Here is a 57671-nt window from a genome sequence, read left to right as displayed (position 1 = left end):
CGGCGTTCTCGACGACGGTGTGGTCACCGCGCTCACCCCGGAGCGGGTCGACGCCGTGCTCGCCCCGAAGGTCGACGGCGCGCTGAACCTGCACGAACTCACCCGCGAGACCGCGTTGTCCGCGTTCGTGCTGTTCTCGTCGGTCTCCGGCGTGCTCGGCGCGCCCGGTCAAGGCAGCTACGCGGCGGCCAACGCGTACCTGGACGCACTCGCGTCGCACCGCGTCGCGCACGGTCTGCCGGGTCTGTCGCTCGACTGGGGCCTGTGGGGCGAGGTCGGCGGCATGGGCGGCACGCTCACCGAAGAGGAGGTGCAGCGGCTCGCGGCCAGCGGCATCGTGCCACTGTCCACTGCGGACGGTCTGGCGCTGTTCGACCGCGCGCTCGCGGTCCGCAAGCCGACCGCCGTCCCGGCCAAGCTCGACCTTCCGGTGCTGCGCAAACTCGACCGGCTCCCGCGTACGCTGGAACAGCTCGTCGGCCGCACCACGCGCCGGGTCGCCGCCACGGCCGAATCCTCAGCGGACTCCTTCGCCGGACGGCTGCTGGGCTTGCCGGAAGAAGACCGGCGCGACGCCGTGCTGGAACTGGTGCGCGGGCACGCCGCGACCGTGCTCGGCTACGGCGGCGCGCACGAAATCGAGTCCTCGGCACAGTTCTCGTCGCTCGGCTTCGACTCGCTGACCGCGATCGAGCTGCGCAACGGCCTCACCGCGGCCACCGGGCAGCGGTTGCCCGCCACCCTGATCTTCGATTACCCGACGCCGGCCTCGCTGGCCGCGCACCTGCTGGCCGAGCTGGCCGGCACGGCGGTCGAGATCAGCGCGGTGTCCGCTAAGGACAACTCGGACGAGCCGATCGCCATCGTCGGCATGGCCTGCCGGCTGCCCGGCGGAGTCAGCTCGCCGGAACAGCTGTGGGAACTGGTCGCCGAGGGCCGCGAGGCGATCGGCGACTTCCCGGCCGACCGCGGCTGGGACCTCGACGGCCTGCTCGACCCGACCGGCCGCCGCCCTGGCACGACGTATGTCGCGCGCGGCGGGTTCGTCTACGACGCGGGCGACTTCGACCCGGCCTTCTTCGGTGTCTCGCCGAAGGAAGCGCCGATGATCGACCCGCAGCAGCGGCTGCTGCTCGAAGCGTCGTGGGAGGCGCTGGAGCGGTCCGGGATCGACCCGGTTTCGCTCAAGGGCAGCCCGACCGGCGTGTACGCGGGCGTCCAGTACCACGACTACGTGGGCGCGAACAGCGCCGGTTCGATCGTCACTGGCCGGGTGTCCTACTCCCTCGGTTTGGAAGGTCCGGCGGTCAGCGTGGACACGGCGTGCTCGTCGTCGCTGGTCGCGATGCACATGGCGGCGCAGGCATTGCGGGGCGGGGACTGCTCGCTCGCGCTGGCCGGCGGGGTCACGGTGATGGCCACGCCGGAGACCTTTGTGGAGTTCAGCCGCCAAAAGGGACTCGCGGCCGACGGCCGGTGCAAGGTGTTCTCCGACGACGCCGACGGCACGACCTGGTCCGAAGGCGTCGGCGTCCTGGTGCTGGAGCGCCTCTCCGACGCCCGCGCCAACGGGCACCCGGTGCTCGCGGTCCTCAAGGGCAGCGCGGTGAACCAGGACGGCACCTCGAACGGCTTGACCGCGCCGAACGGTCCCGCACAGCAGCGGGTGATCCGCGCGGCACTGGCCGACGCCGGGCTGGAACCGTCCGATGTGGACGCCGTCGAAGCGCACGGCACGGGCACGAAGCTGGGCGACCCGATCGAAGTACAGGCGCTGCTGGCCACTTACGGCACGCAGACCTCGGCGGACCGTCCGTTGTGGATCGGTTCGGTGAAGTCGAACATCGGGCACACCCAGGCCGCCGCGGGCGCCGCCGGGGTGATCAAGATGATCGAGGCGATGCGGCACGGCGAGCTCCCCGCGACGTTGAACGTGGGCAAACCGTCGAGCGAGATCGACTGGTCCTCGGGCGCGGTGCGGGTGCTGGCCGAACCGGTGAAGTGGCTGCCGAACGGCCACACCCGCCGGGCGGGCGTCTCCTCCTTCGGCGTGAGCGGCACCAACGCGCACGTGATCCTGGAGGAGGGCGACCGGCGCGAGGTCACCGCCTCGACTGGTCCGGAGCACGACGGCCCGGTCGCGTGGCCGGTCTCCGGCCGCGGCGCCGCGGCGTTGCGCGCGCAGGCCGAACAGCTGATGTCCTATGTGGACGAAGAGCCCGAAGGCAGCCTCGCCGACATCGGCTTCTCCCTCGCCACCACGCGCGGCGCGTTCGACCGCCGGGCAGTGCTGATCGGCAGCCGGTCACCGCAGTTCGTCCGCGGTCTCGCGGCGCTGGTCGACGAGGAGGAGGCGCGCGGGGTCGTCAGCGGGATCGCCACCGCGAGCGGGCGCACCGCGTTCCTGTTCGCGGGCCAGGGTTCGCAGCGCGCGAAGATGGGGGCACGGCTCGCCGAGCAGTACCCGGTGTTCGCCGCCGCGTACGACGAAGCCTGCGCCGCGGTCGACCGGCACCTGGACCGCCCGATCCGGCCGGTCATCGACAGCGGAGAGGGGCTCGACGAGACCCGCTACACCCAGCCCGCGCTGTTCGCGCTGGAGGTCGCACTGTTCCGCCTGGTCCGGGCGTGGGGGGTCAAGCCGGACGTGCTCGCCGGGCATTCGATCGGCGAGATCGCGGCGGCTCACTGCGCCGGCGTGCTCTCCCTCGAAGACGCGGCGAAGCTGGTGGTCGCTCGCGGCGCGTTGATGCAGGCGCTGCCGGCCGGCGGGGCGATGGCGGCGATCGACGGGACTCCCGAGGCGGTTCGCGAAGCGGCGGGGGACACTGTGGACATCGCCGCGGTGAACGGTCCGGCCGCCGTTGTCATCTCCGGAGCCGCGGAAGCGGTTGCCGAAGTGGCGGCGAAGTTCGAGCGCACCAAGAAACTCCGTGTCTCGCACGCATTCCACTCGCGACTGATGGACCCGATGCTTGCCGAGTTCCGCACTGTCGCGGAAGGACTGTCCTATGCGGACCCGAGGATCCCGGTCATTTCGACGGTCACCGGCGGCCCGGCAGACCTGACCTCGCCGGAGTACTGGGTGAATCAGGTTCGCGCGGGCGTGCGGTTCCGTGACGCGGTCACCCGGGCGGCCGCGGACGGCGTGACCCGCTTCCTGGAGCTGGGCCCGGACACCACGCTCGCCGCGATGGCCGCGGGCTGCTTCGACGAGCAGCCCGAGGCGCTGGCCTCGTTGCTGCACAAGGAGAACGACGAGGCGGTGGCCGCGCTGACCGGTGTCGCGCAGCTGTACGTCAGCGGCGTCGACGTCGACTGGTCGGCGGTCTACGAGCCGACCGGCGCTCGGCCGGTGCCGGTGCCGACCTACCCGTTCCAGCGGCAGCGCTTCTGGCTGGAGAGCACCTCCGGCGCCGTCGGCGAGGAGGACCACCCGCTGCTCGGGACGGCACTGGAACTGGCCGGCGCCGAGGGGCTGCTGTTCAGCGGACGGCTTTCGGTCGGCACGCACCCGTGGCTGGCCGACCACGTCGTCGGCGGCTCGATCCTGTTCCCCGGAACCGGTTTCGTCGAGATGGCGATCCGGGCAGGCGACGAGGCCGGCTGCCCGCGCCTGGACGAGCTGACCCTGGAGTACCCGCTGGTCGTCCCCGAGCGCTCCGGCGTCCGCGTGCAGTTCGCCCTCGACGCGCCCGGCGGCGGCGGCGCCCGGACGTTCAGCGTGCACTCCCGGCCGGAAGGCGACAGCGCCGTCTGGACCCGGCACGCGATCGGCAAGCTCGCCAAGGCGGGCAAGGCCGGGAAGTTCGAGCTGGCCGAGTGGCCGCCCGCCGATGCCGGGGAAGTCCGGTTGGAGGGCGCCTACGAAGAGCTGGCCGCGGACGGACTGGTCTACGGTCCCGCGTTCCGCGGGCTCGTCGCGGCCTGGAAGCGCGACGGCGAAGCGTTCGCCGAAATCCAGCTCCCGGCCTCGGTGTCCGATGTGGACCGTTACGGCATCCACCCCGCCGTGCTCGACGCCGCGCTGCACACCATCGGCGTCTCCGGCGCGGCCGGGGGCGAACCGGCGCTGCCGTTCGCCTGGGAAGGCGTCCGGTTGCACGCAGTCGGGGCGACGACCCTGCGCGTCCACGTCCGCCCGGTCGGCTCCGGCGCGGTCTCGCTCGATGTCGCCGACGGTGCCGGGGCTCCGGTCGCGTCGGTGGAATCCCTGCTGCTGCGCCCGATGTCGGCGGTACCGCAGGCGGTGCCGGCCGGCGGCGGCGACTCGCTGTTCCGCGTCGCCTGGGAACAGGCCGACCTCGACGCCGTCGCCGAGGTCACCGACTGGACCGTGCTGGGCCCGGACCCCTTCGGCCTCACCGAGGCGCTGGGCGCCAAGGCGGCCGGATCGGTCGCCGAGGCGAGCGGACTGGTCGTGCTGCCCGCGGGCGGCACGGACGACGTCCACGCCGAACTGCACCGCGTGCTGGGCCTGCTGCAGGACTGGCTGGCCGGGTCCACCGGTTCGCTGATCGTGGCGACCCGGGGCGCGGTGGCCGCCGAGGAGGGGGAGAACCCCGACCCGGCCGGGGCCGCGGTCGCGGGCCTGGTGCGCTCGGCGCAGGCCGAGCACCCCGGCCGGATCACACTGGCCGACCTCGGCGCGGGCACCCCGGCCGGCCGGACGCTGGCCGCGGTGTCGGCCTCCGACGAGCCGCAGGTGGCGTTGCGGGCGGGTGCGGTGCTGGTGCCGCGCCTGGTCCGGGCGGCCGACGCGGCGGCGGCCCCGGTGTGGGACGCCGAGGGCACGGTGCTGGTCACCGGAGCCACCGGCGCGCTCGGCACGGCCGTGGCGCGGCACCTGGTCGGCGAGCACGGCGTGCGCAACCTGCTGCTCACCAGCCGCCGCGGGGCCGAAGCCCCGGGCGCGGCCGAGCTGCGGGACGAACTGGCCGAACTCGGCGCGGACGTCACCCTGGCCGCCTGCGACGTGGCCGACCGGGACGCGCTGGCGGCGCTGCTGGCCGGAATCCCGGCCGACGCACCGCTGCGGGCGGTGGTGCACGCGGCCGGCGTCCTGGACGACGGGGTGCTGACTTCCCTTACCCCAGAACGACTCGACAAGGTCCTGCGCCCGAAGGTCGACGCGGCGGCGGCGTTGCACGAGCTGACCCGCGAGCTGGACCTCACCGCGTTTGTGCTGTTCTCGTCGGCCGCCGGGGTCCTCGGCGCACCGGGGCAGGGCAGCTACGCCGCGGCCAACGCGTTCCTGGACGCACTGGCCGCCCGGCGCCGTGCCGAGGGCCTCGCCGGCACCTCGCTGGCGTGGGGTCTGTGGAGCGACGGCATGGGCGCGGCGCTGGAAGACGCGGACGCGCACCGGATCGGCGAGACCGGCATCGCCGCATTGTCCACTGAGGACGGACTGCGGCTGCTGGACGCGACGGTGGGTGCGGCGGAGGCGCACCTGGTGCCGATCGCGCTGGACACGCGCGTGCTGGCGTCCTCCGGCGGCGACGACCTCCCGGCCGTGCTGCGCGGACTGGCAGGCGCGCCCGGCCGTCGCGCGGCGCAGGACACGGCGGAGGACACCGAATCGCTGGCGACGAAACTGGCCGGCCTGGCGGCGAACAAACGCGTCCCGACCATGCTGAACCTGGTGCGCACGCACGCCGCGGCGCTGCTGGGCCACGCCGGTCCGGAGGCGGTGGAAGCGGATCGCTCGTTCAACGAGGTCGGCTTCGACTCGTTGTCCGCCACCGGGTTCCGCAACAAGCTCAGCCTCGTCACCGGGCTGAAACTGCCGGTCAGCCTGATCTTCGACTACCCGACCCCGCGGATCCTTGCCGAGTTCCTCGTCGGGGAACTGGCGCCCGCCGAAGAAGCCGAAGCGGCCGTCGCCGGAGAAACCGTTACGGAGCAAGGAGTCCGGGAGGCGCTGGCGGGCATCCCGCTGGAGAAGCTGCGCGCGGCCGGACTGCTGGACGGGCTGCTGGAGCTGGCCGGCGTGCGCCTGGCCGAAGACAGCGCCGAGGAGCCGGAAGCGGTGGAGGAGGCCTCGATCGACGACCTCGACGCCGACGCGCTGATCAGCATGGCGATCGGCGCCGGCGACGACTGAGCGCACCGGCCGCGAGGGGCGGGAACCCCTAACCCGGCAGGCCCCGGCCACTGTTGTCCGGCCCGGCCGGGCTGTGGCCCACTGACAAGACCCGAACGAGGAGAGGTAACCCCATGGTCACCGGCTACGCAATCGAAGCACGGGGGCTGCGCAAGTCCTACGGCGACGTGAAAGTGCTGGAAAGCGTCGACCTGAGCGTGCGGCGCGGCACGATGTTCGCGCTGCTCGGCCCCAACGGCGCCGGGAAGACCACGACGGTGCGGATCCTCAGCACCCTCCTGGACGCCGACGGCGGCACCGTGACCGTCAACGGCCACGACCTCGCCGGGTCCAAGCGGACGGTGCGCGAGCAGATCGGCCTGACCGGGCAGGACACCGCGGTCGACGAGCTGCTCACCGGCCGCGAGAACCTGGAGATGATGGCCCGGCTGTTCCACCTGCCTGCCGCGCGGGCGAAGGCGCGGGCCACCGAACTGCTCGCGCAGTTCGACCTCGTGGCGGCCGCCGGCCGCCAGGTCAAGACCTACTCCGGCGGCATGCGCCGGAGGCTCGACCTGGCGATCAGCCTGATCACCTCGCCGCCGGTGCTGTTCCTCGACGAGCCGACCACCGGCCTCGACCCGCGCAGCCGCTCGGCGATGTGGGACGCGATCCGCGAGCTGCTCACCGGCGGCACCACGATCCTGCTCACCACGCAGTACCTCGAAGAGGCCGACCAGCTCGCCGACCGGATCGCGGTGATCGACAAGGGCCGCGTGGTCGCCGAGGGCACCGCCGCCGAGCTCAAGCGCAAGGTGGGCACCGAACGGCTGAAGCTCACCTTCGCCACCGCTGCCGACGCGGCGCGCGCGCACGACGTCGCCGGCGGGGTGCTGACCGGCGACACCGTCAGCGTCGCGATCGACCAGCCCGCCCAGGTCCGGCTGGTGCTCAACCGGATCGACGAAGCGGGCCTCGCGACCACTCGGCTGGAACTCTCCGAACCGACCCTCGACGACGTTTTCCACACCCTCACCGGAACCGCGGGAGCGAACTGATGACCCAGACCCTGTCCAGGGAGAGCGAGGGGACGCGGATCCCCGGCTCCCCGAGTCGTTCGCCCTTCGCGCTGGCGCTGTCGGACTGCCGGGTGCTGGTCGCGCGCAACGTCAAGCACATCGTCCGCAACCCGGAGATGCTGATCCAGGCGGTTTCGCTGCCGATCGTGCTGCTGCTGCTGTTCCGCTTCATGTTCGGCGGCGCGATCACCCTGCCCGGCATGGCCTACGTCGACTACCTGGTGCCCGGCCTGGTGGTCGTCAGCATCGGCTTCAACTCGACGACCACCGTGGTCGGCGTGGCCGCGGACCTGACACAGGGCCTGGTCGAGCGGTTCCGCTCGATGCCGATGGCGGGCTCGGCAGTCCTCGTCGGCCACGTCGTCTCCGGCGTGCTGCGCAGCATGCTTTCGCTCGTGGTGATGGTCGCGGTCGGCCTGGCCATCGGGTTCCGCCCGGCGGGCGGCGTGCTCGGCTGGCTCGCCGCGACCGGCCTGCTGGTGCTGTTCGCCGCCGGCGTGTTCTGGCTCGCCACGCTGCTGGGGTCGGTCGCCAAGACCGTCGAGGGCGCGGGCGGCCTCGGCATGATCTTCGTGTTCGTCCCCTACGCCACCAGCGCGCTCGTGCCCACCGGATCGATGCCGCCGGTGCTGCGGGCCGTCGTCGACAACCAGCCGGTGACGGTGGTGATCGACGCCGTCCGCGGCCTGATGAACGGCACGGCCGTGGGATCGACGGTGTGGCTGGCGCTCGCCTGGTCGGTCGTCATCACCGCCGGCGGCGCGTACCTCGCGATCCGGAAGTTCCACCAGCGCGCCCGCGGCTGACCCCCGCCGCGGTGGCGAAGGCGGCCCGTGCCCCCGAGCACGGGCCGCCTTTCTCCGCGCCCGGCCCCCGAGCACGAGAAACGGCCCGGTCTCCGCTGGTGGCGGAGGACCGGGCCGCTGGGCCGGACGCGGGCCGGGTCAGACCGCGTCCGACATCTCGCCGACGAGGATGCTGTGGTGCAGCTTCCGCAGCGAACTGCCGGGCTCGACGCCCAGCTGCTGAACCAGGTTCTGCCGGGCGGAGGCGAAGGTCTCAAGGGCCTCCGCGCGACGGTTCGAGCGCAGCAAAGCGGTCATCAGGTACTCGGTGAACGTCTCGCGCAGCGTGTGTTCCTTCGCCAGCGCGGACAGCTGCCCGACGACCTCGCGGTGCCGCCCGATCAGCAGCTCGGTCTCCATCAGCAGTTCCAGGCACTCCAGCCGGGTTTCCTCCAGCAGCGCGGCGTAGGCCTGGACGTCGGGGGAGTCGGTGAAGCCGCCGAACGCCTCGCCGCGCCACAGATCCGCGGCCTCGCGCAGGACGGTGGCGGCCTCCTTGTAGTTGCGATCCCAGTACCGGGACCGGCCTAGCTCGTAATGACGGATGAAGCGGTCGGCGTCGAGTTCGCCGTCCGTGACGTGCAGCGAGTAGCCGCGCGGGCTGGTGACGACGGGACTGTCGGCGGAGCCCGTGCCGCGCAGCAGCTTCCGCAGCTGCGAGACGTAGACGTACAGCGCGGCGCTCGCACGGGCCGGCGGGTGTTCGCCCCAGAGCTGCCCGATCAGGTGCTCGGCGGTCGCGACCTGGTTCCGCTTGACCAGCAGCACGGCCAGGAGCGTCTCGATCTTGCGTGCCCGCGGAGCGCTCACGCCGGGCCGCCCCGCCACCCTGATCTGCCCCAGAATCCCGTAGTCCATTTCCCGTGCCCTCCGGTGTCCGCGTCGATCGGATCCGCCCGGCCGGGCGCCCCCAGTGTCGTTCTCCGGCGCCGCGCTGCCCGGTCCCGCTCCGGCAGCATACTAAACCGACCTCCCGGTTTTCAAGATAAAACCAGGAGGTCGGTCGGTTTGTTCGGCGAACGGGCATCGATCCCGGCGCAGCGCACGGAAAAGGGCGGCCCGCACTGCCGGGCCGCCCTTGTCGCGTGGCCTCAGACCGAGGCGGCCCCCTGCGGGGCGAACCGGTGCAACCGCCGCGGCGGGACCACCGAGCTCAAGATCGTCGTCCACATGTACGTGGTGCGCTCGAGCAGGTCGGTGCGGCCGGTCAGCACCTGGGAACTCAGCTGGATCCCGGTGAACGACGCCTGCACGTACACCGCGAGGTCGTACGCGTTGATCTCCTTGCGCAAGTCGCCCGCCGCCTTCGCCGCGAGCAGGCAGCCATGGATCGTGTCGATCCACCGCTTGTACGCGTTGCCCGCCGGCGCGATGAACGAACCCTGCTCGATGACCAGCCGGACGCTCGCCCGGACCCGCACGTCGGACTGCAGGCTGGCCGCCATCCCCTGGGTCAGGTCGATGACCGTCTGCAGCCCCGGGCTCTCGATCGCCGCGAGCGGCTCCCAGACCGTGAACTGCTCGTCGATCAGGGCGTCGGCCAGGTCTTCCTTCGACTTGAAGTGGAAGTACAGCGCGCCCTTCGTGACGCCCGCTCCGGCCAGTATCTCCGACAGGCTCGCGCCGAGGAAGCCGACGGCGTCGAACCGCGAGGCGGCCGCCTCGAGGATCGCGTTCCGTGTCTGCTCCGCACGCTCCTGGCGAGCCACGCCGGCCCCTCTCGCTTTGGCGGATCGGTCCACAGCGGACCCCCGTCCAGCGGGCCAGTCTACGTCCCGGCGGCCCGGAAAGCCAGTAAAAACCGCTCGGTTGGTATGGTTTAGCCGGAGCAGGGGTCAGGGGAGCAGGGCGGCTATTCCGTCCAGGACTCGTTCCAGGGCGAAGTCCTCCGGGGCGGCGGCTGGCCAGCCGTGGGACTCAGCCAGTTCGGCCAGGTGCGGATAGCCGCCTTCGGACAGTCGTGGTTGCAGGAAAGCTCGTACTTCGGCGGCGTATTCGGCGGATTCGGGAGAATCCGGGTCGGCCGCCGTTCGGCGGCGCTCCGCGGTGGCCCGGACTACGGCCGAAACCAGGTCCGCGCAGCGCAGCGCGTCCACAGTGGACAAACCGGCTCCGGTGAAGACGGCCAGGAGCTGTTCGGTCCAGCCGAGGCGATGCGGGGTCAGGCTCTCGCGGACGTCCAGCAGCCAGGGGTGCGCGGCATACCGTTTGGCGGCGGCGTCCGCCCAGGTTCGGACCGCTGAGCGCCACTCCAGGCCCGCGGCGGGGTCCGGGGGCGGGCCGAAACCGGACTCGGCCAGGAGGATCAGCAGTTCGTCTTTCGAGCTTACGTAGCGGTACAGCGCGTTGGTCGTCAGCCCGAGTGCGGACGCGATGTTCGGCAGCGACGCGGCGGCCAGTCCCTCGGTGTCGGCCAGTTCGACGGCGGCCGCCACCACCGCCTCGACGGTGTGCGAGGGCTTCGGCCCGCGACGGGGGCGCGGGCCGCCCCGCCATGCCGGGGACAGGCCTGGGGGCAGGGCATGGGGGTCGGGCTCGATCGGCATCTTTCGCTCCGGTACGTCTTTCACTAAACTGTGCAAGTCTTACACCGATCTGGCCTGGGGGCGAGCCAACGTGAGCGAGACCAACCGGTTCGGAATCGGGAGGGCTGCCGAACCGGACCGCGGGCCGGCCGGGACCGATCGGCGCACCCCGGGTTCACCGCCGCTGCCGGAGATCGCGCGCCGCCCGGGCGGTGGCTGCCGGTCGCGGCGGCCAGCGCGCTGATCCGGTTCGGCATCCGCCGAGTCCTGCCCGGCGGCGTCTCCTGAGCCGCCGCGAGGGCCGTCGCCGGGGTCTGGGGTTTCCCGATCACCCGGGGTCCGCTAAACTGTTCAAGCCTTACACAATTAATCCCGACTCCGCCGAAGCCGTATTGGGGGGCCTCTCATGTCGGAGAGCACCGAGAAGACCCGCTCGGGGAGCGGACTCGCTCGCCTGATCGTCACCATCGCCTGGGCCGCCGTCCTCGGCGTCCAGTTCGTCATCTGGCTGCTGATGTGCCTCATCAGCATGTCCTTCAAATGGCCGTTCTGGCTGTGGACGCTGGGCGGCGGCGTGATCGTGCTCGCGGTGTGGTGGTCGCTCGACCGCCGCGGTTCCGGGAACGGATCGGAGTGAACAACGTGTCCACGACCACCACTTCCGTGGCGACGCCCGTCCAGCTGGACGCGGTGCACAAGACCTACGGCCGCGGCGAGAGCGCGGTCGAAGCGCTCGCCGGCGTGTCCGTCGCTTTCCCGGCGGGCACTTTCACCGCGGTGATGGGCCCGTCCGGTTCCGGCAAGAGCACGCTGCTGCACTGCGCGGCCGGGCTGGACACGCCGACCTCGGGCACGGTCACCCTCGTCGGGACCGACCTCAAGGGCAAGAACGAAACGAAGCTCACCGAACTGCGCCGTGACCACGTCGCGTTCATCTTCCAGTCGTTCAACCTGATGCCCGCGCTGAACGTGGAGCAGAACGTCACGCTGCCCACGCTGCTGGCCGGCCGCACGCCGGACAAAGCATGGGTGGACCAGGTGATCGCGCGCGTCGGGCTGTCCCAGCGCGTGAAGCACCGGCCCGGCGAACTGTCCGGCGGGCAGCAGCAGCGCGTCGCGATCGCCCGCGCGCTCGCCGCCCGCCCGGCCGTGGTGTTCGCCGACGAGCCCACCGGCGCGCTCGACACCACCACCGCGCTTGAGGTCCTCGGCTTGATGCGCGAGCTGGTCAGTGCGGGCCAGACGATCGTGATGGTCACCCACGACCCGGTCGCCGCGTCCCACGCGGACACCGTGCTGTTCCTGGTCGACGGCCGGATCGTCACGCAGATGGCCAGCCCGGGCGTCGACGCGGTGGCGAGCACCCTGGCGCACCTCGGCGAGCAAGCGAGGAGGCAGCGGTGAGTTCGCGGCGAGTGGTGCTCGCGCTCGCACTGTCGAGCCTCCGGTACCGCGCGGCGGCGTCGCTCGCGTCGTTCGTCGCCATCCTTGCCGGCTGCGGTCTGCTGATCGCGTGTGCCGGGCTGTTCGAAACGGCGATCGTGCTGAAAGCGGCGCCGGAGCGGCTGTCCGCGGCGCCGCTGGTCGTCGGCGGGTCCGCCGGGTTCAAGCTGCCGGACGAGGAATCGCAGGTCGTCCCGTACGCCGAGCGTGCGGTGCTGCCGGAGGACCAGGTCGCCAAGATCTCCGCGGTGCAGGGCGTCGGACAGGCGGTGCCGGACGTTTCGTTCGCGACGGTGCTGCTGCACGACGGTGCGCCCGAGCCGGGTGCGTCGGTCCTTTCCGGACACGGCTGGGATTCGGCTTCGCTCGGCGGATACCAGCTGACCGAGGGCGCGGCTCCGAACACGCCGGGCCAGGTCGTGCTCGACTCGGCCACGGCGTCCGCGGCAGGCCTGCACGCGGGCTCGGCCGTCGACCTGGCGGTGAACGGACAGCGGCAGTCGTTCCAGATTTCCGGCGTCGCACAGCCTTCGCAGACCGTGCGCGCGCCCGCGTTCTTCTTCTCCGTCGCGGACGCCCAGCGGTTCAACGCGCATCCCGGCACCGTCGGGCTCGTCGGCGTGTTCCCGGCCGACGGGGTCGACGCGGCGGACCTCGCGGGCAAGATCTCCGAGCAGGTTCCGTCGCTGACGGTGCTGACCGGCGACGACCGCGGTTCGGCCGAATTCGTCGGCGTGGGCGGAAGCCAGCTGCCGCTGATCCTGCTCGCGGCGGTGTTCGGCGGCATGGTGCTGGTCGTGATGGCACTCGTCGTTTCCGCGACGATCAGCCTCACCGTCCGGCAGCGGCAACAGGAACTCGCGCTCCTGCGCGCGACCGGAGCGACGCCGAAACAGGTGCACCGCATGGTCGTCATGGAGACGATGGCGGTCGGCGCGCTCGCCGCGGTGTGCGGGGCGTTCCTGGGCAGCCTGCTCGGGAACTGGATCTTCAGCACCAGCGGCTCGCTCGGCATCGTGCCGGACGAACTCGCCTTCACCCAGGACATCATCGCGTTCGCGGCGGGGATCGTCGCCACGCTCGCGATCACCTTCGGGGCCGCGTGGTTCGCCGCGCTGGCCGCCTCCCGGGCCCGGCCGATCCAGGCGCTGGCCGAGGCGGCGATCCCGGGGGCCAAGGTGAACGCGGTGCGCCGCATGGGGGCGCTGATCTGCGGTGCGGCCACCGTGCTGCTCGCTTCGACCACGGTCTTCATGCCCGCCGACAGCGCGGCGGCGATCGGCGGTCCGGCGCTGCTCACCGGCGCGATCGGCGTCGCGCTGCTCGGTCCGGAGATCATCGCCTGGGTGGTGGACCGGTTCGGTCCGTTCGTGCGCCGGGTCGCCGGCCGGGACGCCACGCTCGCGGTCGTCAACACCCGGGCGCGGGCCGTCGCGTTCGCCGCGGTGCTCACGCCGATCACGCTCGCCACCGCGGTCGCGCTCGGCAATGTGTATTCCGAGACCACCGCGCAGAAAGCGCAGGTCAGCGCGTATGCCGGGCAGTTGCAGGCGGACGCGGTGCTCACCTCGGCCGCGGGCGGGTTCTCCCCGGACGAGCTCGCGCGGATCCGCAGCACGCCAGGGGTTTCGACCTCCTCGCCGCTCGTCACCAGCTCCGGCTGGATCGAGGATCCCTACGACGGCAACGGAAGCGATCCGCTGCGGCTGCTGGGTGTCGCTCCGCAGGACCAGGGCGGCACGGTGCTCGCCACCGAGGTCACCGAAGGTTCGCTGACGGCATTGCGCGGGGATTCCGTGGCACTGCCCGCGTCGGTCGCTGACGATCTCGAGATCAAGGTCGGCGCCAAGATCAAGATGCGGCTCGGCGACGGGGCGCAGGTGCCGGTGACCGTGGTCGCGCTGCTGGACAGCCCGTCCAGCTACGCGAGCATGGTGCTGCCCGCTGATCTGCTGGCCGCGCACACCACCAGCGGCCTGGCGTCGCAGGTGCTCGTGCGGGGCGGCGACGCCGGCGCAATCGTGTCGGCGCTGTCCGACCGGGCGAAGGACTGGCCCGGGGTCACCGTCGGCGACGACAGTGCGCTCGCCGCGAGTTTTCAGGCGAGTGCCGACGTCGAGGCGTTGATCAACTACCTGCTGGCCGTGCTCGCCATCGCATACGCCGCGATCGCCGCGGTGAACACGCTCTCGGTAGCCGTGCTGGCCCGCCGGCGAGAGTTCGGCGCGCAACGGCTCGCCGGTGCGGACCGCGGACAGGTGAAGCGGATGCTCTTCGTGGAAGGCGGGATCGTGGCGGTGACCGGGCTGGTGCTCGGCATTGTGATCTCGCTCTTCACGGTAGTGCCGATGGCGCTGACCACCGGCGAAATCATCCCGTCCGGACCGGTCTGGGTGTTCCTCGCCGTGGTGCTCGCGATCTTCCTGATCGTGTGGCCGGCGACCGCGCTCTCGGCGAGGCTGGCGATGCGCCGCAATGCCATCGAAGCGGTGAAAATGCCGGGCCAGTAACGGTTTCTAGGGGTACGCCGGGCCGGGCCGGGGTGGATAGTCTCAGCAGGACTGTCCACCCCGGCCCGGTTTTGCCGTCTCTGGAGCGATCCCATGCGTGTACTCCTGGCCACGCCGTCGGCAACGGCCCGTCTGCACGCCCTGGTGCCACTGGCCTGGGCGATGCGGACCGCCGGACACGACGTGAAAATCGCCGGACGGCCCGCGTTCGTCGAGGACATCCTCCGCACCGGCTGCGTCGCGGCCGAACTCGAAGACGGCGACGCGGAGCTGACCGAATCCGCCAAGCTGGCCGAGTTCGCGCGACTGTGGCGGCCCGCCGTAGTGGTGTCGAACGCGCCCGCCGGAACCGCCGCCGCCCGCGAGGCCGGGGCCAGGGCGGTTCGCGTGCTCGGGCCAGCGGACTTCGACGTCACTGCGGACCACACACTCGACGTCGTTCCTCCTTCGTTGCGCGACAAGGGCTCTCCTCACGCTTCATTGCGGCACGTGCCGTACTTCGGGCCCGTCGAGATCCCCGACTGGCTGCGTCGCAAGGCACGCCACACTCGCATTCTCCTGTCGCTGAACGATCCTTCCTGGTATGCGCCGGTATTCAGCAAACTGTCCGATGTGGACGCCGAGATCGTCTGCGCGGCGGAGCTGCCGGCCGGGCTCACCTTGCCGCGGAAGGTGAAACTCGTCGACTCCGCACCTCCGGCCGCCGTGCTGCCGACCTGCGCGGCGGTGGTGCACGACGGGGACGAGACTTTGGCGCTTGCCGCGGTGGCGTACGGACTGCCGCAGCTGTCGTTGGCCGAGTCCGCTTTCGACGCGCGTGTCACCGCTGCGGGCGCGGGGCTTTCCGGCTCGGCGGAAGGGATTTCCCGGCTGACCGACGAAACGCTTCGCGCCGGTGCGGACGCGTTGCGTGCGGAGGTGGCCGCGTTACCGGCTCCTCGTGCGGTTGCCGCCGTGCTGACCGGTGGGGACGACGATTGACCCGCTCTCTCCTTCGCCACGCCTAGGGGCCCCGATCCCGCTAGGTCGGCTTTAGATCGTTCCGGCACTCTCTGTGGAGTAGAGAGGACCACTGCGTGAAGTGAGGTGGCGGCAATGCCGACCCGGGTGATGGAAAAGCCGGTCGATCCCGTGGCCGCGTGGCTTGCCCCGCTGGCGGACGACCCCGCGGGCGCGGTCGCGTTCCTCGCCGAAGTAACCGACCGCGTATCCCGGCACCACGGCTCGGGCCGGGTCCTGGTCCCCGGCGGCGGCCCCGTGGCGGACGCACTGGCCGGAGAAGGCTACGAGGTCCACCTGGAACCCGGCCCGCGCTTCGACGCCGGTTACCTGGGCGCGGATGTGCTGTCCCGCCTGCCCGACCAGCGAGACCAGCTGCGTGCGATCGGCCGCTACAGCCGCCTCCTGCGCCCAGGCGGTGCACTGGTGGTCCAGGGCCGCCACCCGGACCCGGCGTGCTGGACCGCGGACGCCCGAGTGCGCGCAGTAGACGACGTCCGGCAAATCGTGCACCTGGCCGACGCCGCACTGCCCCTGCGCTACGTGTGGCCCGCCGAGCTGGACCTGATGGCCGAACTGGCCGGCCTGGCCTTGGACGGCCGCTGGGGCGGCTGGTACGGAGAACCAGTCACCTGCGGCGGTTTCGTAGTCTCGGTCTACCGCAGCTGAGGAAAGCCGTGAGGGGAACCCTGAAGGAATCAGATTCCTTCAGGGTTCCCCTCACGGCTTTTGGCCCAGCCTCCCGCACAAAGGCGGGAAGGCTGGGCCGAATCGGACGCGATCAGACCGCGTCCGACATCTCGCCGGCAAGAATGCTGTGATGCAGCTTCCGCATTGAGCTGCCCGGCTCGATCCCCAGCTGCTGCACCAAATTCTGCCGAGCCGAAGCAAACGTCTCCAGCGCCTCGGCCCGTCGATTCGACCGAGCCAGCGCAGTCATCAGGTACTCGGTGAACGTCTCGCGCAGCGTGTGTTCCTTCGCCAGCGCGGACAGCTGCCCGACGACCTCGCGATGCCGCCCGATCAGCAGCTCGGTCTCCATCAGCAGCTCAAGGCACCCGAGCCGGCTTTCCTCAAGGAGCGTCGCGTAGGCCTGCACATCAGGCGAGTCGGCGAACCCGCCGAACGCCGCACCGCGCCAAAGGCCAGTAGCCTCCCGCAGCACCTTCGCCGCCTGCCCGTAGCCGCGGTCCCCCTGCAACGTCCGTCCCTGCTCGTAAAGCCGGGTGAACCGGTCAGCGTCAAGCTCGCCGATCCCGACGTGCAGCGAATACCCCCGCGGACTGGTGACCACAGGGCTCTCTTCCGCGTCCTGGCTAGTGCCGCGCAGCAGTTTCCGCAGCTGCGACACGTACACATACAGCGCCGCGCTCGCTCGCGCCGGCGGATGTTCGCCCCAGATCTCGCTGATCAGGTGTTCGGCGGTCACGACCTGGTTGTTCTTGGCCAGCAGCACCGACAGCAAGGTCTCGATCTTGCGGGCCCGCGGGGCGCAGACGCCGGGCCGGCCGCTCACTCTGATCTGTCCGAGAATTTCGTAGTTCAGCATGACTGCCCTCCGGTGTCTCTCGCGCCGGACCCGTCCGGCGGCGCCCCCAGCGCCGCTGCCTGCCGGTCCGAGCCGGGTCCACCACCGGACCATAGCAAACCGGGAGGTCGGTTTTCAAGGTGAAACCGGGAGGTTGGTCTGTTTCGATCTTGACCGGGCCGATGTTGCCAGGTAATCGGCCATGAACTCTGGTAAACCGGGCGGTCGGTATGTCATGATGAGCGGGCTGGGACACACGCCGTGCCGTTCCCGGCGCGAGACGATGGGGAAGACGGTGACTAAACAGGCTCGTGCGGAGCTGACCAGGCTCCTGCTGCTGGACGCTGCGGCGGCGCTGTTTTACCGCGACGGCTACGCGGCCACGAGCATGGTGGACATCGCACGCGAGGCGGGTGTGACCAAGGGCGGCCTGTACTTCCACTTCTCGTCGAAGGACGAGATCTGCGACGAGGTGCAGTCGGCCGCCGTCGCGGTCCTGCGCGGGCACGTCGCGCGAACCCGCGGGAGTCGTCCGCATCTGCGCAGGCTGGCCGGCCTGAGCCGGGTGCTGATGGGCTGGCTCGCCGAGGACGCCAAGGTGGGCGCGAGCTTCCGGCTGGCCCGCGAAATGGGCTCGAACGACCCGCGGTTCGCCGCCTTCGTCCGCGCGTGGATGGGCCAGGTGCGCGCGGACATCGCCGCGGCGCACGGGGCGGGGGAGCTGAGCCCGCACGTCCGCCCGGACATGGCGGCGCTGCTGGTCGTGGTGACCTGTGTCGGCCTCGAATCGGCGGCCGCGAGCGGCACGATCCCGGCGGACACGGATCTGGCGAGCACTCTTTCCGAGCTGTGGCGGGTGATCGAGGCCGCACGGCCGGCGGATTCGGCCGCTGCCGAGGCGACCGGCACCTGAGCGGCTGCGGCATCCGCGGCGCGGGGTCGAGAATTCCCGATGCCGGTCAAGCGAACCGGCCGGCCGCGCGGTGCGAGGAGAGACCCGCGAGCCCGGCGAGCCGGATCCGCCGAAACCCGCGGCGCGGCAGCACTTTCGCCAAGTAAACCGACCGCCCGGTTTCCACTGGACGGTACTGGTCTCACGCGGCGTCGGCGGGAGAAGTCCCTGCCGGATCGAACTTGTGCAGCCGCCGCGGCGGGACCACCGCGTTCAGGATCGTCTGCCACATGAACGTGACCCGCTCGTGCAGGTCGGTCCGCCCGGTCAGCACCTGCGAGCTGAGCTGGGTCCCGGTGAACGACGCGACCACGTACTGCGCGAGATCGTGCGCGTTGACCTCTTTCCGCAGGTCGCCCGCCGCTTTGGCGGCGAGCAGCAAACCGTGCACGGTGTCGTTCCACTGCTTGTAGGCGTTCGCGGCCGGGGCGACGAACGACCCCTGCTCGATGACCAGCCGGATGCCCGCGCGCACGCGCACGTCGGTGCGCAGGCTGTGCCCCATGTTCTGGGTGAGGTCGATGGCGGTCTGCAGCCCCGGGTTTTCGATGTCGGCCAGCGGGTCCCACACGACGAACTGCTCGCGGATCAACGCGTCCGCCAGTTCTTCCTTGGACTTGAAGTGGAAATACAGCGCGCCCTTGGTCACCCCTGCCTCGGCGAGGATGTCCGACAGGCTCGCGCCGAGAAAGCCGACCGCGTCGAACCTGGACGCGGCCGCGTCGAGGATGGCCTTGCGGGTCTGCTCCGCGCGTTCCTGGCGAGCCACTGCGCACACTCCTTTTGGGAAGCCGCGGGCCCGGAACGGCCACGCTGACACGCCAGTCTACCTCCGTCCCGGCCATCGGAGCCAGAAGAAAAAAACCGGTAGGTAGGTATGGTTTTGTCCGCCCGTATCCGCTAAACATGGTGTGGGGGTACTGGGGAAGTTCTTTTTTTCTGGGAGGACCGACATGGTCGGTATGTTGTTAGAGGAGTCTGTCCGAGGAACCTTCATCACCGAGGGCGAAAGTTCGCCGGGCGTACGTCCGGTCGACTTCCAGCAGACGATCCCGCGCAATCTCGTGCACCGCGCGGCCGTCTCGGAAGTTTTCGTCACTGATCTGAACATCGTGGGCGAGGGGCAGTTCGAGGTCGGCGCGCAGTGGCCGCGCCGGCACGGCTTCTTCGGCCCGCGCACCCCGGGGTCGCACGACCCCATGCTGTACGCGGAAACCACCCGCCAGGCGTCGCTGCTGATCGCGCACCGCGCCTACGGCGTTTCGCTCGGCAACGCGTTCATCTCCGACTGGAAGACCAGCTCCATCGCCCCCGAAGGGCTGGTCACCGAGGGTCGGCCGATCGACGTGGTGCTGCGGGCGAGCGCGCACGACCCGGTGTTCCGGGGCAAGAATCTCGTCGGCATGCGGACCGAGTTCGGCTGCTTCCGCGACGACGAACTGGTCGGCACCGCTTCGGAAACCTGGCGCTGCGTGTCCCCGGCGGTCTACCGCCGGCTGCGCGGCGACCACTTCGCGGCGACGCCGTTCCAAGCCCGTGCGCTGCCCACGGTGGCCCCGGCGCTCGTCGGCCGGGACCGCGAGGAGGACGTGCTGGTCGCGGACACCGCGGCGCCGGGCACCTGGTCGCTGCAGTTCGACCCGGACCATCCGGTGCTGTTCGACCACTCGGTGGACCATGTCCCGGGCATGGTGCTGATCGAGGGCGCGCGGCAGGCGGCGCTGCTGACGCTCGGCGATCCCTGCGCGCTGCCGTTGCGTTCGGATTTCGAATTCTCCGCCTACGTCGAGTTCGACTCCGAATGCCTGCTGGTGGCGGACGAACTCGAACCGGACGCGGACGGCTGCCGCGTGGTGCGGGTGGTGCTGGAGCAGAAGGGCCGCGCGGCCGCCACCGGCATCCTGGCGATGGGCAGGTCATGACTGCCGGCCTGGGGGCGGACAGTACGACCGGGGAAATCCTCGTCACCGGAGCGACCGGGTTCATCGGCTCGGCGGTGCTGCGGGCATTGCTCGCCCGCGGCGCCGCGGTGCGGGTGCTGGCGCGCGGTGCGGTGCCGGAGTGGATCACGCGATCCGGCGCGCGGATCCACCGAGGCGATCTCACCGACGCCGCCGGGCTGGCCGGGGCGTGCACGGGCGTCGCGACGCTTGTGCACGCCGCGTCCCGGATCGGCGGCACCGAGGAGGAATGTGCCGAGGTCAACGACCGCGGCACGGCCCGGCTGCTCGCGGAAGCACATCGCGCGGGCACGCGGCGCGTCGTGTACCTCAGCACCTGCGCGGTCTACCGCGACGGCGAGCATCGAGGCGAGTCCGAGGACCTGCTCGACCTCGGGCCCGCCTCGGCCACCAGCCGCACCCGGCTGGCCGGAGAACAGCAGGTCCGCGCCGCGGGCGGGATCGTTCTGCGGCCGCACCTGGTGTACGGCGAAGGAGACCGGCACGTGGTCCCGGCGCTGGTGAAGTGGCTGCGGGCGGTGCCGGCGTGGGTCGCGGGCGGCGATGCCCGGACGTCAGTGGTCTCTTCGCCGGATCTCGCCGCCGTGCTCAGCGCGTTCGCGCTGGACCCGGCGCTGGGCAGCCCCGGCGAGGTGTTCCACGTGGCCGACCCGGAACCGGTGCGGATGCGCGAGCTGCTCGAAGCCGTCTGCATCACGCTTGACCTGCGGGTTCCCGACTCGGACCGGCCGCTGGCCGAGCACCGGGCGCGCACGCCGTGGCTCAGCGGGCACCAATGGTCGCTGCTCACCCGGGACCATTGGTACGACAGCGAAAAGGTCTGGAAGGCCGCCGGAGTGTCCCCGGGACCGGGACTGCGCGTCCGGTTGGCCCAAGCCCGGAACTGGTATCGGGAGACGCTGGCAATTCCCGGGACGGGCTGAAGATCGAATTCGCGTAAAGTGATCGAACGAATTCATTCGGCGACAGTGGGCGGCGGCCCGGGAATTCATCCCGGACCGCCGCCGTTTCCGCGGAGTTCATTTCGGTGGCGGCGAGCCCGGGCGCGGCGCGAAGATGATCGTCATGTCCCGACGCGAGCTGGTCGTGCTGGGTTCGGCGAGCCAGACGCCGACCCGGCACCGCAACCACAACGGCTATCTGCTGCGCTTCGACACCGACGGCATCCTCTTCGATCCGGGCGAAGGCACTCAGCGGCAGATGATGTACGCCGGCGCGACGGCGACCGAACTCACCCACCTGTGCGTGACCCACTTCCACGGCGACCACAGCCTCGGCCTCGCCGGCATCATCCAACGGCTGTCCCTTGACGGCGTCGCGCATCCGGTGCGCTGCCACTACCCGGCGTCCGGGCAGGAGTACTTCGACCGGCTGCGGCACTCGACGTCGTTCCACGAACGCGCCGAACTGGTCCCGCTGCCGATCTCCGCGCCGGGCCCGCTCGGCGGCGCGCTGTCGGCGTACCCGCTGGAACACCGCATCGACTGCTTCGGCTACCGCTACGCCGAACCGGACGGGATCCGGATGCTGCCGGACGCGCTCGCCGCAGCAGGCGTCCAGGGCCCCGCTGTGCGAAAGCTGCAGGTCGACGGCGTACTCGACACCGCGGCCGGTGTGGTCCGGATCGAGGACGTGAGCGTGCCGCGCCGGGGTCAGGTGGTCGCGTTCGTGATGGACACGCGCCTGTGCGCGGGCGCGTTCGCCTGCGCGCGAGAGGCGGACCTGCTGATCGCCGAATCGACCTTCCGCGCCGGCGACGCCGGCCTGGCCTTCCGCTACGGCCACCTGACCAGCACCGACGCCGGTCGGCTCGCGGCGGAGTCAGGCGCCCGGGAGTTGCTGCTGACGCACTTCTCGCAGCGCTACCCGTACGAGGAGGCGGACCGGTTCCGCGACGAGGCCGCGAAGGTGTTCGACGGGGAGATCCATGTGGCTCGCGACCTGGACGTGGTGCCGCTGCCGCCGCGCCGCTGAGGTGCACAATCGCGGCATGCCGCAATCGATCCCCGCTGATCTGCTGGAAATCGCCGAAGCGCTCGTTCCCGATGCTCCGATCGGCTCCGCTCGCCTTGCCACGCAAGGGAATATGCACCACGTCGTGCTGGTGCCCGGCGTCGCCGCGGTACGGATCAGCAAGCGCCCCGATTCCGCCGCCGAGCTGCCGCGCCGGGTCAGGATCCTCCGCGCGGTCGCGGCGGCCGGTCTGCCCTTCGCGGTTCCGGAGCCGCTGACTCCGGTCACCACGTTCGGCGAGCGCGCGGCCGTCGCGGTTTCGTGGATCGACGGCGACGGGCTGCCGGAAGGCGTCGGCGACCCGGCGGCGTTCGGCCCGCTGTTGACGGCACTGCGGGAGGTCGAGATCTCCGCGGAGCTCGAAGCCGTTCTCCACCGCCCGCGCCGCTTGGACTGGGCGGAGATCCTGCACGACGTCATTCCCCGGCTGCCGGCGAAGCGGCAGGACGACGTCCGGCGGCGGCTCGACACGCTGCTCGCGCTCGACGACGTCCCAGCGAGGCTCGTCCACGGCGACCTCGGCGGCAGCAACGTCCACTTCGGCGCGGACGGCAAGCTGACCGGCGTCCTCGACTGGGACCTGGCGACCCTGGCCGACCCAGCGATCGACGCCGCACTCGTCGCGACCTGGCACGGCTGGGACGTCCTCCGCGCGGCCGCCGACGAACAGACCTACCGCCGCGCCCGGGCCTGGAACGCCCCGATCGGCGTCGAGCACCTCCATGCGGTCTTCGCCGGAAAGCCGCTGACCAGCGTCGACGGGTTCGTTCGCGCCGTCGTGGCCTGGCTGGAGAGACGCCGCTGAAGATTTTCTCAAAGATTTTCGCACCCCGTTGTCGGATCGGGTCGCCGGTGTTCGTAGCAGTGGTGAAGCCGCCCGCGAGGGGCAGCGCCGAAGCGAAGGAACCGCGACCATGAAGCTCACGACCGTGACCCAGCTGACCGTCGACGGCGTCGTCCAGGGCAACGGCGGCGCGTCCGGCGAGGACCGCCGAAACGGATTCGACCGCGGCGGATGGGCGCTGGGGAAGGGCGACCAGGACACGCTCGCGTTCATCAGCGAGACCTACCAGCGCGCCGACGCTTTCCTGTTCGGCCGCCGGACGTACGAGCTGTTCGCGGGCTCGTGGGGCTCGATGAGCGCCGGGGACGCCCCCGGCCGCGAACCCATCCGGCAGGCCCTGAACGAGCGGCCGAAGTACGTGGCCTCGACGACGCTCACCGCCCCGGCGTGGTCCGGCGCCAGCGTCCTGTCCGGCGATCTGGCGACCGCCGTCGCGGACCTCAAGGCCGAACCGGGCGGCGAACTGCAGGTGCACGGCAGCGGCACCCTGGTCCGGTGGCTGCTGGAACAGGGCCTGGTCGACGAAATGACCCTCCTCGTGATCCCGGTGGTCCTCGGGCGGGGCAAGCGGCTTTTCCCGCGGAACGGCCCGGATCTGGCCCTGGATCTGGTTGAGTCGCGAGTGGACACGAAGGGCGTGACGACGCAGGTCTGGCGCCCGGCCGGGCGCCCGCAGTACGCGGGCCGCTGACCTCAGAAAGGATCCTGCGATGCAGTACCTGATTTCCGTGGTCCACGACCAGCCCACGCTCGCCACGCCGGAGGAGGACGCGGCGATCGACGTCTTCAACGAGCGCCTCCAGACCGAAAACCACTGGGTCTTCGCCGGCGGCCTGGCCGCGCCGGAAACCGCGACCGTCATCGACAACCGGGACGAGGCCGGGATGGTCACCGACGGCCCGTTCCTGGAGTCCAAGGAATACCTGGCGGGTTTCTGGGTCATCGAGGCTCCGGACCTTGATGTGGCGCTCACACTCGCCGCCGAAGGTTCGAAGGCGTGCAACCGGAAGGTCGAGGTGCGACCGTTCCAGTGAGCGACGTCCAGGAGGCGATCACCCGGGCCCACCGCGAGGAATGGGCCCGGGTGGTCGCCGGCTTGACCAAACGTTTCGGCGACCTGGACATCGCCGAAGAAGCCGCCGCCGAGTCGTTCGCGACCGCGGTGGAGCGATGGCCGGCCGACGGCGTGCCGCCCAGCCCCGGCGCCTGGCTGACCACCACCGCCACCCGCAAAGCCATCGACCGCATCCGCCGCGAAAACAAGCGCGACGACAAACAACGGGAGGCCCAGCCGGTGTACGACACCACGCCTCCCCACCTCATCCACGACGACCGCCTCCGGCTGATCTTCACCTGCTGCCACCCGGCTTTGGCCGCCGAATCCCGGGTCGCCCTGACCCTGCGCATGGTCGGCGGCTTGACCGTGCCCGAGATCGCCCGTGCCTTCCTGGTGCCGGAAAGCACCATGGGACAACGGATCACGCGCGCGAAGGCCAAAATCAAGGCCGCCCGGATCCCCTACCGGGTGCCCTCCGCCGAGGACCTCCCGGCCCGCGTCTCCGGGGTCCTGACCGTGCTGTTCCTGGCCTTCAACGAGGGCTACCTGGCCACCGGCTCCGGCACCGGCCCCGTGCGCCAAGACCTGACCGCCGAAGCGATCCGGCTGACGCGATTGATCCGCGCCCTGCTGCCCGACCACGGCGAGGTGACCGGCCTGCTGGCCCTGATGCTCCTCACCGAAGCCCGCCGCCCAGCCCGAGTGTCCGCCGAGGGTGAACTAGTCGCCCTGGACGAACAGGACCGTGCTCTTTGGGACGCACCGCTGATCGCCGAAGGCCACCGCCTGGTGCGCGAACGCCTCGCCGCCCGGGCCGCCCCTGGCCGGTACCAGATCCTGGCCGCGATCAACGCCGTGCACACGTCCGCGCGCGAGATACGCGAGACCGACTGGTCGCAGATCCTCGCCCTCTACGACCAGCTCGTCCGCCTCGACCCGTCGCCGATCGTCGCCCTGAACCGCGCCATCGCACTCGCCGAACTCGACGGCCCGGAGGCGGCGCTGGAGTTGGTCGACAGTCTCGGGGACCGGTTGGCCGGGTATCACCCGTACCACGCCACTCGCGCTGACCTGCTCCGCCGGTTAGACCATGGTGAGGACGCGCGTGCGGCTTACGACCGGGCGATCGAGCTGGCGGGCAATACCGCGGAGACTGCTGCGCTGTCTCGTCGGCGAGATCAACTGCGGTAGCGGCTGGGTGCCGGGCGATGTCGCCTGACCCAGCGGGATCTCGCTGATGCGTCACCCCGAGGAGACCAGAGTATTCTCAGCCCTTACCTGACAGCGGCTTCGGGCGCGCTGCCCGAAAACACCGCCTGGGATTTCCCCGCAGTAGGGTAATCTCGCCGCATGCTCATCGAGGTGGACAGAGACTAGCCGCCGGGTTCTCGGCGGCTTACCGGCCGACGAGTGCCCGGTCACGACTCTTTCCCACCAAATTCCCCTTCGCGCCCTAGCGTGCGCTCCGCTGTGCGCTGTCGAAGGGAACGATGATCTCCAGGAGCCTTCATGACGCACGATGTGCCGCGTCCCCCGTTCGACCCAGAACTCGCCGCGGTGCTGCCGGCACTCGACGGCCACGCGCCGGTCGGCATGACCGCGAACCGCTTGCCGCACTACCGGAATCTCCCTTTCCCCAGCATCGAAGAACAAATCGGCGACCGCCCCGTCCGCTGCGCGCACCACACGATCACCGGCTACGGCGGCGCCGAGATCGAGGTCTCCGTCCTCTCCCGCGTGGACCACGAAACGCCCGGCCCCGGCATCTACCACCTCCACGGCGGCGGAATGGTGATGGGAGACCGGTTCGCCGCGGCAGGCCCGCTGATCGAGTGGGTGCTGAAGTACGACGCGGTCGCCGTCACCGTCGAGTACCGGCTGGCCCCGGAACACCCCGACCCGGTACCCGTCGAGGACTGCTACGCGGGCCTGCGCTGGACGGCCGCCAACGCGGCCACGCTGCGCCTAGACCCACAGCGCCTAGTCATGTTCGGCGGCAGTGGCGGCGGAGGACTCGCCGCCGGAACCGCGTTGCTGGCCCGCGACCGCGGCACCCCGGCGCTGCTCGGCCTGCTGCTGCAATGCCCGATGATCGACGACCGCAACGAGACGGTGTCGGCACGCCAGTATGACGGCACCGGCGTCTGGGACCGGACCAGCAACCTGACCGCGTGGACGGCAGTCCTCGGCGATCGCCGGGGAACCGCCGCCGTCTCGCCCTACGCGGCCGCCGCACGAGCAACCGACCTGAGCGGCCTCCCGCCAACCTTCATCGACGTCGGCGCGGCTGAGGTCTTCCGAGACGAGGACGTCGCCTTCGCGAGCGCAATCTGGGCATCAGGAGGCAACGCCGAACTCCACGTCTGGGGCGGCGCCTTCCATGGTTTCTACGACCTCGCACCAGAATCCGCACTGTCTCACGCGTGCGTCGCGGCTCGTGAGTCGTGGCTTGAGCGATTGCTCGCCCGCCCGATGTCTCAGCGGGACGGCGTGCCGCCGCCGTGACGGGGTTGTCGGGGTGGTGTGCACCTCGGAGGTGTGGTCGGCGGTGTGGCTGGCTCGCGCGTTGGAGGGTCTCGCGTCCGCCGCCGTGACGGGGTTGTCGGGGTGGTGTGCACCTCGGAGGTGTGGTCGGCAGTGTGGCTGGTTCGCGCGTTGCAGGATCTCGCGTCCGCCGCCCTGGCGAGGCCGCTGCGGTGGCGCACATCCCGCAGGATGTGCGTCGATAACGTCGCTGGCCCGCGCGTTGCAGGACCTCACGTCCGCCGCCGTGACGGGGCCGTCGGGGCGCGCAGCACCCCGCAGCACGTGATCGACAGCGTCGCTGGTCCGGACCTTGCAGGGTCTCGCGTCCGCCGCCCTGGCGAGGCTGTCGCGGTGGCGAGCACTCGGCGGAACGTGATCGGCAACGTCACCGGCCCGCGCGTTGCAGGACCTCACGCCACCCGCCCGCGCTGGTCAGGGCTCGTCGCGGCCCGAGAGACCTGCCATCGGGCGCGCTCGGCCACCCCGCGCCATAGCGGTCGTGGGCCGCCGCTCTGCCGAGGCCGTCGAGACGGTGTGCACCCCGCCGAACGACCTGACCGACGACCCCACTAGCCCGCAGCTCACCACCAGCCCGCTGCTCGCCGAACGCTGCTCGCCGAACGCTGCTCGCCGAACGCTGCTCGCCGAACGCTGCTCGCCGAACGCTGCTCACCGAACGCTGCTCAGCACAGACTCCAAACCAGAATCCTGCAACCCGAATCCGCCGTCAACCGAGAACCCTCCAATCCAGCTCCACCTCCGACCACCAGCACCACCAGTTGACCTTGATCACCCCAAAACCCCGGCTCTCACCTCCCCTCGCACCCATTCCCGCGCACTCCAAGATCATCCCACCCGCCACCGACAATTCCGGGCGGCGTGTCGGCGCCCGCCTCGCCAGAGCCCTCCGCAGGCCGTGACAGACTGCCGGGCGATGTACACGCCGTCTGATCTCGCTGACCTGCTCGAATGCGAGCACCGGAGCATCCTCAAGCAGGCATTGGCGGCGGGGATACCCGGCGCGCCGCGGCCCACTTCCGCACCCGATCGGCTGGCGGTGAAGCACGGGCGGGCGCACGAGGCGGCCACGCTCGGACGGTTGCGCAGCGAGCGGACACAGGTCGTCGAGATCGAGGAGCACGATCCGGTCGTCGCGGCGAAGGCCACCGAGGAAGCGTTGCGCGCGGGTGCGCCGGTGATCTACCAGGCGGTGTTCCACGACGGCGAGTTCTCCGGCCGCGCGGATTTCCTTCTGCGCGACGACCAGGGCCGCTACGAGGTCTACGACACGAAGCTCGCCCGGCACGCCAAGCCGTCGGCGGTTGTGCAGCTCACCGCGTACGCCGACGCTCTGCGCCGCGGCGGCTGGCCCGCCGGGCCGGAGATGCACCTGCTGCTGGGCGACGGCAGCACGCGCAGCCTCCGCGTCGACGACTTCCTCCCGCTCGTAGACCGGCTCCGCGACCGGCTGGAGGACCGTCCGCCGCAGCTGCCCGACCGGATCTGGGCCGACGAACGTCCGGCGTGCACCGGATGCGCGTTCGCCGGCCACTGTTCGTCCGCGCGCGAGGCCGACCGCGACCTGTCGCTGGTCGCCGGGATGCGCAGCGAGCAGCGGCGCAAGCTGGCGACCGCCGGGCTCGGCACCATCGACGCGCTCGCCAGCGCCGAGCCCGCCGACCGTCCGCGCGACATGTCCGAGGGCACGTTCGCCTCGTTGCGCGCGCAGGCCGCGATCCAGGTCCGGCAGGACGAAACCGGAGAACTGGCTTACGAAATCATTGCCCCGGGCGCGCTCGCCGAACTGCCCGAAGCCAACCCCGGCGACGTCTTCTTCGATATGGAAGGCGACCCGTACGCCCTGGCCGGCACCGGCTTGGAGTACCTCTTCGGCGCGGTCACCCCGGACGAGCGCTTCAGCCCGTTCTGGGCACACTCGCGCGCGCAGGAGAAACGAGCGTTCGAGGAGTTCGTCGACTTCGCCACCGCACGGCTCGCGGAACACCCCGACGCGCACGTCTACCACTACGCGCCGTACGAGGTCACGGCGATCAAGCGGCTCGCCGCCGTCCATGGCACGCGGGAGGAAGCCGTGGACGAGCTGCTGCGCAGCGGCGCGATGATCGACCTGTATGCCGTGGTACGCAAGGCTTTGCGGGTAGGACAGCGGTCGTATTCGATCAAGTATTTAGAACCACTGTACATGCCGGAAGCCCGCGCTGGCGAGGTAAAAACGGCAGTGTCGAGCATCGAGGCGTACGAGGATTACCTGACGCTCTCCTCCGCGGGAAACACCGAGCAGGCCGAAGAAGTGCTGCGCGGCATCGCGGACTACAACGAGTACGACTGCGTGTCCACCTTGCGCCTGCACGAATTCCTGCACCGCGTGCGCGCCGAAGCCGGAATCGACCTTGCGGAGCCGGACCCCGAGTCCGAAGTGGACGCTCTGCTCCGCCGCACCGAAGAAGAGGAAGCCGCCCAGCGCCGAGCCGAGCGCGCCGCCGCGATGGCCGCGCTGGTCGACCCGCTTCTGGACGGCCTTCCCGGCGACCCCGCGGATTTCACCCCCGACGACCACGCCCGCGCGCTGCTGGCCGCCTCCGTCGGTTACCACCGCCGCGAGACGAACCCGGCCTGGTGGGAGTTCTTCCGCCAGTTGGCGGCCCCGATCAGCGACCTCGAAGTGGACACGACCTGCGCGGTCCCGGTGTCGGTGACCGCGGGCGAATGGGTACCGCCGTCCGGCCGGTTGCGCACCGCGAAACGCACGCTGGTCGTGAGGTGCGACCCGGACCGTCCGCATCCGTACGCGCCTGGTGACGACGTGCGTTTGCGCTACGGCGCCGATGCGCGCGACGCGAAAGTCGTGTCCGCGACCGCCGTCGAAGTGACGCTGGAGGAGAGCAGTGCCCCGGACCGGACGTCCAACGATCTCCCCGCGGCGGTCCTGCCGGGCAGCCCGGTCCGTCCGTCGCCGAAGGACGAGGCGGTAGCCGATCTCGCCCGGCTGGCAGGGGAAACACTGCCCGCGCTGCCGTCGCACCCCGGCGTCGATCTGCTGCGCCGCATCCCCCGGTTGCGCGGCGGGTTGCCCGAACCGGGTGAAGATTTGGTCGCCACGGTGCTCACCGCGGTCGACCAGCTCGACGGTTCCGTGCTCGCCGTCCAGGGCCCGCCCGGGGCCGGAAAGACTTACCTGGCCGGGAAACTCATCGCACATCTGGTGCGTTCCGGCCGGACCGTCGGCGTCACGTCGAACAGTCACAAAGCGGTCGAGAACGTGCTCTCGGCGGCCATGGAGAATGCGCCGGAGATGGCCTGCGCCAAGCGCGCGAAGCGGACGCCTGATCCGGCATTGCCTTGGGAGCAGCCGAAAAACAACACCGCGCTGGTACGCTGGCGTGAAGAACACGACACCGGTCATCTGGTCGGCGGCACGGCGTGGACCTTCGCCAACGCTGCCGTGCGCGAGGAACCCTTCGACGTTCTCGTCATCGACGAAGCCGGGCAGTTCGCTCTCGCGGACGCGCTGGCGGTGTCGATGTGCGCGAAAAACCTGGTGCTGCTGGGGGATCCGCAACAGTTGCCGCAGGTCGTGCAGGGCACGCACCCGGCGGGCGCGGAGGCGTCGGCGCTGGGTCACCTGATCGGCGAGGCGGACATCATCCCGCCGGAACTGGGGTATTTCCTCGACCTGACGCGCCGCATGCATCCCGCGGTATGCGCGCCGGTCTCCAACCTTTCGTACGCGGGCCTGCTGCACTCGCATCCCACCGCGGAACGTTCGATCGACGGTTTCCCGTCAGGTCTCTATCTGGCATCGGTCGAGCATCGCGGGAACACCACGCGGTCGGTGGAAGAAGCCGAGCAAGTGGTCTCGGCGATCAAGTCGCTGCACGGCCGATCGTGGGAAGGCCGACCGCTCACTGACGCCGATTTCCTTGTGGTAGCCCCGTACAACTTGCAGGCGCGAGTAGTGACGCGCGCGCTGTCCGACGCGGGCTTCGGCGACGTCCGAGTCGGCACAGTGGACCGGTTCCAGGGCCAAGAAGCACCCGTTGTGGTGACGACCATGACGTCCTCTTCGGCGGTAGACTTGCCGCGAGGCCTTGATTTCTTGTTGTCCCGTAACCGGTTGAACGTCGCTCTCTCCCGCGCGCAGTCCGTCGCTGTCCTGGTGTGCTCTCCGAAGCTGCTCGAAGCCGACATCAGGACGGTGGACCAGATGCGGCTGGTCTCCGGGATGCTCGGGTTGCTCCGTGACGCCCGCGAGTGGATCGACTGAGTCGGGTGCTTGGCGACGGACGAGTTCGCCTGTGCCGTCGCGGGTCGCTGAGTGCGTGCCTGCGGGGTGATGCGCGCTTCGGCGAAGGCGCGTTGCTTGTGCTGTCGCGGGTCGCTGAGTGCGTTTCTGCGGGGTGATGCGCGCTTCGGCGAAGGCGCGTTGCTTGTGCTGTCGCGGCTCGCTGGGTGTGGGGCGTGCGTGCCTGTGGCGTGAGGTGTTGCTTGGCGAAGGGCGCGCTGCCCGTGCCGGATGTGTTACCCGGTGCGGGGAGGGGTGCCTGTGGCGCGGTGCATTGGTCTGCGAAGGGCGCACTGCCTGCGCTGGGTTGCATTGCGCAGTGCGGGCGTGCATGCCTGGGCTGTGATGTGTCGCCCGGTGTGGGGACGTGCATGCCTGCGGCTCGGTGCGTTGTCCGTCGAAGGGCACGTTGCCCCCGCTGCGACGCATCGCTGGGTGAGGGGCACGCCATGGCTGCGCTGGGGATGCGTTGCTGGGGAGGGGCACGCCCCATGTCCGTGCTGAGATGCGTTTGCTGGTGAGGAGCGCGCATGTTCGTGCTGGGATGCGGTTTGGTGCGGGGTGCCCGCGCCGGGATGCTTGCTGGGTGCGCGGGCGCGTGTCTGCGGCGCGCGATGCGGCGCTCGGCTAAACGTGCGCTGCCCGTGCCGGGATGCGTTGCTAGGTGAGGGGCGGGGTATGCCCGGGCCGCGACGCGGCTGTTCAAGAAGGGGCGGGACTGCGCCGTTCGGCGGCAGGCGCGCCTGCCTGTGGCCATGCGTTGGCCCGGCGGAGACCGCGCCTGTCTGTGGCCAATGATGCGTCGCCCGGCGGAGACCCGCCTGCCCACGCCGCAAAGGGCTCGCTAGGCGCTACGCGGGCACCCGCCCGGCCGGTCCGGTCGGGATCCGGCGGCCGGGCGGGCGCATGTCCCCGCTCGCGCGACCGTGGGGGGAGGGGCGGCGCGGCGAACGAGGTGGTCAGGGCGCCCCGCGCGTCCGGCCTGCGGGAGCCGGAGCGGGGGCGCGGGATCCCCGTCCGCGCGGGGCACTGGGGAGAGATGCCGCAGCGGACGGGGTGGCTTGAGAAAACGGCGGGTTCGATGCGGACAGTCTTGCCCGGACTGCCCGGCGCGCACTGGCGGCTGGACTCGCCTCATCCGGACCGCCGACGCACGCCTGCGGCTGTACTCGGCTCATCCGGACCGCCGGCGCGCGCCTGCGGCTGGACTCGGCTCATCCAGACCACCGACGCACGCCTGCGGCTGGACTCGGCTCATCCAGTGTGCACAGCAGTACCACTCTGCTCACTACAACTCGTTGCGGGTCAAGAACATTCCCGCGGCCGGGGGTGTGCTCCCGCTCGCCGTCCGGACCGGCTGGGGGTTACCGGCCGGCGGGAGCAGGAGCACCGGATCCCGTTCCGCGGCTGGGGGGAGCAGTGACGCGGAGCGGGTAGTTCTGCGCCGGTACGGGGGCCGCCTCGCGGCGAGTGGCACGACCAGGCTCCGGCCGGACCGGTATTCCTGGAAGGCAGAAGGTGAGGCCCGGGGGCACCTCCGTACCGACACTCTGTACAACGCGTGAACCGCGCGAATGTTCCGGCCCCATAAGGTGATCTGGATCGCCGCCAATCGAGTGACCGTTTGGTCGGCTCGGGAAGCCGCGCGACGGGTGAACCTCGATCAGGTTGCGCTGCTTGGCGAATCGTCGTGCGTTCGCCGCGAGGGAGCCGCGTCCCGGCCGGGACTGTCCGAGGCCGCCACAGCAGGCTCCGACCGCAGTTGACCGGCGTCACTCGCGAACGAACTTGTTCGTAACGAACATGTTCGTTACTCTGGTCTGAGCCACCCGCCAAGAAACGGAGCAACCCCATGACCATCACCATCGTCGGCGCCGGACTCGGCGGTCTCAGCCTCGCCCGCGTCCTGCACGTGCACGGCATCGAAGCCACCGTCCTCGACCTCGACGCCTCCCCCTCCGCCCGCGCGCAGGGCGGCATGCTCGACATCCACGACGACTCCGGCCAGGTCGCCCTTCGCGCCGCCGGTCTGCACGCCGAATTCGAAGCGCTGATCCACTCCGGCGGCCAGGAAACCCGCGTCTACGACCGCGCCGCCGCCCTCCTGTTCTCCGCGGCGGACGACGGCACCGGCGGGCGACCGGAGGTCGACCGCGGGGCCCTGCGCGACCTCCTCCTCAATTCGCTGCCGGCGGGCACCGTCCGCTGGGGAGCGAAGGTCACCGCCGCGGAACCGTTGTCCGGCGGACGGCATCGCCTCGCCCTCGCCGACGGCACGCCCCTCACCACGGACGTGCTCATCGGAGCCGACGGCGCCTGGTCGCGAATCCGGCCGCTGGTCTCACCGGAAAAACCGGCGTACGCAGGGATCTCCTTCGTGGAGATCGACCTCCTCGACGCGGACTCCCGGCACCCGGACGCGGCAGCGCTCCTCGGCGGCGGCATGAGTTTCGCGCTCGGCGAGGACAAAGGCTTTCTCGCGCACCGCGAACCGGACGGCAGCCTGCACGTCTACGTCGCCGTGCGCGTCCCGGAAACCTGGACCGCGTCCGTCGACTTCACCGAGCACGCCGCCGCCAAGGCCGCCGTGCTGAGCCACTTCGACGGCTGGTCCGACCGGCTTCGCGCCCTGGTCGAGGATGCGGACAGCGAGCTGGTCGCACGGCTGGTCCACGCGCTCCCCGTCGAGCATTCATGGTCGCGAGTGCCCGGCGTCACGCTGCTCGGCGACGCCGCGCACTTGATGTCGCCGTTCGCCGGAGAGGGCGCGAACCTCGCCATGCTCGACGGCGCTGAGCTGGGCCTCGCGCTCGCCCGGCACCCGGACGACGTCGAACGCGCACTCGCCGAGTACGAGGCCGAGTTGTTCCCGCGCAGCGCGAAATCAGCGGCGGAATCGGCGCAAAGCCTCGACAGCTGCTTCCGCGCGGACGCACCGGCGGCTTTGCTTGAGCTGTTCGGGGCCTGACGTCCATAGTGGACGTGAGTACGACTTAAGCGGTACCCGGATCGAGCCGTCAAGCCGATCCGGACTGAGCGATTCCGCTCGCACAATGGGTTTCCGCCCGCCGTGAGAGAGGAACGTTCTGATGACCGCCGTCCTGGCCGACACCGTCCATGAAGGCCTGCGGTTCGCCGCCATCGCCGGGATCGCGGTGCTCGTGACGTTTCCGGTCTTGCTCTTCATCGGCGCGCTGGTGAGCGTGCTCGGCAGCCCGCTCGGCCCCGGGATGAAGTTCGTGTGGGTGGTCTTCGCGTTCTGCGCGCCGTTTCTCGGGCCGATGCTGTGGTTCCTGGTCGGCAAGCGGAGCGCGGAAGCCTCGCTTCGCTGACGCCAGATGTCACTGGCGCGGTCAGCGTCCGGGCCTGGACCAGGAGAGGGACGCTGGCAAGTCTTTCGAGGAATTCGTTGGCGGGGCAGGTTCGGTGTGCCGGTCCGCCGGAGCCGGTACCGGCTCCGCCGTGGCCGAACTTGGCGAGGACGGCCGCATCCGGCGCGACTGCCAGTTCGCCGGTCCGCCGCCTCCCTCGTCCTCGGACGCCAGGACGGTCGTGGCGGAATTCCCGCGCCGGCTTGGGCCGGGCGACCCGGACCGGATCACGCAAGCGGTCGACGGGCGGGTGAACTGGCCGGAACCGGAGCGTCCCGTGGTGCCGTGGATCCGCCCCTGTTCCTCGCGCGCGGACGCGGTGCTCAAACCGGCAAGCGTTTCGCGACCAGCTTGACAGTGCGCCTGACCGTCGGCAGCGGACTGATCACGCGTACCACGTTTACGAAGACGGCCTCGCCGTCGCCGAGGCGTTCGCCGGATGAAGCGCCAGGCGGCCGGAGCGGGTTTCCGCCCGGCCGCCCGGCATTTCACGCGGTCAGGAAACGTTCAGGTCGATGCAGGCGTAGAACGCGTCGCCGGTGTCCGCGATGTTCCACACCGCGAGCACCTTCTGCTGTCCGGGGTAGCCGCTCAGGTCGACCTGGTGCGACACGGTTGCCGGCGGGGCCTGATCATTGCCGCTGAAGCTCGCGACCTCGGTGCCGCCGATGAAGTACTCGTAGTCGCTGGTGCGGTGGCGTGCGGTGAACGTCCAGGTGAAAGTGACCTGGGTGCTGACCGGGGTGAGCTTCCAGCCCTTGCTGTCGTCGTCGAGGTCGGCGAACCGGTCGTTGCCGCCGCTGCAACTCTGCAGGCCCTTGGGCCCTTCGACGCTCTGCGGTTCCCATTTGATGTCGCCGCAGGACACCGTTTCGGCCGCGCACTGGGCCTGCCTGCTCGGCGGGGAGCTGACGTAGCCGTGCGCGCTGGCGATGCCGGGGCCGATCAGCATCAGCACCGGAGCGAGGACCGCGCCGCCGAGTGCGGCGAGCATCGTGCGTTTGCGGGACATGGTGGCTCCTTCGAAGCCGGGCCCGCTCCCGCGCCGGAGGGCGGCCGGCCGTGCCACGGCACGACCGACGAGCCCGCGGTGGGGTGGTGCGCGGGCGGAGGGGTGGGGAGATTTGTGGTCTAGACCATACTCGGCCGCCCGCGCTCGGTCAAGAATTAGCTACCCTGCGTTATCTCTCTGCGGGATACTGCATGCACTAGAAGGTCGCCGAGGATGGCGACCGCAGGAGGACCGCGATGTACGCGGTGACCGACCTGGCCACGGGCCAGCTGATCGAGGACGACCCGCGCGGCGATCGAGCGCCTCGGCCACGGATATCGCAGCTGGCGGGGCTCGTCCCATAGCGGAATGACCAGCGCACCTGGTCGACAGCGTGCCGACGAGCTGGCGGCGACCATGACCGTGGGGATGGGCAAGCGGATCAACGAGGGCCGCGGCGGGGTCGGGATCGTCGTGGACATCTTCCGCTGCTACGCCGAACGAGGCCCGGACCCGCCGCTCCCGATCCGCGGCGGATCCGCGGTGCTGCGCAAGGAACCGATCGGTGCGCTGCTGGGCGTGCTGCCGGGAAACTTCCCGTGCTGTCAGGTGGTCCGGTTTGTCGCGCCGATTCTGGTTCTGGGCAACATGATTCTGCTCAAGCACGCGTCGATTTGCCCGCGTTCGGCGCTGACGACTGAGAAGATTCCGCCTGGAGCGGGCGTAGCGGGCGATGCGTATGTGAACACCTTCGCGTCCGGCCGTCAGTTTCGATGGTTCTCGCTGATCCGCGCATTCAAGGCGTTTCCCTAACCGGCAGCGACCGCGCGGATGCGTAACTGCGGACAACTCCGGTAACGCGCCTAAACGAATTATTGTCCAGTCTGGCCTTTATGGGGAATTCGTGGACCGCTTCGCCAAGCGGGTCGCGGGCCAGGTGGCCCGCGCGGTGGACCAGGGTGCGACCTTGCGGGCCGGTGGCGATCTTGTTCCGCGCCGAACCGGAGGATCGTGCCATCGAGATCGCCGATGGCTCGCCGTTCGGCTTGGGTGCGGCCGTCGGGACCGAGGAGTTCACGAACCAGAAGTCGATCAGGCTGTGACCTAAGAAGTCCGCAACAACCCGCTCAACCACCCAGAAAACACCTGCTGCACATCCTCGCGCACCCGGTCCGGGTCATCCGCATCGGCGATCATCCGCGCCGCCTCCATCACCGCCGCCAATACCAGTTGCGCCAAAGCATCCACCGGCGTGTCCACGATCAACCCGGCCTCCCGCGCGGCCGCCAGGTTCTCCGTGACCAGTCCCAAGCCGTACTCGGCCTCCAGCTCGCGCCAGGCGTCCCAGCCCAGCACGGCGGGGGCGTCGGTCAGCGAGATCCGCCGGACGTCCGGGCGCAGGCACGCGTCCAGGAACACCCCCAGTGCTCCCGAAAGGCCGGAAAGCGGGTCCGGTGCGCCGTCGAGGACTTCCGAGACCTCGGCGGTCAGTTCGCGTTCCACCGCTTCGACGACGGCCCGGAACAGGCCCTGTTTGTCGCCGAAGTGGTGGTACAGCGCGCCCCGCGTGACGCCTGCCGTGCGAGTGATCTCTTCGGCTGGCACGTCGTGGTAGCCGCGTGCGCCGAAGAGGTCTCGGGCGGCCTTGATGAGTGCGGCTCGCGTCGCGTCGGAGCGTTCTTGCTGGGTACGTCGCACGCACCTAATCTGCCATGGCGGCGGCGAAGCGCGTGATGTGCCCGGCCAGCGCTTCCGGCTGGTCTTCCGAGACGAAGGTGTAGGAGTCCGGGACCTCGACGAGTTCCGCGTCCGGCAGCACCTCCGCCAAGCGGTGGGCGAGGCTGATCGGGAACAGCTTGTCCTCCGGCGGCCAGACCAGCAGCACCGGCCGCTGGAACTGCCGCAGTTTCTCCGCCGCGGCGAGGGTGTGGTTCGCGTCGACGGTGCGCAGGAACTTGCGCAGATCCCTTCGCAGACCAGGGGATTTCCGCAGCTTGCCCAGGTACTCCTCGGCGACGTCCGGCGGCAGCGGGCGCTTCGTGACCCAGCCGAACAGCAGCGGCAGCCGGTACAGCGCCTTGATCCGCAGCAACTGGCCGAGCACCGCCATCGAACCCGGGACTCGGGCGATCGCCGGCAACACCTGGAAGATCGGCGGGAAGAAGTACTCGAAGCTGTCCGACGGCGTCAGCACGACCCGCCCGACCCGCTCCGGGTACCGCGCGAGCAGCAGTTGCGTGATGGCGCCGCCGGTGTCGTTGGCGACCAGGGTGACGTCTTCCAGGTCCAGCGCGGTGAGGAAGTCCCCCAGGACAGTGGCGAGGCCGGCGGCGCTGAGGTCGGCGTCCGAACGCATCGGGACCGGGTGCGCGCCCAGCGGGAGATCCGGGGCCAGGCAGCGGAATCCGGCGTCCGCGACGGTCGGGACGACCTTGCGCCAGAGCAGGGCGTTGGTGAGTACGCCGTGCACGAAAACGACCGGGCGGCCGTGTCCGCGCTCGAAGTACCGGAGTTCGCCTTGGGGGAGGTTGACGTGCCGGGCAGTGCCCAGTTCCGCGTATGCGCTCATCCTGGCAAAGATACATACATGCAGTCTGTATGTAAATTGCCGCTGCGGTGATGCGCGTGCTGACCAGTGCGGCTACTGGGAGCTCAGCCGCTGGGTGATCCGGCCGAACAGGTCGTCCAGGGGCGCGCCGAGGTCTCGGTCGAACTCGGTCAGGCAGTAGGTGACCTGAGGCGGGGCCGGCTCGACGTGCCGCCAGACGAGGCCGTCCTCGACCAGCGCGCGCAGGGACTGGGCGAGCATCTTCTCGCTGATGCCCCGGATGCTTTCGCGCAGTTCGCAGAACCGGAGTTCCTTGTCCCGCAACGAGATGAGGATCCAGACGCCCCACCGGCTGGTCACGTGGCCGAGCACGGTACGCGCGGGGCAGCCGGTGTGAAACACCGCATAACGCGGCGCGAGACGGCGGGGGTGAACGGCCTAGCGTCGGCCGCCTACGGAGGGAGCTGTTCATGATCGTGGTGACCGGAAACATCGGACGGCCGTTGGTGCGGGTGCTCGCCGACGCGGGCGAGCAGGTGACGGCGGTGTCGCGGCGGGCCGCCGAGGTGCCGGAAGGCGTCCGGCAGGTGGTGGCCGACCTGGCGGATCCGGCCAGTCTCGAACCCGCGCTGACCGGGGCGAAAGCGTTGTTCCTGCTGCTGTCCGGCGATCTGCGCGCGGTCGGCGCGAACCCCGCCGGCCTCATCGCGAAGGCCGCGGACGCCGGGGTCCGCCGGATCGTCCTGCTCTCCACTCTGGGCGTGGCGACCAGGCCGTTCGGCAGGACGCGGATCGCGATGCGCGAGCTGGAGGACGTACTGCGCGAGTCCGGCCTCGACTGGGTCATCTGCGGCCGGGCGGGTTCGACTCCAACGCGCTGTGGTGGGCGGAATCCGTTCGCACGCGGATCGTCGCCGCGCCGTTCGGCGGCACCGGGGTGCCGATCATCGATCCGGCGGACATCGGCGAGGTCGCGGCGGCTTGCCTGCGGGACGACCGGCACGTCGGCGGCGTATACGAGCTGACCGGGCCGGAGGTGATCGCGCCGCGTCAGCAAACGGAGGCGCTGGCCGCCGCACGGGGCAAGCCGGTGCGGTTCCGGGAACTGACCCGCGCCGAAGCCAAGGCGGGCATGATCCAGAGCATGCCGGGCGAACTCGCCGACGACACCTTGGACATCATCGGCTCGCCGACTCCGGCCGAACTGCGCGTCAGCCCGGACGTCGAGCGGATTCTCGGCCGTGCGCCGCGATCGTTCGCCGACTGGGCGGCTCGTGCTATCGCCGCGTTCCGCTGAGGTCTACTCGGCCGAATCGCAGCGCGAGCACAGGCCGGACACCGCTTCCTCGGCGGATTCCGTTGGCAGGCCGGGGATCGCCTCCAGCCGGCCGCATCGGCGGCACAGCAGGTGACGGTGGTCGAAACCGGAAAGCTCGTAGCGTTGCGCGACGCCGACGTGGTCGAAGCGGCGGACGAGACCGGCGGTGACGCCGGTGGTCAGCACGTCGTGGACGCCCCTCGTGGACGCCATCGACAGCCGTTCGCGGACCAGCGGCAGCAGCTCCGCGACGGTGACGTGCGGGTTTTCGGCCAGCACTTCCAGCACGACCTGCCGGGCGGTCGTCACGCGCAGGCCGGCGCGCCGGAGCCGGGTTCCGGCGTCGGCGCTGGGCGGGATGGGTGCGGAGGTCGTGAGCACGCCTCCTTTGTAGTCCTCAAAGTTGATCCAGTCAATTGTAAGAACGGGTCAACTCTGGGACTGTGAGCCACTGCACGCCAGAATTGATTCGGTCAAGTCTGGGGGTACGATCCGGCCATGGACGAGTTCGGGACGCGTCTGCGCGACAAGGGCCTGCGCAACACGCCGCAACGGCGTGCGGTGCTGGCCGCGGTCGCGCGGACCCCGCACGTCACGGCGGCGGAAATCGCGACGGTGCTCGACGCCGACGGGGCCGTCGGCGCGTTGTCCAGGCAAGGCCTTTACAACGTGCTCGACGACCTCGTCGGCGCCCGCCTGCTGCGCCCGCTCGAACCGGCCGGCTCGCCCGCGCGGTTCGAACTCGAAACCCACGACAACCACCACCACCTGGTCTGCCGCGGCTGCGGCCGGATCCAGGACGTGCCGTGCGCGGTCGGTGCGGCACCGTGTCTTGAGCCCGGTCCGGTGCCCGGGTTCCGGGTGGACCAGGCGGAGGTCACGTGGTGGGGGATGTGCGCGGAGTGCGAGGCTGAGGCTTGACGCTGGGGCCTCGTGAGTGGCAATCCCGGTGCTCACCGCGATGAACACTCACGACAGCGCGTCCTGCAGCGCCGCGAGCCCGACCGGGCCGACAGCCAGCGCGTCCTCGTGCCACTGGCGCAACGTGAACCCGGGTTTGGCGGCGGCTTCGGCACGCGCCCGGAGCCACGCGCGTTCGCCGATCTTGTACGAGATCGCCTGGCCCGGCCAGCCGAGGTAGCGCACGATTTCGGCGTGTACCCGGTGTTCGGCGGCCAATCCGCGCTCGTGCAGGAACCGGCACGCGGTGTCGAAGTCCCAGCGGGAACCGTCCGGCAGCGGCAGGTCGAGGTGCGAGCCGAGGTCGATCACGACGCGCGCGGCCCGCAGCGCCGAACCGGCGAGCATGCCGAGTCGCGTGCCGCGTTCGGAGAACCAGCCCAGTTCGTCGGCGAGGCGTTCGGCATACAGCGCCCAGCCTTCCGCGTGGCCGCTCACTGAATGGACGCGTGCGTAGCGGCTCACCGAGTCGCCGGCCAGGCCCGCGACGCCGATCTGCAGATGGTGTCCGGGAACGCCTTCGTGGAACACCGTCGTCAGCTCGGACCAGGTCGCGAAGCGCTCCCGTCCGCCCAGCGGCCACCACGTGCGGCCGGGGCGGGTGCCGTCTTCGGCGGGTCCGGTGTAGTACGGCGAACCCGACGCGGAGCCGTACGCGAGTACGACGTCCAAGGCGCGCAACGGTTCCGGGATGTCGAAGTGCTCGCTCGCCGCTTCCAGTGCACGGTCATGCGCCGCGCGCAGCCAGTCCAAATAGGACTCTTCGCCGTTCACCGCGCATTCTTTGTCCAGCAGCGCAAGGACTTCCGCCACGCTCGCGCCGGGCCGGATTTTCGCGACCTCGGCGGCGATTTCCGTTTCGATGCGCTGAAGTTCCGCCCAGCCCCATTCGTAAGCCTCGGCGAGATCGAGGTCCGCGCCGAGGGAAAGCCGGGCCGCGACGGCGTAGCGTTCCGCGCCGACGCCGTCGGTTTCGGTGGCGTGCGGGGCGTAATCCTCGCGCAGGAACCGGGCGAGCGCCGCGTAGCCGCGATGGGCGGCGTCGGCCCCGGCGCGCAGTTCGCCGGCCCGCGGTCCGTCGCCGTACTCCTCGACGAGGGCATTGTGGACACCGGCGTAGCGTTCGGCCTGAGCCGCCGTCTCCAGCGCCTGCCGCCGGGCCGCGCGCAGACCGCGGTCGAGACCGGCCTGCAGCGTCTTCTGCCAGCCGGCGAGCATCGTTTCGACGCCGGTCATCCGGACCGCGAGGACGTGCCAGTCGTCCGCGTCGCGGCGCGGCAGCAGCCGGACCGAATCGGCGATCGAACTCAGCGTGCCGAAATGTGCCTGGACCTGGCGGAACGGCTCGTCCAGCTCGTGCCAGGCCAGCTGAGCTTCGAGACTGTCCCGCAGATTCGCGGCCGCGATCCGGTCCGTGCGGGACTCGGGGGACAGCCCCGCGAGAGCGGCGAGCGTGCGGCGGGCCAGCTCGGCGCGGGCCGCGAAACCGTCCGGGGTGAGGTCGGTGAGCGCGGTCGCGTCGGTGGTTACGCCGTCCAGGGTCGCGGCGATCGGGTCGAGCGCTGCCTCAGCCGTGACGTGGTCGGCGGACAGCTGAAAAATCGGGGTCACGCAGCCACGTTATCCGGGAGCCGCCACCCGGGCATAGAGACGTTAGCGGGGTGCGGACGCTGGTATAAGAGAATGCCCGCGCCGGTGATCCGGCGCGGGCATCCGCGGGAGAAAAGCCTCAGTCCGTGCCGGATTCCATCGCGGCGCGGTCGAGCAGCTCGACATCGTCGGCCCGGCCGCGGGACGCGATCGCCTCGGCCCCGCCCTCGGGCATCGCGCCGATCAGGCCGGTCGCGGCCGCCTGCGCGGCGCCGATCAGCTTCGGGTGCGAGTTGCCGCCGACCATGCCCAGGCTCGCGTACTGCTCAAGCTTGGCGCGGGAGTCGGCGATGTCGAGGTTCCGCATGGTCAGCTGGCCGATCCGGTCGACCGGGCCGAACGCGGAGTCCTCGGTGCGCTCCATCGACAGCTTGTCCGGGTGGTAGCTGAACGCGGGACCGGACGTGTCGAGGAGCGAGTAGTCCTCGCCGCGCCGCAGCCGCAGCGTGACCTCGCCGGTGATCGCGGTGCCTACCCAGCGCTGCAGCGATTCGCGCAGCATCATCGCCTGCGGATCCAGCCAGCGGCCCTCGTACATCAGCCTGCCGAGCCTGCGGCCTTCGTTGTGGTAGCTGGCGATGGTGTCCTCGTTGTGCACCGCGTTGACCAGCCGCTCGTACGCGGCGTGCAGCAGCGCCATGCCCGGGGCCTCGTAGATGCCGCGGCTCTTGGCCTCGATGATCCGGTTCTCGATCTGGTCGGACATGCCGAGGCCGTGCCGCCCGCCGATCGCGTTGGCCTCCAGCACCAGCTCGACCGAGGTGCCGAACTGCTTGCCGTTGATGCTCACCGGACGGCCCTGTTCGAAGCCGATCGTGACGTCCTCGGCCGCGATCTCGACTTCCGGGTCCCAGAACCGCACGCCCATGATCGGCTCGACGATCTCGATGCCGGTGTCGAGGTGCTCCAGCGATTTCGCCTCGTGCGTGGCGCCCCAGATGTTGGCGTCGGTGGAGTAGGCCTTCTCGGTGCTGTCGCGGTAGGGCAGGTCGTGCGCCTGCAGCCACTCCGACATCTCCTTGCGGCCGCCGAGCTCGCCGACGAACGCGGCGTCGAGCCACGGCTTGTAGATCCGCAGGCCCGGGTTGGCCAGCAGGCCGTAGCGGTAGAACCGCTCGATGTCGTTGCCCTTGTAGGTGGAGCCGTCGCCCCAGATCTGGACGTTGTCCTCCAGCATCGCGCGCACCAGCAGGGTGCCGGTGACCGCGCGGCCGAGCGGGGTGGTGTTGAAGTAGGCCCGGCCGCCGGTGCGGATGTGGAAGGCGCCGCAGGTCAGCGCGGCGAGGCCCTCTTCGACGAGGGCTTCCTTGCAGTCGACCAGCCGCGCGAGCTCCGCCCCGTAGGCGTGCGCACGGCCGGGGACGGACGCGATGTCGGGTTCGTCGTACTGGCCGATGTCGGCGGTGTAGGTGCACGGAACCGCACCCTTGTCGCGCATCCACGCCACCGCCACGGACGTGTCGAGGCCGCCGGAGAACGCGATGCCGACCCGCTCGCCGACGGGAAGGGAAGTGAGCACCTTGGACATAGGAATGATTATGCACGACCGTGTATGAACGTGCATCACTGGGTGGTGTGAACTCGCTCTCCCGGTCAGTGCGTGCGAGTCCCGGGGCGGCCTTTCACCGCTCTTGCGGCCGAGCCGCCACCAAGCGGCGGCATGCCAGGTGCTGAGGGAACTCGCCGCCGGGCCGCAGGGTTCTTCGCTTGACCTCGGCATCGAGCGGAGCGATGGCTCGGCGCAGTTCCGCGGCGAGGGGGCTTCCAGTTCGTCGCGGGCTTCGACCGGATCCGCAGCACCGGCAGCCGGGCCACGGAACGTACAGCCAGCGGCCGGGCTGACGCGGGAAACGCCGATACCGGTCGAGTGCCGGGGAAACGCATCCGGCCCACAGATCGCGGGTCTCGGGCCGGTCGGCGCGTACCGCGCCGGGCTTCCTGCGAGGCATTGCCCCTTCGGGTCGACGTCATATCGAGCGGATGCCACATCCGCTGATGAACGGCGTCGTCCCGCTCGGTCACCAGCCAGGTGCTCAGTAAGTCCGGCCTTTCCAGCCAGTCCGGCGCCGGGCGGAGTCGATCGTCATCAGGGTGTAGAGCGCCGCGGTGAACGGCAGCAGCAGGCCCGCGACCAGGGGCTGCCGGTAGTACCGGGCGACCGGGACGAACGTCGCCGCCATCAGCAGCCAGGCGAGGGCGGCCTGCCACGAGCCGGTCAGGGCGAGCACCGGCGGGGCGAGGAAAACGGCGATCATGCCGACGACCGTCCCGGCCAGCAGCAGCGGCGAATGCCGGAGCTGGGTGTAGGCGCTGCGGGCCACCATCCGCCACAGGTCCGCGAGCCGCGGATACGGCCGGACACTCCAGGCCTTCGACGCGTAACCCAGCCAGATCCGCCCGCCCGCGGACGCGACCGCGCGGGCGAGTGCGACGTCGTCGATGACCGCACCGCGGATCGCGGCGATTCCCCCGGCGCGTTCGAGCGCCGAGCGGCGGACGAGGACGCAACCGCCGGCCGCGGCGGCGGTGCGCCAGCGCGCGGAGTTCACGCGGCGGAACGGGTAGAGCATCGCGAAGAAGTAGACGAAAGCGGGCACGAGCAGCCGCTCCCAGAACGTCTCGGTGCGCAGAACGGCCATTTGCGACACCAGATCCCGGCCGCTGGTCGCGACGAGGGCTTCCAGCGAATCGGGGGCGTGCGCGATGTCAGCGTCGGTCAGGAGGAGGAAGTCGACGTCCCCCGCTTCGCGGACGCCGTGTGCGACGGCCCAGAGTTTCCCGGTCCAGCCCGCTGGCGGTTCGCCGGGGCTGGCGACGGTGAGCGGGAGTCCATGGGGGACAGTCAGCGAGCGGGCGACTTCCGCGGTGCCGTCGCTGCTGCCGTCGTCTGCGAGGATGACTCGCGCATCGCCGGGATAGCTCTGGCGGAGCAGTGTGGGCAGGGTTTCCGGCAGCAGTTCGGCTTCGTCGCGGGCTGGTACCACGACGGCGACGGACGGCCAGCGCTCTGGCCGGACCAGCTCGGGCAGCCGCTGGTCGGTGCGCCAGAACCAGCTGTGGCACGACGCGAGCCCGGTCCACACCGCCAGCGTCGCCCACGCGAGGACCGTGCTCATGCGCGGAGTGTAGTCACTGGAAGCAAACTGACAGGTCGTTCCCAGCGGACTCATAGATTCGCGGCTGAGACTGGGTGTTCCCACCACCGGAGAGGACGCCCGGCATGGACCCGGACATCAGGAGAAGGCAAGAGGAACGGGCACGCGTCCGGCACCGGACCGCGGTCGTCACGGCGGTCGCCGCAGTGCTCGGAGTCGCGGCGGCAGGCGGCATCGGATACGGGCTGACGGCGGCCGCTTCGCCGTCCACCAGCGGGACTGGCTCGGCTACCGGATCCAGCACCTCGGGACAGGACCAGTTGCAGGCGCCCGCGCAGGATCCCGGATCCGGCTCCGGCCACGCACACACCGGATCGGGCGCGTCGTGACCGGACCGTATTCGGCGGCGTTTCCCGCGCTCGGCACGACCGCACGGGTGCTCGTCACCGAGGAGGCCGCGCTCGGCCCGGCGGCCGCGCTGCTGCGGACGCGGCTCGCCGAACTCGATCGGGCAAGCAGTCGTTTCCGGACGGATTCGGAAATTTCGGCCCTCCATCGCGCCGCGGGCCGGGCGGTGGAGGTGAGCCCGCTGCTGGCCGACGCGCTGTCGGCTGCGTTGCGGGCCTCGTGGCTGAGCGGCGGTTTGGTCGATCCGACAGTCGGCGGTTCGATGGCAGCACTCGGTTACGACCGGGATTTCGCCGAGATCACCGACGGCCCCGCTGCGGCGCCGGTCCCCGCGCCGGGTTCGCATTGGGTGTTGTTCGAACCGGCTCGCCGGATTGTCGTGCTGCCGCGCGGTGTGACGCTGGACCTGGGCGCGACCGCGAAAGCGTTTGCCGCGGACCGGACTGCCGCCGAAATCGCCCACCGCGCCGGCTGCGGCGTGCTGGTGAACCTCGGTGGCGACCTGGCTGTGGCTGGCCCCGCTCCGGAAGGCGGCTGGCGGATAGCGATCGGCGACGACCACGCTGACGCGGTCGCCCGTCCGGACACGACGGTCACGCTCACCAGCGGCGGCCTGGCGACCTCCGGCGTCGCCCGGCGAACCTGGCGGCGCGGCGGTCGCGTGGTGCACCACATCGTCGACCCGCGCACGGGCGAATCGGCGGATCCGTGCTGGCGGACAGTATCGGTAGCAGCCGAGTCCTGTGTGGACGCCAACACCGCGAGCACGGCGTCGGTGGTGCTGGGTGTTGCCGCGTTGGACTGGCTGAGGTCGCGGGGATTGCCCGCGCGACTGGTGAGTTCGCGCGGCGCCGTCCGGACTACCGCCGGTTGGCCGGGGGACAGTCGGGAGCGTGCGTCGTGAGTTCCGCGCTCTGGTACTTCAGCCGTGCCACCGGAATCGTCTCGCTGGTGTTCTCGACGGCTGTGGTGGTGCTCGGTTTCCTCAACTCCGGCCGGTTCGCGACCCGGCGCTGGCCCCGGTTCGCCCTCGCGGACCTGCACCGGAACCTCGCCTTGGCCACCCTCGTCTTTCTGGGCGCCCACATCGTCTTCGCGGTCGTCGACGGCTATGTGGACCTCAGCTGGCTCTCTGTCGTCGTTCCGTTCGTCTCGGGCTACGAACCGTTCTGGATCGGCATCGGTGCGGTAGCCGTGGATCTGCTGCTCGCCATTGTCGTGACAAGTCTGCTCCGAACCCGCATCCCGCCGCGGTTGTGGCGCGCCGTGCACTGGCTCGCCTACCTGTGCTGGCCGGTCGCGCTCGCGCACAGCGTCGGCCTGGTCGCTTCCGACAGCGCCCGCCCGCTGCTCATCGCGCTCGACATCGTTTGCCTGCTCGCCGTCGTGGCTGCCGCGAGCGTGCGGTTCGGCAGTACTAGCCCCGACACCGAGGCCCGCCGCCTCTCTCCCCTTCAGAGGTGACTCGTGCTTCCGCTGCACCGTAACGATCTTGCCGGCCACCTGTCCGTCCATGGTGGACTCCCTGCTTTGGACCGCGGCTCCTTGATCCACGCGATCGACGCCGCCGGTATCCGCGGCCGAGGCGGTGCCGGGTTTCCCGCTGCGGCGAAACTGCGCTCTGTCGCGCCGGGACGGTCCATTGTGGTCGCCAACGGTTGCGAGAGCGATCCCTTCAGCAGCAAAGATCGCGCCCTCTTGGAGCTCGCACCGCACCTGGTGCTGGACGGTATCCAGGTCGCCGCTCGCGCCGTCGGCGCTACCGAGGCTTATCTCTGCCTGCACGAGGGAAACCGAAGCGCAATGGCCGCTTTAACCGAACGTCGTGACGCAGTGCCGGTGAAGCTCGTCGCAGTCCCGCCCCGATACGTCGCCAGCGAAGAAACCGCGCTGGTGCATTTCCTGGCCACCGGCGACGCCCGCCCGACCGGCAAGTTCCCCCGCCCAGCCGAACGCGGCCTGCGTGGACGCCCGACGCTGGTCCAGAATGTCGAAACCTTGGCCCGCTTCGCGATCGTCGCCCGAACCGGGGCGGACCGCTCTGTCCACACTGACCTGGTCACCGTCACCGGAGCCGTCGCCCGCCCCGGTGTGCTGGAAGTCCCGGCCGGCACCCCGGTTTCCGCGATCCTCGCCCGAGCCGGCGGATCCGTTGCCGCACAGGCAGTCCTGATCGGCGGCTACGGCGGCACGTGGATGCCTCGTGCCTTGGCCGACCCGTTGCCCCTCGGCCGTGAACCGGGCTTGTCCTCGCTCCACCTGCTCCCGGAACCGAACTGCGGCCTCGAGCTGACTCGGAATATTCTCTTTACCCTGGCGGGGGAATCGGCCCGCCAATGCGGACCGTGCATGTTCGGGCTTCCCGCCCTCGCCGCGGACTTCGCCGATCTGCTGTCCGGCCGGGACGCAACCGGCCGGCTGGCCCGCCGCCTCCCGCTCCTCGGCGGGCGGGGCGCGTGCGCCCACCCGGACGGAGCCGTCCGCCTGGCCGCGAGCGCATTGCGAGTCTTCGCCGCCGACGTCCGTGCGCACCTCACTGTCGGCTCGTGCCGGAGCACGGCGGGTGCGGCATGAACCGCGTGACGGTCGACCCGATCGCCTGCCGTGCCCACGGCTTGTGCGCGGACGTCCTGCCGGAACTGATCACTGTGGACGAATGGGGCTACCCGGTGGTACCCGGGGAAGCGGTGCCCGAATCGCTGCTGGCCGAGGCTCGGCGGGCGGCTGCGGCTTGCCCGACGCTGGCGTTGCGGCTGCGGAAAACGTAGTTTTGGCAGCGCCAGCGCCGGATTCAGTGGCGAATTAGCAACGCCACCATGCCGAAAGCGCTCCTGCGGCAATGGCGAACCACGGGGCATAGTCGGCGAATGATGCGACTGCAAAAGACAAGTCGAGCTCCTCGTGAATGTGCTAGTGATACATGCTGCGTAACATGTATGACGCAGCAACCGAGCTGTCTGGGGTTCCGGTGCTAGCCCCCGAAGAGGTTTACTCTGTGTGGCTGTCTGCCGGGTGAGACAGTCTCGGCAGGGGCATCTTGTCGTAAGGACGGGTGACCTGGCTAGGCACCCCCTGGTGTGTCACCCGTTCGAGATCGCAGACCGTCGCGGCGCAGGCATGGCGACAGTGCGTTCTCCGTCTCTGGCCTGCGGAATCGCCTGGGGATTCCGGGCCGCCGCCAGTCGTTCTTCGACGCGGTCGGCCTTGGCGTCCTTGCCGCGACCCCGGTAAAAGGCTGCGGCGCGCCGCCACGCGTCGACAGCGTCTTCGTGATTCCCGCGTGCGTAAAGAATTTCGGCGAATGCTTCCAGCGCTCGGGCCTGACCGGTCGCGTTGTGGGCGCGTTCGGCCAGTTCGACCGCTTCCTGTGACAGCCGCAGTGCGGCACGGTCGTCCCGTTCGGCCGCGGCGAGCCGGGCCTCCACGGTGCGCAGCCGCATCGTGGCGGTGAGATCGCCGGCGATCTGGGCTTGCGCCAGGCGGCAATGCCGGTGGGCGACCGCGAATTGTTCCTCTCGGAGATGGAGTTCCGCGAGCGTCGTGTAGGTCGTGGCCTGGCCGGCGGTGTCGCCGGTGAGTGCGCGCAGGTGGAGCGCGCGGTGGTAGTGCGGCAGCGCCTTTTCGTACTGGTCGAGTTCGGCGAGGGTCTCGCCGAGGTACTGCTCTGCCTTTCCCTCGCGGACCAGGTCGCGGTTGCGCTGCGCGTGCGTGACGCAGCGGCGGAAGAGAGCGATCGCTTCGGCCGGGCATCCGGTGTGCCGGTATAACTGAGCGAAGTTGATGTTGATTGTCAACACCCCGATGGGCGATCCGTCGGCCGTGGCGAGTTCCCGGGCCCGGGTCAGCGCTTGCTCGGCCGTTGTGTGGTTGCTGAGCGTGAGATTGAGTTCGCCGAGATCGTTCAGGGTCGACGCTTCCGCGTGCGGATCCTGGTTCGCCCGCGCGGCCCGCGCCGCGATCGCGAATCCAGTGCTCATTTCGTCGTAAAAACCATATTTGTCAAGGGTATCGGCAATGAGGTGGGGGAGCATGCACGCTATTTCGAAATGACGATGCGTCAGTGCCAGCGCGGTGAGTGCGATGATATTCGTGCGCTCGCGCAAAAACCATCGCGTCGCGGCGTCCGGCGTCTTGAACCCTGTTGGGCGGATGCCAGGTTCCGGATCAGGCTGCGGCGGGCGGTCGCGGTGCGGGTGCGCCATCCGGTGCGCGTGGTACGCGGTGCTGCAGTAATGCGACAGCAGGCGCCGTAATGGCCCCGAGTCGTGGTCTTGATCGCTCAGCGTCTGGGCGTACCGATGGAAAATGGAGACAATGCGGTAGCGGTCCGTGTCGCCGGGCTGGTCGATCAAGTGCAACGCGACCAGGGTTTCCAACGCCCGCCGGGTTTCCGCGGCGGGACGTCCGGCCGCGGACAGCAGGGTGTCTACGTGGATTTCCGCGCCGGGATGGCGGCCGAAGAGCCGGAAGACGGCTTGGCTCGGCGGTTCGAGCGTGCGATACGACGAGGAAAACGCCGTGCGCAGGCTTTGGTCGTCGCCGTCGTCGCCGATGCTCAGCAGCATTTCCGGATCCCGCAACTGGTCGAGCATGGTGTTGAGGCTGAGTCCCGGCCGGCGCGCGGCGCTCTCGGCGACCAGGGTGAGCGCGAGCGGCAGGCCGTCGCAGAGGTGCGCGATCCGGCGGGCCGCGTCGGGTTCCTGTTCTCCGCGGCCGCGCAAGCGCCGGACGAACAGCTCCAGCGAGTCGTGGTCGTCGAGGCGGTCGAGGCTGAGTTCGGCGAGTTCGTGCCTTCGGACCAGCGCGCTGAGGCGGCGGCGCGAGGTGACGATCACCGCGCATTCGGACAGCACGTTCAACAACTGGTCGACGTGTTCGGAGTTCTCCGCGTCGTCCAGGATCACGAGCACGGCGCGGTCGGTCAGCTGCTGGCGCAGGACCGCGGCACGGGCCGTCGCGTCCACCACGTGGTCGACTGGGTAGCTGAGTTCCTGCAGCAGCCGGTCGACGATGTCGGGCGGTTCGAGGCGCGGTGCCGGACCGAAACCGTGCAGGTCGAGGTAGATCGTTCCGCCCGGGAACCAGTCCGCGGCCCGGTGCGCCCAGTGGACCGCGAGGCTCGTCTTCCCGATTCCGGGCGGGCCGCTGAGCACGACGGCGGGCGAACGGGTCGACGAGCCGGGCCGGAGCCACTGGTCCAGCGTGTCGAGTGCGCGGGTGCGGCTGATGAACCCGCGGAGATCGCGGGGAAGCGGATGGGACGGCGGCGCGGCTCGGCGCACCGGGGCGGCGGGCGGATTTTCGTGGCGGGCCCGGAGGTCGTCGTGGAAGGCGCGCAGCACGGCCGCGGCAGTGTCGTCCGCGACGTCGCGGAATCGCCGGTGCGCGTCGAGGTAGTGGGCCTGTGCCTGCTCGGACTGCCCGAGCGCGTAGTAGATCTGGAGCTGGAGCTTGACGAAAGCCAGGCGGCTGGCGTGCTCGGGGGCCAGCTCCTGCATCCATCCCGCGGCCTCGTCGGGACGGCCGAGCGCCAGCAATTGGCTCGCCAGGAATTCTCGCGCGGGAAGCAACATGGACTTTCTTCGGTCCTCGCGCCAATTTTCCGCGCGTTCGGTGCGGAGCTCCGGCAGTGGTTCATCGCGCCACCAGGAAAGCGCGGAAGCGGCGGATTCATACGCCGCTTCATGGTCGCCGGAACTCGCCGCGGCGTGTGCTTTCCGCATTGTTTTCCGAAAGGCCGCGACATCCACGAGGCTCTCGTCGAGGTCGACCAGGTAGCCGTCGCCGGACCGGGCGACCGCGGCGGGCACGTCCGCTTCGCGGAGGGCGGGGCGCAGCCGGTGTACCGCCTTGTACAGGGCTTCTTGCGGGTTTCCCGGCAGGTCGTCGTCCCAGAGCCAGGAGATGAGAGTGTCCTGGGAAAAGCGCTGTCCCGGCCGGGTGAGCAGGATTCCGAGAATATTCCGGGTTTGCCGCTGGCCCCACTGCTCATTCATCTTCCCGTGCATCCGCATCGCAGTGTGCCCGAGAATTCCGTAGGCGAAGTCCATTCGACGCCCCTCCCTCGTCGATTGCCCAGTTTCGCATTGATCCGGCGGATCGGCGACCGGTTCGGGATAACGATCATCTGGGGAATTGTCTTGTCCGGTTTCGGTCCGCTTTGTGTCCAGCGGCGGGAAGTCCCCGGTCAGGACCGCACCGCAGCCTCGGTTCGTCGGTTTCCGGACGGAGGGGATGAAGATGGCGCACGACGTGTGGGTACGCGGTCCGATCGGTCTCGACGCCGCGTCGCGGGTGACGCGGCCTGGCTGCCGGACCGTGCTGGCGGTCGTTCCGACCGTGACAGCGGGGACGCGGCTGGTCGAGCTGATCTCGCTGCTCGAACGGGACCTGCGGGTGCAGGTGATGTTCACCGTGCCGCACAGCACCGACCGGTGGGCCGGGGTCGAGGATTACGTGCGGGCGCAGCACGGGCTCCTGCTGCCCTGGGAGCAGGCGGTGGCGCATCGGTTCGACCTGGTTCTGGCGGCCAGCCACCGGAACCTCGACCAGGTGCGCGGACCGCTGATGCTGATCGGGCACGGGGTCGGGCAGGTCCCCGGGCGGCGGTTCAGCCGGAAGGCGGGCGGTGCGAGGATCGAAACGACCGAGTTGGACCGGGAGTTGCTCACGTTTCGCGGGCGAGTGCTTCCGGCGGTGCTGGGCCTCGGTACCGAAGCGGAGGTGGAAGTACTGCGCGAGCGCTGTCCGGAGGCGGTGCCCGCGGCCGTCGTGGCCGGGGACATCTGCCTTGACGGGATGCGGGCGGCGAGCGGGCAGCGGGAGCGGTACCGGCGGGCGCTGGGCGTTGACTCCCGGCGGCTGGTGGTGCTGAGTTCGACCTGGTTCACTGACTCGGCGTTCGGCCGCGTCCCGAAGATGTACGAAGCGATCGCCGATGCGCTGCCGGACGACCGTTACGCGGTGGCGGCGGTGTTGCATCCGAACGTCTGGGCGGTGCACGGGCGGCGTCAGGTCGCGGCCTGGCTCGCCGGGTGCCGGGGGCTGCGGGTGATCCCGCCCGAGCAAGGATGGCAGGCGACCATGATTGCGGCTGACTGGGTGATCGGCGACCACGGCTCGACCACGGGCTACGCGGCGGCCATCGGGAAGCCGGTGACGCTCGCGTCGCTGCCGGACGGGCGGCCGCAGGCTGGGAGCGTCGCGGACGTCGTGCGGGCGTACGCGAAACCGCTGGATCCGGACGCGCCGCTCGAATCCCAGGAAGAAGCCGCGATCGCCGCGGCTCCGAGGCTCGCCGCGGAGGTGCTGCCGGTCGCGAGCACGCGGCTCGACTGTTCGGCGGGGATCTTGCGGTCGGCGATGTATCAGTTGCTGGAGTTGTCCGAACCGGCCGCTCCGGCGTATCCGCCGTTGCCCGCGATGCCCCGGCCGCTGCCCGGGTGGGACGCGTGACCACCGGGGTCGCGCGCGTGCCGATCGTGCTGCCGGGGCGGCGCGCGCTGCCGGTGCTGGTCGCCGATGTCGATCGCGCCGGGCCGCGGTGCTCGGCCGGGGCAGACGTCGTGGTCCAGCGCAGTGCCCGGGCCGCGACCAGAGGCGAGGCTGACGCGCTGCGGGCGGAGTGGCCGGGAGCGATCGCCGCGGCGGTGTGCTGGCCGGGCGGGGCGGTGTGGTCAGTGCGGCGGCTCGCCGGAATCCCCGCTGAGGCGGCGGACCTCGTCGAGATGGCGCTGGGCGCTTGTCTCGTCGCCGTGGGCGCGTTCGAGGTTGGCGAGCGCGGTGAGGACCTCGGCCTGGAAATGCGGTGACCGGAGGGGCTTGACGCCTTCGAGTGCCTGGAGGAGTTCGGTGCGCGCCCGGCGGTAGTCGCCCCGCCGGGCGTGGATCGCGGCGAGCGGGATGACCGCACGCGCGTGCTGGATGACGTCGCCTTCTTCGTCCAGGATGGCGGTGGCCTCGGCCAGTTCGCGCAGTGCTTCGTCGTCGCGCCCCAGCGTGATCAGGACTTCGCCGCGCCGATAGCGGGCCTGGCCGACGCCGCGGGGGAGGCCGGCCTCGGCGTGTTTTCGGGCGCTGCGCTCGTACAGCTCAAGCGCGGTTTCCCAGTCTTGCCGTCTTCGCGCGTTCCTGGCGAGCCGGGCCAGCGCGGAGGCCTGGGTCGGGCCGTGCTGCTCCCGTTCGCCGATTTCGAGAGTCACGGCATTGTGCGCGGCGGCTTCGTCGTAACGGCCGAGCTGGTCGCAGGCAAAACCGGCCTGACTGTGCATCCGGGCTTCCACTAGCGGCTGGTGACACCTCCGGGCCGCCTCGATCCCCGCCGTGCACAGTTCGAGGAACTGTTCGTAATCCCGGTGGTGCAGGAAAAATCCCCAAGACGCTTCGGCAAGTTGCCACAGTTCCTCGTCCCAGCCGTGCGCCGAGGCGGCTTTCGCGACGGCGTTGATGACCGGCCGGTCCCGGCGCCACCAGGTCACCGCTTGGTCGCGGTCGGCGAAAGATCTCGTCGCGGCAACGGTTTCGGCCGCGAAGGCCGGGCGGAACGGGTGGATGAGCGCGTTCGCGGTGACGGTGTGGTCGCGGTACCAGCGGATGTATCGGTGAACGAGATAGTGCCGGTCGGCCTCGGCGTCCTGGCGTTCCGCGCGCACGCGGGCGTCGTGGCGGACGACGTCGTGCTGTGCCACGGTTTCGTCCTCCAATTCGTGGAGGAGGTTGGCTTCGATCAGTTCGTCGACGGCGTCGTCCAGGTGGGCGGGTGAACTTTGCAGCGTGTCGGCGAGCGCGTCGACGGCGTGATGCGGGCCGGGCAGGATGCCGCAGGTTCGGTAGAGCCGGGCCGCCGAGTCGTCGAGTGCGGCATAGGAAGCGTCGAAAACCGTCGCTAGAGCGGGGAAATCTCCGACTGGGCGGACGCGTCCGCGGCGGGCTTCCCGATGGGGCTTGCGTCTTGGCCGGGTGCGCAGCCTGGCTCCGGTGATGGCCAGCGCCAATGGGAGACCGGCGCAGGCGGTCAGCAGATCTTCCGTATCGGCCTGGCTGATCTGCCGTTGCCCGGCGCGGGCGAGCACCTCGCGGGCCGGCTGGTCCGGAAGCGGGCTCAGCGGAAGGATTTCCGCGCCGTCCAGTGCGAGACTGGTCAGCTGCGACCGGCTGGTGACGAGCACGAACGCCTGCGCGCTGGAGGGCAGCACAGCCCGGGCGTCGGCGCTGTGCATGACGTCGTCGAGCAGCACGGCGAACCGGCGATCCGCGGTCACTGCCCGGAATTCGGCGGCCCGCTGGGCGAGCGAGGCCGGGATGTCGTCGGCGGGGATGCCCAGTGCGGCAAGGAAACCGTGTAGTACGCTGCTCGCGGATTCCGCGGTTTCGGTGCCCTCGGGGGAAAACCTCGCGCAGAGGATGCCGCCGGGGAACTGGGCGCGGTGAGTGTGCAGCCAGTGCAGGGCGAGCGCCGTTTTGCCGATCCCGCCGACTCCGGTGAGCACGACGACGGACGGGGCGGGAGCGGCGCGGAGCCGGATGTCGTCCAGCCGCCCCAGTTCCGCGGAGCGGCCGAGCAGCACGGCCGGGGCGGGCGGGAGCTGGACCGGCGCCCGCACTGGTCTGTCGGACGTGACTGCCCCTGGCCGCGCTTCAGTCATCCCACACCCCCGATTATCCTCTTTACCCGCTCCGGGTGATAAAAGAAATGGAAAGAGTCAGGAATCACCCACCCCCGATGGGATGATCAGTGACGTGGGGTGCCGGGCTTGCGCCGATCGAGAGCGTTCTGGCCGCCATGTGGGCGGATGGTCACTTTTTCCCGCAGCAGCAAGCGACGGATTGTGCCGTAGGACGCCTGATGCGCGTCCGCGATGCTCTGGATAGTGGAGCCGGATTCGTATTCCCGGACTATCCTCGGCACGTCGAGTTCCCGGCGCACGCCTTGGCGGATTTCCGGCAGTACCGCGCCTTCCTGCCGCAGGAGCCGGCCGGTCCAGCTCAGGGACAGCCCGTGGTCCCTGGCGATCTCGGTGATCGACGCGCCTGCCCGCCAGGATTCGAGCATCCGGCGATTCCGCTCGATCCGATGCGTGCGCGCCTCGTCCGGCGTGTCCATGCAAGCGCTCCCGCTGCTGGGCCTTGTCGTGTTCGACCCTCCATTATCGGCGTCGCGGAGCCGGAATGTGAACCTGCGAACGGGGTGCATGCGCGGGAGGTTCTTTGTCCGCAATTGGTGACACCATGCGGGCGAGCTGAATTGAATATTCAGTAAAACGAGCAGGCGACTCCGGAAAGCGCATCGAGTCCCTCGATGCGGGAGGAGAATCCGCAACCTGCTCAGTGCGGCACCCACAGCGTGACCCGGGTCCCGTTCCCCGGCGTCGATTCCACCTGCCCGATGCCCCCGACCTCGGCCAGCCGGGCTTCGATCGACTGCCGGATGCCGAACCCCGGCCCCCGTTCGCGCACGTCGAAGCCGCGGCCCTGGTCGCGCGCGACCACCGCCGTCCCGCCGTCGCGTTCCTCCACCCGGAGCACGACCCGGCTCGTCCCGGCGTGTTTCACCGTATTGCGCAGTGCTTCCCGCACCGCTTCGCACATCGCGGTGCGCCGGTCAGCGGAAAGGCGGTCGTCGTCGGCGAAGTCGGCGGCGACGAGCTGGGTGCGCAGACCTTCGCGGGCCATTTCGGCGGCGACGTCGGCCAGTTCGACCACGAAGCCGCGTCCCGTGCGCGGTTCGATCGGCTCGGTGATCCTCCGGCGGAGTTCGGCCGCCTCGGCGTGCGCGACCGAGCGCAGCTGGGCCAGCCGTTCGGCGGCGTGGTCGGCGTCGTCGGCCGGGGCGATCGCGAGCGCTTCCAGGGTCTGCAGCACGCTGTCGTGCAGCAGCCGCTGGGTGCGCCTGCGTTCGGCCTCCTGACCGCGGCGCAGGCCGATGTCGAGGGCGAAGCGGGTGCCGACGCCTAGCAGCACCAGGATTCCGCACGCCACCACGACCGACACCGCCAGCGCGACCAGGCAGCCGATCGACCGGTTGATCGCGAGCGGATTGTCCAGCCGCAGCCCGCCCGCCACGGTCAGCAGGACGCGTACCGGGACCGCCGCGGCGAGCAGCAGCAACGCCGCGGGCAGCCCGGACGTCCCGGCCCACATCGCGACCGAGCCGACGAGCCACGTCCAGGTGACGTCGATCGCGAATGGCTGGACCGCGTCCGGCGCGAGCACCGCGATCAGCAGGTTCAGCACGAGGCCCGCGCCGAGGTCCGCGGTGAGCACCCGCCGCGTGCGCCGCGCGGGCAGGCCGCCGGAGCGCAGCAGCCACCACAGGAACCCGGCGTTCGCCGCGACGCCCAGCGCGGCCGCGGGCAGCACCGGAACCAGTCCGGCACCGCCGTTGGCCGCGGCGAACCCGATGAACACCTTCACGAACGCGGCGATCCGGTAGGCGATGGGCACGACGACCCAGTACCGCGCGGCGCGGGCGAGCGTCGCGTCGCCGACCGCGCCGAGGTCCTCCCCGGCGTCCGGCCGTTCCGGCGGGCTGCCGCGATGCAGCAGCTTCCGCACGAATTCCCGGCGTGGTACGGCAAACCCCGGTACGGGCATCGTCCCTCCCCGTGTCTTCGGCGAGGATATTCGATTGGTGCAGTCCAGCGTGGAAACGCCGGGTCACGCTCTGGACATGGTTAACCGCCAGAGGGCCGTCCGCTCCCGGGAACGCTGTGCGTGCAACGGATCGGCACTGTCGGTGGCGCGTCGGTGCCTTGGCGTGGTTTCGCGACGTCCCGCGACCGTGAGACCGGCCGCGGAGATCCGGTCGAGCAGTTCGGCGCGGGTCCGCAGGCCGAGGTGTTCGGCGAGGTCCGACAGGATCAGCCAGCCTTCGCCGTGCGGCGTCAGATGCCCGGGCAGGCCGTCGAGGAAGCGGTTCAGCATGGCGGACGAGGCGTCGTAGATCCCGAGTTCCAGTGCCGACGCCGGGTTTCCGGGCAGCCAGGGCGGATTGCAGACGACCAGATCGGCCCGCTGTTCGGCGGGCCAGAGGTCGGTTTCGAGGACCCGGACCCGATCGGACAGGCCGAGTCGCCGCAGGTTGTCCCGTGCGCAGCGAACGGCGCGCGGGTTGAGGTCGGTCGCCAGCACTTCGGCGGCACCGCGCCGGGCGAGGATGGCGGCGAGCACGCCGGTACCGGTGCCGATATCGAAAACGACCGGAGAACCGTTGCCTGGTAATGGCTCCTGTGCGACGAGGTCGAGGTATTCGCTGCGGGTCGGCGCGAACACGCTGTACGCCGGATAAAGCCGAGCGCCCAAAGCCTTGATAGCTATGCCTTTCTGGTGCCATTGATATGCGCTCAGGGCGCCGAGCAGCTCACGCAACGAGAGCAGCGTGCCGGGCAAACCGCCGAACGCGTGCTCGCAGGCGGCTTGGATGTCCGGGGCTCGGCGGAGCTGAAGCGAATGGTCGCCGTCCACCACGACCAGGACTTTTCCGAGCAGCGTCGCACGTTCCGCACGAGCGGAGCGCACTTTGGCGAAAGATCCCGAAGGTCGCGGGAGCCGGCGGTCCATGGCGCGCACGAGCTGTCGCGCGTGGGGGAAATCGCCGCGCCACAGCATTCCGGTGCCCGCGCGGGCGAAGCGCAGTGCGGCGGCAGCGGTCAGCCGGTCATC

The 57671-nt window shown here is 70.4% G+C and carries 48 protein-coding genes and 1 pseudogene (2 of these 49 running past the window's edge); 31 read left to right on the top strand and 18 right to left on the bottom strand.

The window, feature by feature from the left end:
- From BM362_RS10220 to BM362_RS10210, 3 genes are all read left to right on the top strand, one after another.
- A protein-coding gene (locus BM362_RS10220; protein WP_093572932.1) for a type I polyketide synthase crosses the window boundary here: on the top strand, nt 1-6106 show its 3' portion. The gene continues 4271 nt to the left of window position 1, outside the view; the window shows 6106 of its 10377 coding nt (coding positions 4272-10377); the start codon falls outside the window, past its left edge; the stop codon is at nt 6104-6106.
- Between the two features lie 113 nt (nt 6107-6219).
- Entirely contained in the window at nt 6220-7143 is a 924-nt protein-coding gene (locus tag BM362_RS10215; RefSeq protein ID WP_067580532.1) for an ATP-binding cassette domain-containing protein, read from the top strand.
- Nucleotides 7143-7970, top strand: a complete 828-nt coding sequence (locus tag BM362_RS10210) for an ABC transporter permease (protein ID WP_093572931.1) — start codon at nt 7143-7145, stop codon at nt 7968-7970. The genes BM362_RS10215 and BM362_RS10210 overlap by 1 nt, the downstream gene beginning before the upstream one ends.
- Nucleotides 7971-8108: 138 nt before the next feature.
- Here the strand turns inward: BM362_RS10210 and BM362_RS10205 are convergent, their stop codons facing one another.
- From BM362_RS10205 to BM362_RS10195, 3 genes are all read right to left on the bottom strand, one after another.
- Nucleotides 8109-8867, bottom strand: a complete 759-nt coding sequence (locus BM362_RS10205; protein ID WP_093572930.1) for an AfsR/SARP family transcriptional regulator — start codon at nt 8865-8867, stop codon at nt 8109-8111.
- A gap of 233 nt (nt 8868-9100) precedes the next feature.
- Nucleotides 9101-9718 carry a ScbR family autoregulator-binding transcription factor gene (locus BM362_RS10200; RefSeq protein ID WP_093572929.1) on the bottom strand — a complete coding sequence of 206 codons (618 nt, stop codon included), beginning with the start codon at nt 9716-9718 and terminating at the stop codon, nt 9101-9103.
- Nucleotides 9719-9844: 126 nt separating this feature from the next.
- Nucleotides 9845-10555 (bottom strand): TetR/AcrR family transcriptional regulator, encoded by a 711-nt coding sequence (locus tag BM362_RS10195; protein ID WP_067595763.1) that lies wholly within the window; start codon nt 10553-10555, stop codon nt 9845-9847.
- Nucleotides 10556-10940: 385 nt separating this feature from the next.
- On the opposite strand from BM362_RS10195, the gene BM362_RS10190 reads away from it, so the two are divergent.
- The 5 genes from BM362_RS10190 (at nt 10941) to BM362_RS48155 (ending at nt 16155) form a co-directional block, all read left to right on the top strand.
- Nucleotides 10941-11171 carry a hypothetical protein gene (locus BM362_RS10190; protein WP_067595765.1) on the top strand — a complete coding sequence of 77 codons (231 nt, stop codon included), beginning with the start codon at nt 10941-10943 and terminating at the stop codon, nt 11169-11171.
- 5 nt (nt 11172-11176) lie between these two features.
- The gene (locus BM362_RS10185) at nt 11177-11938 is read left to right on the top strand and encodes an ABC transporter ATP-binding protein (protein ID WP_244287105.1); all 762 of its coding nucleotides are present in this window, start codon (nt 11177-11179) and stop codon (nt 11936-11938) included.
- Nucleotides 11935-14487, top strand: a complete 2553-nt coding sequence (locus BM362_RS10180; RefSeq protein ID WP_093572928.1) for an ABC transporter permease — start codon at nt 11935-11937, stop codon at nt 14485-14487. The genes BM362_RS10185 and BM362_RS10180 overlap by 4 nt, the downstream gene beginning before the upstream one ends.
- A gap of 93 nt (nt 14488-14580) precedes the next feature.
- Nucleotides 14581-15468, top strand: a complete 888-nt coding sequence (locus tag BM362_RS10175; protein ID WP_093572927.1) for a nucleotide disphospho-sugar-binding domain-containing protein — start codon at nt 14581-14583, stop codon at nt 15466-15468.
- A gap of 114 nt (nt 15469-15582) precedes the next feature.
- On the top strand, nt 15583-16155 hold the full coding sequence (locus tag BM362_RS48155; RefSeq protein ID WP_067595768.1) for a hypothetical protein: 573 nt from the start codon (nt 15583-15585) through the stop codon (nt 16153-16155).
- A gap of 112 nt (nt 16156-16267) precedes the next feature.
- Here BM362_RS48155 and BM362_RS10165 read toward each other — a convergent pair whose 3' ends face one another.
- Nucleotides 16268-17035: an AfsR/SARP family transcriptional regulator gene (locus tag BM362_RS10165; RefSeq protein WP_093572926.1), complete on the bottom strand. Its 768-nt coding sequence runs from the start codon at nt 17033-17035 to the stop codon at nt 16268-16270.
- A 274-nt stretch (nt 17036-17309) separates the two neighbouring features.
- Between BM362_RS10165 and BM362_RS10160 the strand changes: the two genes are divergently transcribed.
- A complete protein-coding gene (locus BM362_RS10160; RefSeq protein WP_232791615.1) occupies nt 17310-17927 on the top strand; it encodes a ScbR family autoregulator-binding transcription factor in 618 nt (205 codons plus the stop codon).
- Nucleotides 17928-18108: 181 nt separating this feature from the next.
- Here the strand turns inward: BM362_RS10160 and BM362_RS10155 are convergent, their stop codons facing one another.
- Nucleotides 18109-18735 (bottom strand): ScbR family autoregulator-binding transcription factor, encoded by a 627-nt coding sequence (locus tag BM362_RS10155; protein ID WP_067580536.1) that lies wholly within the window; start codon nt 18733-18735, stop codon nt 18109-18111.
- A 184-nt stretch (nt 18736-18919) separates the two neighbouring features.
- Between BM362_RS10155 and BM362_RS10150 the strand changes: the two genes are divergently transcribed.
- The 12 genes from BM362_RS10150 to BM362_RS10095 all read left to right on the top strand — a co-directional run bounded on the left by BM362_RS10150 (nt 18920) and on the right by BM362_RS10095 (nt 34396).
- Nucleotides 18920-19888 (top strand): ScbA/BarX family gamma-butyrolactone biosynthesis protein, encoded by a 969-nt coding sequence (locus BM362_RS10150; RefSeq protein WP_067580537.1) that lies wholly within the window; start codon nt 18920-18922, stop codon nt 19886-19888.
- Nucleotides 19885-20850 (top strand): NAD-dependent epimerase/dehydratase family protein, encoded by a 966-nt coding sequence (locus BM362_RS10145; RefSeq protein ID WP_067580539.1) that lies wholly within the window; start codon nt 19885-19887, stop codon nt 20848-20850. Before BM362_RS10150 ends, BM362_RS10145 begins: the two co-directional genes overlap by 4 nt.
- A gap of 142 nt (nt 20851-20992) precedes the next feature.
- The gene (locus BM362_RS10140) at nt 20993-21901 is read left to right on the top strand and encodes a ribonuclease Z (RefSeq protein ID WP_067581244.1); all 909 of its coding nucleotides are present in this window, start codon (nt 20993-20995) and stop codon (nt 21899-21901) included.
- 16 nt (nt 21902-21917) lie between these two features.
- Nucleotides 21918-22745 (top strand): aminoglycoside phosphotransferase family protein, encoded by an 828-nt coding sequence (locus tag BM362_RS10135; RefSeq protein WP_093573398.1) that lies wholly within the window; start codon nt 21918-21920, stop codon nt 22743-22745.
- A 109-nt stretch (nt 22746-22854) separates the two neighbouring features.
- Nucleotides 22855-23475 carry a dihydrofolate reductase family protein gene (locus tag BM362_RS10130; RefSeq protein ID WP_093572925.1) on the top strand — a complete coding sequence of 207 codons (621 nt, stop codon included), beginning with the start codon at nt 22855-22857 and terminating at the stop codon, nt 23473-23475.
- Between the two features lie 19 nt (nt 23476-23494).
- Entirely contained in the window at nt 23495-23818 is a 324-nt protein-coding gene (locus BM362_RS10125) for a YciI family protein (RefSeq protein ID WP_067580542.1), read from the top strand.
- Nucleotides 23815-25032, top strand: coding sequence for an RNA polymerase sigma factor (locus BM362_RS10120; protein ID WP_067580545.1), 1218 nt, complete (start codon nt 23815-23817; stop codon nt 25030-25032). The genes BM362_RS10125 and BM362_RS10120 overlap by 4 nt, the downstream gene beginning before the upstream one ends.
- A gap of 318 nt (nt 25033-25350) precedes the next feature.
- A complete protein-coding gene (locus tag BM362_RS10115) occupies nt 25351-26346 on the top strand; it encodes an alpha/beta hydrolase (RefSeq protein ID WP_067580546.1) in 996 nt (331 codons plus the stop codon).
- Between the two features lie 955 nt (nt 26347-27301).
- A complete protein-coding gene (locus BM362_RS10110; RefSeq protein WP_093572924.1) occupies nt 27302-30652 on the top strand; it encodes a TM0106 family RecB-like putative nuclease in 3351 nt (1116 codons plus the stop codon).
- Nucleotides 30653-32522: 1870 nt separating this feature from the next.
- A complete protein-coding gene (locus BM362_RS10105; protein WP_093572923.1) occupies nt 32523-33638 on the top strand; it encodes an FAD-dependent oxidoreductase in 1116 nt (371 codons plus the stop codon).
- Nucleotides 33639-33759: 121 nt separating this feature from the next.
- On the top strand, nt 33760-34002 hold the full coding sequence (locus BM362_RS10100) for a PLD nuclease N-terminal domain-containing protein (protein WP_067580555.1): 243 nt from the start codon (nt 33760-33762) through the stop codon (nt 34000-34002).
- A 130-nt stretch (nt 34003-34132) separates the two neighbouring features.
- Nucleotides 34133-34396 (top strand): hypothetical protein, encoded by a 264-nt coding sequence (locus tag BM362_RS10095; protein ID WP_232791616.1) that lies wholly within the window; start codon nt 34133-34135, stop codon nt 34394-34396.
- Between the two features lie 141 nt (nt 34397-34537).
- On the opposite strand, the gene BM362_RS10090 is transcribed toward BM362_RS10095, so the two are convergent.
- Complete coding sequence (locus BM362_RS10090; RefSeq protein ID WP_067580560.1) at nt 34538-35053, bottom strand: lytic polysaccharide monooxygenase auxiliary activity family 9 protein; 516 nt, start codon at nt 35051-35053, stop codon at nt 34538-34540.
- Nucleotides 35054-35401: 348 nt separating this feature from the next.
- Here BM362_RS10090 and BM362_RS48795 point away from each other — a divergent pair, with 348 nt between their 5' ends.
- Nucleotides 35402-35845, top strand: coding sequence for an aldehyde dehydrogenase family protein (locus BM362_RS48795; RefSeq protein ID WP_244287104.1), 444 nt, complete (start codon nt 35402-35404; stop codon nt 35843-35845).
- Between the two features lie 164 nt (nt 35846-36009).
- Complete coding sequence (locus BM362_RS49900) at nt 36010-36135, top strand: hypothetical protein (protein WP_280142720.1); 126 nt, start codon at nt 36010-36012, stop codon at nt 36133-36135.
- Nucleotide 36136: 1 nt separating this feature from the next.
- Here the strand turns inward: BM362_RS49900 and BM362_RS10080 are convergent, their stop codons facing one another.
- From BM362_RS10080 to BM362_RS10070, 3 genes are all read right to left on the bottom strand, one after another.
- Nucleotides 36137-36730, bottom strand: coding sequence for a TetR/AcrR family transcriptional regulator (locus BM362_RS10080; RefSeq protein WP_093572922.1), 594 nt, complete (start codon nt 36728-36730; stop codon nt 36137-36139).
- A 4-nt stretch (nt 36731-36734) separates the two neighbouring features.
- Nucleotides 36735-37601 carry an alpha/beta fold hydrolase gene (locus tag BM362_RS10075; protein WP_067580568.1) on the bottom strand — a complete coding sequence of 289 codons (867 nt, stop codon included), beginning with the start codon at nt 37599-37601 and terminating at the stop codon, nt 36735-36737.
- 72 nt (nt 37602-37673) lie between these two features.
- Nucleotides 37674-37940 carry a winged helix-turn-helix transcriptional regulator gene (locus BM362_RS10070; RefSeq protein ID WP_244287103.1) on the bottom strand — a complete coding sequence of 89 codons (267 nt, stop codon included), beginning with the start codon at nt 37938-37940 and terminating at the stop codon, nt 37674-37676.
- Nucleotides 37941-38050: 110 nt separating this feature from the next.
- Between BM362_RS10070 and BM362_RS10065 the strand changes: the two are divergent.
- A pseudogene (locus BM362_RS10065) lies at nt 38051-38877 on the top strand (SDR family oxidoreductase).
- A 3-nt stretch (nt 38878-38880) separates the two neighbouring features.
- Here the strand turns inward: BM362_RS10065 and BM362_RS10060 are convergent.
- On the bottom strand, nt 38881-39279 hold the full coding sequence (locus BM362_RS10060; protein ID WP_067580577.1) for a Fur family transcriptional regulator: 399 nt from the start codon (nt 39277-39279) through the stop codon (nt 38881-38883).
- A gap of 117 nt (nt 39280-39396) precedes the next feature.
- Here BM362_RS10060 and BM362_RS10055 point away from each other — a divergent pair, with 117 nt between their 5' ends.
- Nucleotides 39397-39819 carry a Fur family transcriptional regulator gene (locus tag BM362_RS10055; RefSeq protein WP_067580583.1) on the top strand — a complete coding sequence of 141 codons (423 nt, stop codon included), beginning with the start codon at nt 39397-39399 and terminating at the stop codon, nt 39817-39819.
- Nucleotides 39820-39867: 48 nt separating this feature from the next.
- Here the strand turns inward: BM362_RS10055 and BM362_RS10050 are convergent, their stop codons facing one another.
- The 3 genes from BM362_RS10050 to BM362_RS10040 form a co-directional block, all read right to left on the bottom strand.
- Entirely contained in the window at nt 39868-41469 is a 1602-nt protein-coding gene (locus BM362_RS10050; protein WP_067580586.1) for a DUF885 domain-containing protein, read from the bottom strand.
- A gap of 118 nt (nt 41470-41587) precedes the next feature.
- Nucleotides 41588-43036 (bottom strand): argininosuccinate synthase, encoded by a 1449-nt coding sequence (gene argG, locus BM362_RS10045; RefSeq protein WP_067580588.1) that lies wholly within the window; start codon nt 43034-43036, stop codon nt 41588-41590.
- A gap of 505 nt (nt 43037-43541) precedes the next feature.
- Nucleotides 43542-44624 (bottom strand): glycosyltransferase, encoded by a 1083-nt coding sequence (locus BM362_RS10040; RefSeq protein ID WP_093572920.1) that lies wholly within the window; start codon nt 44622-44624, stop codon nt 43542-43544.
- A 104-nt stretch (nt 44625-44728) separates the two neighbouring features.
- On the opposite strand from BM362_RS10040, the gene BM362_RS10035 reads away from it, so the two are divergent.
- The 5 genes from BM362_RS10035 to BM362_RS10015 all read left to right on the top strand — a co-directional run bounded on the left by BM362_RS10035 (nt 44729) and on the right by BM362_RS10015 (nt 47779).
- On the top strand, nt 44729-44992 hold the full coding sequence (locus BM362_RS10035) for a hypothetical protein (RefSeq protein WP_093572919.1): 264 nt from the start codon (nt 44729-44731) through the stop codon (nt 44990-44992).
- Complete coding sequence (locus tag BM362_RS10030) at nt 44989-45915, top strand: FAD:protein FMN transferase (RefSeq protein ID WP_093572918.1); 927 nt, start codon at nt 44989-44991, stop codon at nt 45913-45915. Before BM362_RS10035 ends, BM362_RS10030 begins: the two co-directional genes overlap by 4 nt.
- Complete coding sequence (locus BM362_RS10025; protein WP_093572917.1) at nt 45912-46475, top strand: ferric reductase-like transmembrane domain-containing protein; 564 nt, start codon at nt 45912-45914, stop codon at nt 46473-46475. The genes BM362_RS10030 and BM362_RS10025 overlap by 4 nt, the downstream gene beginning before the upstream one ends.
- A gap of 66 nt (nt 46476-46541) precedes the next feature.
- Entirely contained in the window at nt 46542-47585 is a 1044-nt protein-coding gene (locus BM362_RS10020; RefSeq protein ID WP_244287102.1) for an NADH-ubiquinone oxidoreductase-F iron-sulfur binding region domain-containing protein, read from the top strand.
- Complete coding sequence (locus BM362_RS10015) at nt 47582-47779, top strand: ferredoxin (protein WP_093572915.1); 198 nt, start codon at nt 47582-47584, stop codon at nt 47777-47779. The genes BM362_RS10020 and BM362_RS10015 overlap by 4 nt, the downstream gene beginning before the upstream one ends.
- A 312-nt stretch (nt 47780-48091) precedes the next feature.
- Here the strand turns inward: BM362_RS10015 and BM362_RS10010 are convergent, their stop codons facing one another.
- The gene (locus BM362_RS10010; RefSeq protein WP_093572914.1) at nt 48092-51061 is read right to left on the bottom strand and encodes an AfsR/SARP family transcriptional regulator; all 2970 of its coding nucleotides are present in this window, start codon (nt 51059-51061) and stop codon (nt 48092-48094) included.
- A 190-nt stretch (nt 51062-51251) separates the two neighbouring features.
- Here BM362_RS10010 and BM362_RS10005 point away from each other — a divergent pair, with 190 nt between their 5' ends.
- The gene (locus BM362_RS10005; protein WP_093573396.1) at nt 51252-52466 is read left to right on the top strand and encodes a hypothetical protein; all 1215 of its coding nucleotides are present in this window, start codon (nt 51252-51254) and stop codon (nt 52464-52466) included.
- Nucleotides 52467-52687: 221 nt separating this feature from the next.
- Here BM362_RS10005 and BM362_RS10000 read toward each other — a convergent pair whose 3' ends face one another.
- From BM362_RS10000 to BM362_RS09985, 4 genes are all read right to left on the bottom strand, one after another.
- Nucleotides 52688-54655, bottom strand: coding sequence for a tetratricopeptide repeat protein (locus BM362_RS10000; protein WP_093572913.1), 1968 nt, complete (start codon nt 54653-54655; stop codon nt 52688-52690).
- Between the two features lie 86 nt (nt 54656-54741).
- Nucleotides 54742-55113 (bottom strand): helix-turn-helix domain-containing protein, encoded by a 372-nt coding sequence (locus BM362_RS09995; protein ID WP_093572912.1) that lies wholly within the window; start codon nt 55111-55113, stop codon nt 54742-54744.
- 221 nt (nt 55114-55334) lie between these two features.
- Complete coding sequence (locus BM362_RS09990; protein WP_093572911.1) at nt 55335-56603, bottom strand: sensor histidine kinase; 1269 nt, start codon at nt 56601-56603, stop codon at nt 55335-55337.
- A 63-nt stretch (nt 56604-56666) separates the two neighbouring features.
- Nucleotides 56667-57671: the 3' portion of a methyltransferase gene (locus tag BM362_RS09985; protein WP_093572910.1), read on the bottom strand. 96 nt of this gene lie beyond the right edge of the window; only the last 1005 of its 1101 coding nucleotides appear in the window; its start codon lies off the right edge, out of view — the gene reads right to left on this strand; the stop codon is at nt 56667-56669.

Source organism: Amycolatopsis rubida, from assembly GCF_900115345.1.
Taxonomy (GTDB): domain Bacteria; phylum Actinomycetota; class Actinomycetes; order Mycobacteriales; family Pseudonocardiaceae; genus Amycolatopsis; species Amycolatopsis rubida.
Note: the sequence above shows the minus strand (reverse complement) of the source record. Positions and strands in the feature narration are given on the sequence as shown.

What these genes read in the sequence shown, in the direction of transcription:
- BM362_RS10215 (WP_067580532.1), top strand. Translation starts at nt 6,220, where the DNA reads ATGGTCACCGGCTACGCAATCGAAGCACGGGGGCTGCGCAAGTCCTAC.
- BM362_RS10210 (WP_093572931.1), top strand. Translation starts at nt 7,143, where the DNA reads ATGACCCAGACCCTGTCCAGGGAGAGCGAGGGGACGCGGATCCCCGGC.
- BM362_RS10205 (WP_093572930.1), bottom strand. Translation starts at nt 8,867, where the DNA reads ATGGACTACGGGATTCTGGGGCAGATCAGGGTGGCGGGGCGGCCCGGC.
- BM362_RS10195 (WP_067595763.1), bottom strand. Translation starts at nt 10,555, where the DNA reads ATGCCGATCGAGCCCGACCCCCATGCCCTGCCCCCAGGCCTGTCCCCG.
- BM362_RS10190 (WP_067595765.1), top strand. Translation starts at nt 10,941, where the DNA reads ATGTCGGAGAGCACCGAGAAGACCCGCTCGGGGAGCGGACTCGCTCGC.
- BM362_RS10175 (WP_093572927.1), top strand. Translation starts at nt 14,581, where the DNA reads ATGCGTGTACTCCTGGCCACGCCGTCGGCAACGGCCCGTCTGCACGCC.
- BM362_RS48155 (WP_067595768.1), top strand. Translation starts at nt 15,583, where the DNA reads ATGCCGACCCGGGTGATGGAAAAGCCGGTCGATCCCGTGGCCGCGTGG.
- BM362_RS10165 (WP_093572926.1), bottom strand. Translation starts at nt 17,035, where the DNA reads ATGCTGAACTACGAAATTCTCGGACAGATCAGAGTGAGCGGCCGGCCC.
- BM362_RS10150 (WP_067580537.1), top strand. Translation starts at nt 18,920, where the DNA reads ATGGTCGGTATGTTGTTAGAGGAGTCTGTCCGAGGAACCTTCATCACC.
- BM362_RS10145 (WP_067580539.1), top strand. Translation starts at nt 19,885, where the DNA reads ATGACTGCCGGCCTGGGGGCGGACAGTACGACCGGGGAAATCCTCGTC.
- BM362_RS10140 (WP_067581244.1), top strand. Translation starts at nt 20,993, where the DNA reads ATGTCCCGACGCGAGCTGGTCGTGCTGGGTTCGGCGAGCCAGACGCCG.
- BM362_RS10135 (WP_093573398.1), top strand. Translation starts at nt 21,918, where the DNA reads ATGCCGCAATCGATCCCCGCTGATCTGCTGGAAATCGCCGAAGCGCTC.
- BM362_RS10130 (WP_093572925.1), top strand. Translation starts at nt 22,855, where the DNA reads ATGAAGCTCACGACCGTGACCCAGCTGACCGTCGACGGCGTCGTCCAG.
- BM362_RS10125 (WP_067580542.1), top strand. Translation starts at nt 23,495, where the DNA reads ATGCAGTACCTGATTTCCGTGGTCCACGACCAGCCCACGCTCGCCACG.
- BM362_RS10115 (WP_067580546.1), top strand. Translation starts at nt 25,351, where the DNA reads ATGACGCACGATGTGCCGCGTCCCCCGTTCGACCCAGAACTCGCCGCG.
- BM362_RS10110 (WP_093572924.1), top strand. Translation starts at nt 27,302, where the DNA reads ATGTACACGCCGTCTGATCTCGCTGACCTGCTCGAATGCGAGCACCGG.
- BM362_RS10105 (WP_093572923.1), top strand. Translation starts at nt 32,523, where the DNA reads ATGACCATCACCATCGTCGGCGCCGGACTCGGCGGTCTCAGCCTCGCC.
- BM362_RS10100 (WP_067580555.1), top strand. Translation starts at nt 33,760, where the DNA reads ATGACCGCCGTCCTGGCCGACACCGTCCATGAAGGCCTGCGGTTCGCC.
- BM362_RS10090 (WP_067580560.1), bottom strand. Translation starts at nt 35,053, where the DNA reads ATGTCCCGCAAACGCACGATGCTCGCCGCACTCGGCGGCGCGGTCCTC.
- BM362_RS48795 (WP_244287104.1), top strand. Translation starts at nt 35,402, where the DNA reads ATGACCAGCGCACCTGGTCGACAGCGTGCCGACGAGCTGGCGGCGACC.
- BM362_RS10075 (WP_067580568.1), bottom strand. Translation starts at nt 37,601, where the DNA reads ATGAGCGCATACGCGGAACTGGGCACTGCCCGGCACGTCAACCTCCCC.
- BM362_RS10055 (WP_067580583.1), top strand. Translation starts at nt 39,397, where the DNA reads ATGGACGAGTTCGGGACGCGTCTGCGCGACAAGGGCCTGCGCAACACG.
- argG (WP_067580588.1), bottom strand. Translation starts at nt 43,036, where the DNA reads ATGTCCAAGGTGCTCACTTCCCTTCCCGTCGGCGAGCGGGTCGGCATC.
- BM362_RS10040 (WP_093572920.1), bottom strand. Translation starts at nt 44,624, where the DNA reads ATGAGCACGGTCCTCGCGTGGGCGACGCTGGCGGTGTGGACCGGGCTC.
- BM362_RS10035 (WP_093572919.1), top strand. Translation starts at nt 44,729, where the DNA reads ATGGACCCGGACATCAGGAGAAGGCAAGAGGAACGGGCACGCGTCCGG.
- BM362_RS10015 (WP_093572915.1), top strand. Translation starts at nt 47,582, where the DNA reads ATGAACCGCGTGACGGTCGACCCGATCGCCTGCCGTGCCCACGGCTTG.
- BM362_RS10010 (WP_093572914.1), bottom strand. Translation starts at nt 51,061, where the DNA reads ATGGACTTCGCCTACGGAATTCTCGGGCACACTGCGATGCGGATGCAC.
- BM362_RS10005 (WP_093573396.1), top strand. Translation starts at nt 51,252, where the DNA reads ATGGCGCACGACGTGTGGGTACGCGGTCCGATCGGTCTCGACGCCGCG.
- BM362_RS10000 (WP_093572913.1), bottom strand. Translation starts at nt 54,655, where the DNA reads ATGACTGAAGCGCGGCCAGGGGCAGTCACGTCCGACAGACCAGTGCGG.
- BM362_RS09995 (WP_093572912.1), bottom strand. Translation starts at nt 55,113, where the DNA reads ATGGACACGCCGGACGAGGCGCGCACGCATCGGATCGAGCGGAATCGC.
- BM362_RS09990 (WP_093572911.1), bottom strand. Translation starts at nt 56,603, where the DNA reads ATGCCCGTACCGGGGTTTGCCGTACCACGCCGGGAATTCGTGCGGAAG.